This is a genomic window from Alcaligenes endophyticus (assembly GCF_026344035.1).
GTDB classification, from domain to species: domain Bacteria; phylum Pseudomonadota; class Gammaproteobacteria; order Burkholderiales; family Burkholderiaceae_B; genus Alcaligenes; species Alcaligenes endophyticus.
Window position 1 is genome coordinate 344,578 of sequence record NZ_JAPKND010000002.1, and the last position, 56,389, is coordinate 400,966.

Sequence of the window (56,389 nt, forward strand, 5' to 3'; positions counted from 1 at the left end):
GCGTGAAAGTTACGGCGTGTCCAGTCGGTAAGGGGTTGGATGCGATCGGCGCGTATGTCTTTATTGGTACCGTTATATTCGGCAGTACCGGCTACACGTAAACGCTCTTTGCCAAACCGGCTAGTAACGATTTTTGCTTCTTCGTCGAGCAAGCTCACTTTGGGGGCGGCTTCTTGGCTTTCTTCGCTGTCTAGGTAGACAGAGATGGAGTAGCCTTTAACAGGATAAATATTGATACGGTCGCCCAGCATATGAGCGAGATGACGGCTGCCTACGCCTGCGCACACTACTACTGCATCGACATCTAACTGATGTGACACCACATTACCGTTGTCGGCGGTTTGCAGTTGTATAGAGTGTCCGTTTTGACGGGTAATAATATTTTCGACCGTACTGTCTTGAAGAAATTTGACGCCACGACGCTCGCAGGCTTTCGCTAAGCCACGGGTATATTTATGTATATCACCGGTAGCATCTGAGGGGGTGTAAAAGCCACCGTAGTAGGTGCCTTGCAGCGCGGGTTCGATTCTGTGGATTTCAGCGTTATCCACCGTTTCTCTGTCTAGCCCACCCTTTTTAAGCAACTGACTGACTTTTTTGCCGGACTCAAACCCACCAGAGGTGTGATAAATGTGCAATATTCCGCGCCGTTCCAAGTCAAAGTCTATGTGCTCGTCTTCGGCCCACTGAAACAGATGCTCGCGCGCTGCAATGGCCAGTTTTACGGTGTTGACGGTGTTGGTTTCATAGCCGGCAATCGCTTTGACAAACTCAGCAATCCACGAATATTTGTGCCAGCTAGGTTTAGGGTTAAATAATAACGGTGCATCTTTGCGCAGCATCCATTTGAAACCTTTGAGAATGGTGCCGCGGTTGTTCCAAACTTCAGCGTTGCAAGCGGATAATTGACCACCGTTAGCAAACGAAGTTTCCATAGCGGGATAACGCAGTTTGTCAATTACGGTGACGTCGTACCCTTGTAAGCTCAGGGCGTAGGCGGTGGTAACGCCGGTAATACCGGCGCCAATGACAGCAATATGGGTCATAGAGATCCTAAGTGTGAGTGATCACCGCCGGTTAGCGGTAATACCCCATCTGTCCTTGGACCTGAGAGTTTATCCACACTGCGCCTAGGCAGGGGGCCCCTTCGGTGGGTGCTTTTATTAGCACCTCTCTCCAGATTGTCTGGGTCTAGATGATCCTTTTGCCTGAGAGTTTCCGGGGTGGTTGCTCCGTCGGCGTTCGACTGATGCGAATCTCTTTCGTCTAGCCATATTGATGACGGCCTCTACCTTAACCAAGTAAGGCAGAAACCGCAATGCAGATTTACCCTTGTCAGATTTACACCGCATAAATCCACGTGTTTTCGGGAGGTAAATGCAAATGATAATTGCCGTGCTGTAAAGGGGTTTGTCCGAAAGCGCGCAAGCTATTGCTTAGTTCGTCATTCGTGCGGAAAACATGCTCCCATTTATCGCCCAAGTACATACTGGTGAGCAAAGGCAGGGTAATGCTGTCACCCATATGCTCTGTTTGTAGGCGCACTTGCTCTACACGCACGATGGCGGTGGCGGCCTGGCCCACTTGTAGCGCCTGCTCACTCTGTCCCCAAATGGTCCAGCCTTCACCTTGAAGCTGAACTGCGGAGCCATTGACCTGCATTACTTTGCCATTTAGCCGGTTATTGCTGCCCATAAACTCGGCTGCATATAAAGAGCGCGGATGACTGTATATTTCTTGAGGCGTTCCTTGCTGCTCGATGCTGCCGCCGTTGAGCAACAAAATTCTATCCGAAATTGCCATCGCCTCACTTTGGTCGTGCGTGACCATTAGCGCCGACAACCCTAGGCTTACGATGAGTTCACGCAGAAAGACGCGTGCCTCTTCGCGCAATTTGGCGTCTAGGTTAGACAGTGGCTCATCCAGCAATATGACGGGGGGGTTATATACTAGGGCGCGAGCAATGGCCACTCGCTGTTGCTGGCCACCGGATAGCTGGCTGGGATAGCGATCTCCTAATCCTTTTAGACCTAGTTGATCCAAAATGGCGTGTACTTTTTCCTGTATCACCGCTTTAGACTCTTTGCGTAGAGTCAGTGGATAGGCTACGTTTTCGGCCACGCGCATATGCGGCCACAGCGCGTAGGACTGAAACACTAAGCCCAGGTTACGTTGTTCGGCGGGGAGCTCTAGGTTTTTATCTGAGTCATATAGTACTTGATCACCGATAAAGATACGCCCTTTGCTCGGTTGCTCTAAGCCGGCTACTGCGCGTAGCAGCGTGGTTTTTCCGCTGCCCGAGGCGCCTAGAAGAGAGACCACTTCGCCTTTTTCCAGAGACATCGACACCCCTTTCAGTACTGGGTTTTTGTCGTAGGCCAGATGTATGTTTTCTACAGTTAGTTCTCTCATCGCAATTTCACTCCGAAGCGTAACGCTATACCCAGCCCGATGACGACTAGGACAATATTGATAAAGGATAGGGCGGCGACAGTATCGATGGCACCCGTGGCCCATAATGAGACCAACATAGAGCCGATCGTTTCAGTACCAGGGGAGAGCAGGTACACACCTGTTGAATATTCGCGCTCAAAAATCAGGAACATCAACAACCAAGAACCAATTAGGCCGTATTTGGCCAAAGGCACGGTGATGTGGCGGGTCACTTGTGACTGTTTAGCGCCTGTGCTGCGTGCTGCCTCTTCTAATTCGGGTCCCACTTGCAGTAAGGTGGAAGATATCAGTCGTAAACCGTAGGCCAACCAGACTACGCTATAGGCAAGCCAGACACTGAAAATAGTGCTGCGTAGATTGCGTAAGGGTTCGATAATCAGGCCACGTAAGCCTTCTGAGAAAGGCAACACGGAAAGCCAGCCATTTTCTAATGATTGGTCCAACCACATGGGCGTAAATAAAAAGACCCATAGGAAGGCCAAACCTGCTAATAGGCCTGGTACTGCACGCGGCACTAATACGCTGTAGTCTAAAAAGCGCGTAATTGCATCGGGCTTACGGTGCATGGCTAAGCCAATCGCGGTATAGCAGGCCACAGCTAGGGCGCCACCAAATACGCCGATCGCGACCGAGTTAACAATGGCGCGTAGTAGGTTTGGACGAGCCCAAATCTGCGTAAAGGCATCCACCGTCAGCACTTCCATCAGGCGTACTCCTACGCCCCAATTGGAGACAAAGGCGCGTAATACGATGCCGACTATAGGTAGCACAATCGTGAACACGAGCCAAATCGCCACAATAATGGCGGCTAACGTACGCCAGCGCCCTAAGGGTAGGCTGCGAGCCTGACTAGCTTTACCTTTGACGGTCACAAAGCGGTTGGCTGAGCGCATCAGTCTGCGTTGTAGCATGACTAATGGAATCGTCATCGCGATCAGCACGACCGCTACAGCAGCCATTAAGTGATAAGACGGGATGCCTAGTATATTGGTGAGCTTGTAGAGGTACGTGGCCAACACCAAGTGGCCTTCAGGATCTCCCAATACCAGCACGAGCCCAAACACTTCCAGACCCAAGAAAAACAACAGCACAGCGGCGTACAAAATGGCGGGGCGAACCATAGGCAAGCTGACTGAGCGCATGACTTGCCACGGGCTAGCACCTGCGGTGCGGGCGGCTTCTTCTACGTCTGAACCCATGCTGCGCAAGGCGGCGGAAATATACAGGTAGGCGTGGGGAACGTGGGTTAAGCCAGCAATGATGACAATGCTGCTAAAGGAATAAATGTTCCAAGGCACAAAGCCGAAGATCTCTGTCATCCACACGGACACAAACCCAACGGGGCCTACTGAAACAATGTAGCCAAAACCCAATACCATGGGGGATACAAAAATAGGAACCAATATAAGCGGTTCTATCCAAGTGCGCCCTGGTAAGTCGGTGCGTACCATTAAGAAAGCTAAGACACCTCCGAGTGGGATGGCAATGCCGGCGAGGCCAAAGGCCATGATAAAGCCGTTGCGTAAGGCTTGATAGAAGTCAGGATCATCAAAAATGAATTCAAAGGCTTCTAAACTGAAATACTTAGCGGGATCAAAAAACGGGGCGGATAAAAAAGCCTGGATCAGTATCAGGCTCAGCGGTATGTAAATTGCTAGGGCGGTCAGGGTGACCACCACATAGCGCGGCAGGGCGTGCCACCTTGCTCGTAATGCTTGCATGGTTTGGGGTCCTGAGGAGTGAAGATGGGTAAGGCGGGCTACAGTGCCGCCTTACTGGTGTCAGTGGTAACGACGGAGTTACTTACCAGCTGCTTTGCGCCATTCACGAATGAACTTCAGGCGCTCTTTTTGTTCCAGAAAAGCCAGCAAGGACTCATTGACAGGAATGGGGGTGAGTTTGACGCCGGCTAAACGCTCCGTGATGCCTTTGATGTCGTTGTTGCCTTCGACGTCATTACGGATAGAGCCCAATTGTGACTGATTAGCCAGTACGTTTTGACCTTCTTCAGACAGCATGAAGTCTAAGAAAATACGTGCAGCGTTGGGGTTTTGGGCACGCTTACTGACAAAGGCGATGCGGGATAACACTAAAGCGTAGTCTTCGGGGTAGGCGACGCCAATAGATTTATCGTTGGCGGCGCGAGTTTCCGCATAGGAGCCCAATATGTTGTAGCCAATGAGGTTTTCGCCCGAAGATACACGCTCCATCATGGTACCTGTCGAGGACTGCAGCACTAAGTTAGCTGAACCCACACCCCTGATAAAATCCCAATATGCATCGCCTGCCACTTTACTATCTTCGGCGGCCAGCATGTAACCCACTGCCGACTTCTCGATATCATAGGTGGTGACTTTATTGCGAAAGCGGTCTTTGTGCTCATCGACGAGTTTGGCTAAGGCGGCGTGTGTCTTGGGAACCTCGTCCTCTTTAATCAGACGCGTGTTGTAAATAAAGACGGTAGGCTCGTAAGTCGTGCCATAGGCGGAGTCTTTCCATACCGCCCATTCAGGTAGATTAGGAATCTCGGGCGACGCGTATTCCGCCGCATAGCTGGTGGCCAGTTTCATGGCCGAGTCCATTGAGGAGCTCCACACCAAGTCGGCGCTATTGCTGCCCGAGGCCTGTTCGCTGATATAGCGATTGTAGATCTCGGTGCTATTCATGTCATGGAACTCAACCTTGAGTCCTGGGTACTTAGTCTCAAAGGCAGCAATTAACGGATCGGCAGCTTTGCTGTCTGTGGTGGAGTACAAAATGACTTTAGCTTCTTTCTTGGCAGCATCCAGCAACTCGTGGGCGTGTGCTGAAAAGGCCAGTGCAGAGCCCACAATGAGTGTGCTGGTACTCAGCGCAAACTTGGATATGCGTGCAAGAGGGAACATAAGAAAGTCTCCAAAATTAAAATAATTAAGTCCGCACTGGGCAACAGTGCTGACGTTTTACCTAGAGACTATTGTGTGGAAGGAAGCTGTCATGAACCTGTCATGGGGAGGCGTTCTCGAGAGGATGTAAAGCGGGGGTGTCGGTGACCAGACGCAGCCAGTTCTGAGTGAAACGAGTGCGACGGGTAGGGTCTAAGCCAACTAGCAGTGTGGGTTTCAGAGTCGCCGGTTGGGTTATTGCAAGCTCTTGATTTTTAATGTGTTTTCCGAACCAATTGCCATCTGTTTCGCTGCTCAGTGCGCCTAGGCTAGCTTGTTTTGCAGCAACTAATTGGCCCTGATCAGACAATAAATAATCAATAAATAGGCCAGCTAAATGTCGGTTTTTAGTTTTGCTGTAGATGAGTGCGGTACGGGAAAACACTGATACGTAATCATCCGGAATAACGATTTCTATCTCTGCTCCAGCTTGTTTAGCAGCCATGGCGTAAGAGCCCAAAACATTATAGGCAAGATCTAAAGTGCCGTTTTCTAAGTCTTTTAAAATAGCGCTAGAGTTACCGTATAGCCGTACACCTGCTTGTCCCAGCTCGTTGGCGAGCCCCCAAAAGTTACTGGAAACCCGCTCGTCGTACTGAGCAAACAAGTAGCCTACGCCACTCACGCTAATGTCGTAAGTCCCTATACGTTGAAAAAAGTCGTGCCGTCGCTGTTCCAGCAGTGTTAACAGCGCGCTGTGGGTGCGGGGGCGTTGGTCTTTAGGTAAGCGTGCATGAGCATAAACAAATACTGCGGGCTCAAGCGTGAAACCGAAAACCTCTTGCCGCCAGCGTGCCCATTCGGGGCTTTTGCGAGTTTGCTCTGAGTCATAGCTTAGGGCGTAGCCATCGTTGGCTAAACGCATCTGTAGGTCTGCAGCCGAACTGACTAAGACGTCAGTTTCTGGCAAGGTATCCGCCAGCACATGTTTATACAGTGCTTGGCTATCGAGTTCGTGATAGGTGACTTGCACCATAGGATAGTGGCGTTGAAAATCGAGGATAAGCTTTTCAAAGGGTTCAATATCAGTAGGGCCGCTAATGCTTAGCGTAGAAGGCGTAACGCTTGGGTTTAATGCCTTATACGTGTACGTGTTGGGGGCCATGTTGAGATCAGCTTCTACGGCTTGAGCCTGTGCGCAAGGGCTACCCATTACAGGGGCGATGAGCAACACTGCTAGTGCCATAATAGGAGTAACAGTTGTGCTGAGCTTCAGTTTACGAGGCTGTAGCTGGGCCGGCAGTTCAACCCGCACGGTGAGGCCGCCGCCTTGACGGTCGCGTAGTTGTAATGTGCCGCCATGGTTATTTACCACTGCCTGTACGATGGCAAGCCCTAGCCCTGATCCGACTTTGTCTTGAGCTGCCGCTCCCCGCACAAAACGTTCCAAGACCTTGGGTTTTTCAGCCTCACTAATACCAGGGCCACGATCCAATACATCAAATACAATCAAGCCGCTTTCCCGGCTATATACATGAATTTCTACAGTGTCTTGCTGGCCATACAAAGCCGCATTTTCAATTAGGTTACGCAGCATTTCACGTAAGGCGATATGGTCGCCCATGATGTGCGCGCGTTGCGCTAAAGGAGTAATGTTCAGTTGTACTAGGTCCGCCACTTGCGGGTCCAGACGGCTCAATACTTGCCGAAGCAAGTCGGGCACAGCCAGTTTGCGTGTGGTGGAGGCATCGCGTCGATGGGAAATGGTGGCATCCATGAGCAATTGATTTAATAGCTGCGTCATGTGAGCCGCATTGGCATGGATACGTCGCACGCGTTGTTTAACTTGGTCGCTATTGCTTTCCTCGAGAGCGAGTTCGGACTGCATTTGTAACGCGGCCAGCGGGGTACGTATCTGGTGAGCCGCGTCGGCAAGCAAATGGTTAAGGGTGTAGAGCGAGGTTTTTAAGCGCAGCATAAATTCGTTCAGTACCTTAACCAAACTTGTGATTTCTGTTGGTACGGCATGCTCAATGGGTTTAAGGTTATCGTGTGAGCGTTGCTGCAGCTCGGATGCAATGGCGGCGAGGGGAGCGAACGCGCGCCGCACCCCAAAGGCGGTCACTAGCAAGGCAACGAAAATAATGCCTGTTAAGGGCAGGGTGCTATGGTTAAAGAGTTCTTGAGTCAGCGCCTGGCGAGTCCCCAAGGTTTCCGCTACACGTATTGTGACCCAACGCGGCGTACTTTGTTGCGCGCTACTGAGTAAGCGACCTACTGTGGCAATACGCACCGCCACGTTTTTGTAGTCTTGGGTCACAAATTCCGCTTGTGTACTCGTGGCAGGCGCCAGTTTTGCGCCTAAGTCAGCATAACCGGCAATGTGTTCTTGGCCGTCTTGCACCGAGTAAAAAATACGCTCTTGATCAGACAGCATGGCCATCGCTGAATAGGGCAGCTCGACCGTGAGTTGACCGTCACTGATCTGCACTGCATTAGCGATAGTGAGAGCTGAGGCTTTGAGTAAACGATCATAAGCCGCATCGGCAGCCCGTTTGGCATAAGAGTGAGAAATTAAGGCTAAGCCCAGCAAAGCGAAGGCCAGCAGGCAGGTCGCGAGTGTCATGACTCGTTGTTGAATTGAAAAAGCCTGTGTTGGCATTATTCTTCTTCTATCAGTTGGGCGCAGTAGCCGCTGCCTCGTACGGTCTCAATACGGACGTGGGCGGCTCCAAGCTTGCGTCGAATACGGGAAATATGTAGCTCAATTGCATTGGGGCTGCACTCTTCGTCGAAGTTGAAAAGCTGTGTCATGAGCCTTTCCTTGGACACTACTTGCCCTACACGGTTGAGTAAAATTTCTAATAAACAAAACTCGCGTCGTCCGAACTCTACGTGTTCATCATTGATGGTTATGCGGCGGCTCGCACTGTCTATGCTCAGGTTTCCTAACACACTGACGCTACTGGTTTGGCCGCTTGGTCTGCGCATTAGGACGCGTAAGCGGGCCTCGAGTTCGCGAAAATCGAAGGGTTTGACTAAGTAGTCGTCGGCGCCCAAATCCAGCATGCTGACTTTGTCTTCAATTTCAGCTCTGGCGGTCATCACGAGAACGGGCGTAGCGACTTTATGCTGGCGGACGTGGCGCAGCACGCTAAAGCCGTCCTCGTCAGGTAACATGATGTCCAACAACACAGCATCCCAGTTTTCTAGCTCGCAGTATCGCTTGGCATCAGTGCCATTTTTTACCCACTCTACACTATGGCCTGCCGAACGCAGTCGGCTGCTAATGGCTTCGCCTAAGTCCTCGTTGTCCTCAACCACTAGAATGCGCATTTTATTTCCTGTGCCGTGCTGTGTGCTTGTTTTAAGGGCGGATGGGGTACGTCCCTTAAATTATTCTAGCGTAAAGGAAAAAACGGGTGTTGTACCCGTTTAGGTTTGCCTATACAGGATGCGAGAGGTGGGACTAGCTTGACGCGCCAAGCTTAGGGAGCAGGGTTAGGCCAGCGCTGATGGATGGCGTCGATCGCTTCCAGTAGGTCACTGCTTAGTTGTACCTGTACGCTTTCTATGTTTTCTTTAAGTTGGGCAATAGTCGTGGCACCAATAATATTGCTGCTGACGTAGCGTTGGTGGTTGACCCAGGCCAGTGCCAACTGAGTAGGGCTTAACTGATGTTGGCGGGCTAATTCATTGTAGGCTTGGGCGGCTGCTCGTGCGTGAGGAGAGTCATACCGAGTAAAACGGTCGTAGCGTGTTAAACGTCCGTCAGCAGGCTGGGCGCCGTGGTCGTATTTCCCTGTGAGTACACCCATTGCTAAGGGAGAGTAGGCCAGCAAACTTAGCCCGTCATGGTGGCTAAATTCTGACAAGCTTTCTTCGTATTGACGATTCAGTAAATTGAACGGGTTTTGAATACTGGCAATGAGAGGTTTATCTTCGTAGCGGGCTAGGCGCAAGTATTGAGACACTCCCCAGGCGGTTTCATTAGATACGCCAATATGTCGGACTTTGCCTTGACGGATAAAGTCTTGCAATACATCCAGAGTTTCGGCAATCGCCACACTTTGCTCTTGTTGTGGCCACGGGTAGGCGCGCCGTCCAAACGTAATCGTAGTGCGGTCCGGCCAATGCAACTGGTACAAGTCAAGATAGTCGGTTTGTAGGCGTTTTAGGCTATCGTGCAGGGCCTGTTCTAAGTTGCTGCGGTTCAGGTGAGTGTTGCCATTACGAATGTGGCTAGGACGTTTGGGGTCGCGTACTGGGCCTGCTACCTTGCTGGCCAAAACAATATCCTGACGGCGGCCACTTTTTTGTAGCCAAGTGCCTATATAGGTTTCGGTTAAGCCTTGGGTTTTTGCTTGCGGGGGAACGGGATACATTTCTGCGGTATCCACGAAATTAACGCCCGCATCAAGGGCGTAATCCAGTTGTTCGTGTGCTTGTTGTTCGGTGTTTTGCTCACCCCATGTCATGGTGCCTAAACCGATTAAGCTGATGTCTAGGTCAGTATGACCGAGTTTGCGATAGAGCATAGTATTCCTTTGAAGCAGCAATGTTACGAAGTAGAAGAAGATAGAGCACTAAAAGCATAACCATAGTCTACATTTTTCTTTGGATCCATACGCGTGGGCGCTATCCGTTTATAGGCTCTATCTTTATAGTCACTAGGATTGTGTTTACAGTATGTCTGAGTCGTTTCTGAACCAACCAGCCAGTGACCAGCGCACGGCATGGCAAGGTAACACAGCATGAGGAACACTGTCGCTGCGAAACAGTACTAAGCGGCCCATTTCGGGTATCACGTTAGCAATGATTTCGTCGCTTGACTCTGGATCGTAAATGACCAGCTCTCCTCCGAGGTCAGCCTGCCAAGCAGGGTTTAAATACAAAACCATAGAGATTTTACGAAAGCCGGTATGCTGATGCTGATCAATATGTTTGGCGTACCCAGCCCCCGGGGCATAGCGGGCGAAGTGACATTCAAAGCGTCGCAAGCCTAGAAAAAAAGCTTGATTTAATGCTTCTTGAATATCTTGGGCCCAAGCAAGAAATTGCTGGCTGGTAGGATCGCAGTCGTTAGGCTGGAGCCAGCAGATTGAGTCTCCGCGTATTTTTTTATTTAGATGCTGTTTTTTTTCGCGCCCTATTGCTGCCGCGTGAAAACATTGATTTTGCCAACGTTGTTGTGCTTGTTGCAGTAGAGCTAAAGATAGCGAAGACGGAAGTAAATTGTCCGCAATACTCCAGCCTTGTTGGGCGAGCTCATCTAAGGATTTATCGAGGAAATTCATGATAAATCAAATAGCAAAAAACGAGTGAAGTGTTCAGGTACGTCATCATGGTGGGTTAAAGCCAATAAAGGATGAGCAGGCAGCGTTAGCGTCCTAGTCAGTTGAGAAATAAGCATGTAGAGGCGGCTTATGCCGCGCGATCGCAGTCCGGAAGCTGGGGGATGGGGCGTACCTGACGATGCTCTAATACTGCCAAACCGTGAGCATGGCGTAGACGTTGGCAGTCAGGGTTAGGGCTGCCGTCGGGATACCACACCGGAAAATCGCGACAAGGGCTAGGCCGTTGTGAGTAAATAGAGCACTGTATGCCGTCTTGACCCACGTTTCCGCGTAGGGCAATGCAACGGCCTCCTTGCTCGGTGCCTTGCATACAAGCACGCAAAGGGGCTACTTGAGTAACCAGTTCTGCAGGCACGGTGCCGCCTGTGGGGCCTGCTATTTCCCCGCTGTAAAACGATACGCGAAAGTGGGCACAGCATGCGCCACATGATAAGCAAGGGTTGTCATCAAAAACTTCGTCATTAGGGGGGGCGTTTAATAAGGTCGGCGCCTCCGTTACCTGCAGGGCCTCAAGGGAGACCGCATTCTGAAGCTCAGAATAGGACATAAATGCACTCAGAGAGAGAGAAAGGCATATGGGTAGCGCAAGCGCGTGTACCATATGCCTAAAGTTGATATTTTATTTTTTTGCTAGGTCGTCGCGCTAGGTAAATATGCGCCTCACGCAAAAAAACCACGAACTCTGTCTAGGCAGAAACATCTGTCTACTATCTTAAGCGATTAGTGCTAGCTATCAAAATAAAGAACATCATGTATAAAAACAATGCTTACGTGTCAATGAGCGTAATAATGAAAATACGGGGTACTTAGCAAAAGATGCTTGACGACTATTTGGTTTTTCAGCTATAGTTTCACTTCTTTACTAGGCGGTTAGCTCAGTTGGTTAGAGCGCTACGTTGACATCGTAGAGGTCGCTGGTTCGAATCCAGTACTGCCTACCAGAATACTTCCACATGGCATCAAGCCGTGCCAAGATAAGCCGCATACCGCAAAAGTTTGCGGCTTTTTTGTTGCTCATTGTGCCAAGCCAGCCAAATTTTCTGCAATTGTTGCATTGCTAACCCCATCCTGGCACGCCTTACCTGGCATGAATAAAATTAACTTCTCAAAGAAGAAAAGGGAACTAAGATAGGGGACGACCATAAAAAGGATTTTGCAATGAAAACTAACTTTTCGATCGCAGCAGCAAGTTTAGTGGCTGTTTTTGCTTTGGGCTCAGTTGCTCATGCACAGTACTCAGGTCCTTCTCATACCACAGCAGCAAGCGTAGAAGAAATACTGAAAAATCCCGTTGATGACCAAGAGGTACAGTTGAAAGGGCACCTGCTTCGTAAGCTAAGTGCTAAAACCTATGTTTTTTCGGATGGTACGGCTGAAATTGTGGCGGAAATAAAACCCAAGCGCTTTGAGGGTGTGGGCGAAATCAACGATAAAACTAAGGTTGAAATCATCGGTGAGGTAGACACGAGTCTTTACCGTGCTCCCGAGATTGAAGTGGATTCTATACGGATTATTCAATAAATTGTGTCGCTCGAGGTAGGCGCGTATCCCCCTTCGTTCGAAGGGGGGTGTGATATTTACACGACAACACCTGGCAGAATAACAAAAATATTGATGGTTTTGATGTGATAAAGCTTCCTAAATTTCCAAATAGCAGCCTATAGTTCTTGTAGGGAGATTTTTCCCTTGAACAATTAGGACTTTTATTTTGAAAACAGAAAACGGTATTGTTAAGTGGTTTAACAATGAAAAAGGCTTCGGTTTTATTTCTCCGGAGAATGGCGGCAAAGATCTCTTTGCTCATCACAGTGAAATTCAAGGAACAGGCTTTAAATCCCTTGAAGAAAATCAACGCGTATCCTTTGTCGTAGCAGAAGGTCAAAAAGGCCCCGCAGCGACTCAAATCCAAAAGATTTCTTGATCCTACTGTTCACCTTCATGGGTGAGCATTAAGTTGATCTCTTAAAGCCGGGCCCTTCGAAGTAAAGGCTCGGCTTTTTTGTTTTTTGATACCTCGCCCGTGCGTTCAGGCTGCTTGGAACGTATGAATCCCTAGCTTCTTTCGTGTGTGGACTATCATTGATACTGATAGGCAAGAGTAGGGGAGTTAGTGAGATAGACTTGTTGTGTGTTTGGCTTCTGAATGACTATGTGGTCTTGGAGGCTTTAAAAGTCCCCATCTAAAAAAAAGCGATTCATGCAAACGGGTGAGGCAATGTTTGGGCAGTGCACCATCGTGCGTGATGAGCTTAGCGCTAAATTGCCCGCCGGCGAATGAGCAAGAAAAACAAAAAGCAAGCCAGCGCGAGTAACGCGAAGAAGGCAAAGCCAATGCCGAAATTCTCTGTCCCAGCGTCGCTAAGCATTGTTATTGCATCTAGCATAACGTAGAGGCTGAATGCGAGGGTGGGAATAAAAAGCAGGGTAGCAAGGTTCCTAACCGTCTTACGCGATTTGATGGATAGCAGGATACCCAGAATAATAGTTGCTACAATCAGAACGGGAATTCCTACAACAAGCGTGAGTAGCCCATCGGCGGCTAAGGCGGGAAGAGGTGCGAGCAAAGCTAGTGCGAGTGCTGCCTGCTTGAGTAAGTTCATAATTCCTACCGTCTTTTGGTCGACAGACTCAGACTAGCTGTCATTCGAATAAAAAGAATAGTAGCCGTGCTGATGAGAGTGAGCAAGCGCCATAAAGCGCTGATACGAGCCCTTGCAGGCAGAGGCGCCACGGTTTATTTTCGCCACTTTCGCCATTGTGTGAGTGTTTATCTTATATCGCTGATAAATCTAATCTATCTCTTGTGATGACGAACGCTTCGGCCACCAGTAATCATATGGATGAGATCGCTACAGATGATAAAGCCAAGGAATTGCTCTGGTTGTCAATCAATGGTGCTTTGAACATATGGGGCCAAGAGGAAGGGAAGAGCTTAGAAAAAGCGATAGTTATGCTTGATCACTTGCGGTAGGGTGCCTTAGCGGCCTTGTAGCTCCTCTAAAAAATGATGGCTACGTTTTGGCAACTGGTCAGATAGCGAGGTGTGGCTATTTGGCATTAGCTGGTAAGCGCGTTCACTTAATATTTGACGGCAGGTCAGGCCATCTGCTCGGCAAAGATGAGTTATTGTGTAACAACGCTATCCCTACGCGTCGATAAGGAGCATAGTGTGAGTAAGGAAATTTTTCTTTTGAACAATTAGGACTTATTTTGAAAACAGAAATCGGTATTGTGAAGTGGTTTAATAACGAAAAAGGCTTCGGTTTTATTGCACCGGAGAACGGCGGCAAAGACCTCTTCGCTCACCACAGTGAAATCCAAGGGACAGGCTTCAAGTCTCTTGATGAAAATCAACGTGTATCTTATGTTGCCGTAGAGGGTCAAAAAGGCCCGTCAGCTACACAGATTCAGGTGATCTAATTCTCCTGCTTACCCACGTAGGTAAGCGTTGATTATGATCCCTTAAAGCCGAATCCTTTGAGACATTGGGTTCGGCTTTTTGCTTTTTAAGCAAGCACGCTAAGGTCAGTTGTTAGCGAGTTCGGCAGGTAAGAATATTCAAGAGATAATTATAATTAGAGTATTGACTTGACAGTTCATATTCTTTTGTTTATAGTTCTGTATATACAAACAGCAAGCAAGCTGTTTCGAAAAGTTTTTAAGATTTTGCCTACCATTAGCAAAGTCTATAGCAGATCAGTCGCGGGATGGAGCAGCATGGTAGCTCGTCGGGCTCATAACCCGAAGGTCGTAGGTTCAAATCCTGCTCCCGCAACCAAACAAATAAACCCCCCAATCAATGTACGTTGATTGGGGGTTTTTGTTTATAACTTACTCGCTAAGATGTTCAATCGTGATGCTTATTCAACTTTGATGCCTTCTTCACGTATTAGCTTAGCCCAGCGAGAGGCCTCCGTCTGAACTCGTTGTTTAAAATCTGGGCCGCTGCTATTGACCAGGTTAAAGCCATCTGCTTGCATTTTGGCTTTCAAATCGGGGTCTGCTAGCGTTTTTTCTAAGGCAACAGATATGTGCTCCATAATGGGTTCCGGTAACCCTGCTGGTGCCACCATTCCTACCCAGGACTCTGCTGTGTAACCAGGAACCGTGGCAGAAATAGTTGGTACGCCTGGCAGTTGCGCGATTTCTGTATTGGTTCCAATGGCAACGATATTTGCCATACCCGATTCCTCATAAGATATAACGGTAGGCAAACTTCCAATGACCATATCTACCTCGCCTCCAAGTAGGGCTGTAAGCATAGGGCCGCCACCCCGATAGGGTACATGCATCATATTGATGCCAGCCTGCTTAGTGAAAGCAACTGGGTTTAAGTGGTTGGAGCCCCCCACACCTGATGAGCCATAGGTTAACCCGTCAGGTTTGTTTTTGGCTGCCTCAAGCAAGGCGGCTGTGGAGGTTAAGCCGGATTGCTTAGAGGTAACCAGTGCTTGGGGCATGGTGCCGATGAGACTAATGTAGTCAAAGGAATCGAAGGTGTCGTACTTCAAATCATACAAACTACTGTTAACGGCATGAGAATCGAATACTAGCAATAGGGTGTAGCCGTCTGGTGCTGACCTGGCCACCATTTGTGTACCAATGGTACCCGACGCACCACCACGATTTTCGACTATAACGGTTTGTCCGATGTTCTCAGCTAGTTTTTGGGAAATAACGCGGGCGACATAGTCTACTGAGCCCCCTGGGGGGAAGGGCACAATTAAGCGGATACTGCGATCGGGATATGAGTCTGCTACGGCATTGAATGAGATAGCTGCGAATAAACAAGCCAATCCACCTTTAATGATGTTTTTATATGGCATAGTTGTGTCTCCTGTGACGAAAAAAGTTCTTATTAGACGTGCCTTCTACTAGCTGCTAGGTAAAGGTGGGCAGGGGGGAGGCCTTAAGCGTGCACGTCCACCATCAGCCGCCCGCGTATTTTTCCTGCTAGTAATTGTTCAGCCAACGGTATGACTTGTGTTAAGCCTATAGTTCTAACTGTGCTGATTCGGTGCCTTTCGGGAAACTCATGAGATAGACGCTCCCAGGCTTGTTTTCTTATGGCTAAGGGTGCATAGACGCTGTCTATGCCAGCTAAGGTAACGCCGCGCAAAATAAAAGGGGCAACGGTAGATGGCAAGTCCATGCCTTGGGCTAAGCCGCATGCAGCTACAATCCCACCGTAACGTGTGCTGGCGAGCACATTGGCAAGTGTGTGGCTGCCCACACAGTCAATCGCTGCAGCCCAGTTTTCTTTTTGCAGAGGCTTGTTGGGAGAGCTTAATGCGGACCTGTCCATGACTGCTTGGGCACCTAAAGAAAGTAAATGTTCAGTCTCGTGTACTCGGCCCGTTGAAGCAGTGACTAAATATCCAAGTTGCGAAAGCAGGGCAATAGCGATGCTACCCACTCCTCCGTTGGCACCCGTAACGAGGATAGGTCCTGACTCTGGCTTGATACCGTGTCTTTCGAGTGCTATGACGCATAGCATGGCGGTGTATCCGGCCGTACCTATGGACATGGCTTGTTCAGTCGTCATTTTTTTTGGAAGGGGGATAAGCCAATCTGCTTTTGTGCTGGCGTACTGAGCTAGCCCCCCCCACCGCAGTTCGCCCGTGCCCCAACCGTTAAGAATGACTTGATCACCAGGTTGAAAGCGGTCGTCGGCGCTTTGTTCTACAGTACCGGCAAAATCAATGCCTGGAATCATAGGAAACTGGCGTACAACAGGTGATTTTCCAGTAATGGCCAAGGCATCTTTATAGTTAAGGGTTGAATGCTGCACTCTTACCAAAACCTCACCAGGAGGAAGCTCTGACAAGGGGACGTGTATGATTTCAGCCATTGTCTCGCCTGACTCTAGACGGCTTAGATGAACTGCTTTAAAACTAGCTGCTGTTAGTGATGTGTTCTGAGGGGCATCATTATGTTGTTGGGCTATCTTAATAGGAGGGTATTGACTTTGGTATCGTTGTGCCAGCGTTGCGCCTAAACGTTCTAACATCATTTCATTAGTGCCGTCGGCTAAGCAGAGAGCTTTGGCAGCGAGTAGCTTATTGCTCAGCCCTTGGCTTTCTTGTAATCCCGCCGCTCCCATGGCTTGGATGCATTGGGCAATGGCGTTAAGAGTTTCCTGGCCTGCATACAGTTTTGCTGCAGCAGCGGAGTCCATGGCCAGTGGCGACTCCTCCTCAATGAGGGCAGTCGCCCGATCAGTCAGTAACTGCAGTACGTCATGCTTCAGACCGGCATCTACTAAACTCCAACGCAAGCCCTGAAAATTGATAATCGGCTGACCGAACGCCAGCCGTGTTGAGCAATAGGTATTAGCTTGCTCAAGCGCGCTGCGTAATAAGCCCGAGGCCATGGCTGCAATATGAACACGAGCCTTGTTGACACTTGCTAAAGCCATGCGAAATCCTTCGCCGGGTGGATATAAAACAGCTGCTTCGTGCACAAAGTGTTCATCCAAGCTAAAGCCCCCTATGCCGGCTAGGGTCAGACCATTTAAAGGCCCACAGGGCAGCCGTCTGCAAGTGGCATGCTGGAGTTCAACAATAAACCCTGCAATTCCAGCACTACCTGATCCCTCATCGGTTTGCGCAAATACAATCGCTAGGTCTGCTCCTACCGCATTACATATCCATTGTTTACTGCCATTCAGTAGCCAACCGCCCTTAGTTTTTCGCGCTTTGAGCGTAATCGCGGAAAAATCACTACCGGCGTTAGGCTCAGACATCGCGGTGCAAGCAATCAAATCACCGTTAAGTAAAGCAGGTATGTAGTGTTCTTTTGCCCATGCAGAGCCGTCTTGGGCAATCCTTAAAATGGCGTTATGGTGGTTGATGAACGCAAATGAGAAAGCGAAGTCTGTGTGAGCGAGGTACTCCGCCACTTTGACACGTGCGTGAAATGTTAAGCCGAGTCCGCCTAGCTCTTTGGGTACTTCAATGCCTGCCAAGCCCTGTTTGCAAGCCAGTCGAATACTTTCACCAGCCCAGCGTTGCGCCTCAAGGGGGGCGCCGGCAATCTTTTTGACTTCAGTTTGAGTAAAGTTATGTAGTGTATCTAGCAATGTTTCGAGGTTGTTTGGTGTTTCGTTCGTGCTGATAGTAGTCTGACTCATTTTTCTGCTCTCTTTAAGATGCCTATTGCTTTTTCTTGTGCCAATGCATTTATTCGTTCCACCGAGTATCCCGCTAGCTGCTGGAGCACGGCTTCTGTGTCTGCGGCGATTTTGGGTGGGTATTCCAAATTGGGTTGTCCGTCAAACTTAAAAGGATTGCCCAACATCGACACTTTTTCTTGGCTGTCTGGATGAGTTACGAATTCGAGCATTTTTCGCTCTTTGATGAGCGGATGTACCAATGTCTGATTGACATGCAGTACCGGAGCAGCCGGCACTCGTGCCAGTTTGAATAAAGCCAGCCATTCGTGCGAGGTTTTTTGCTCAATACATTCGGTTAGAATGGTGCTGAGCTGTTTGACATTCTCTATACGTACGGAAGGTGTATTAAAGCGGGGGTCGTGTGCTAGCTCAGGCTTTCCTAGCTGTTGACACAGTGCTTGCCAGAAAGCCTCCCCTGTGGGGGATAATGCAATCCATACGCCATCGGCGGCTCGATAAATATCACTTGGTGCAATCATGGCATGGCGTGATCCCTTCGCTTCAGGTATAGGGCCACCGCATAACCATCCTTGAGCCTGCCAAGTCAGCATGGCAACTTGAGTGTCAAATAAAGAAACTTGTACATATTGTCCAGTATGGTTGCTTTCTGCCTTACATAGTGCTCCTACCGTTGCCAAAGCAAGATACAAACCACCTACTAGGTCAGCTGCTTGATAGCCGACTCGCACGGGGCGCCCATTTTCTTCTCCAGTAATACTCATTACGCCACTGAGAGCTTGAATCATTAGATCAAAGGCTGGGGCATCTGCGTATTCGCCTTTATCGTGCAAACCTACTAACTGGGCTACCACAATGCTCGGTTTGATCGTTTTAAGTGTCTCAAAGTCAACTCCTAAACGCACGGGCACGGAGGGCGCAAAACCATAAATAACGGCATCAGCTTGTTTGACTAAATCGTAGAAGGTCTTTTTCCCTGCCTCCGTTTTTAGGTCAATAGCAATGCTACGTTTGCCCCGGTTGACGGATAAAAAGAAGGGCGATTCGTGCTCATTAAGTATGGGCGGAATGCGGCGCGAAAGATCGCCTTCCAAAGTTTCTACTTTGATGACGTCAGCCCCTAATTGGGCCAGTAACTGCCCAGCGAAAGGACCGCCTAATACCCAGCTAAGATCCAAGATGGTTTTACCTGAAAGCATAAAAATCATTTCCTTAATATAGCCAGCCCAGTTGTTAGAAAATATTTTTAGGGGCTCGCTTGTTATGATATTTATTAAATCACTTGTGTAATACGTGCTCAAACGATATAAATTGGCATTCAACATGAAAAAAACTAACATTCTATGCATAAGCTACCACCTTTGAATTCCATCCGCGCGTTTGAGGCTGCTGGACGATTACGTAGTTTTTCCAAAGCGGCCGACGAACTGTTTGTGACGCATAGCGCGGTCAGTCATCAAATAAAAGCCCTAGAGAGCTGGCTCGGTATCATCTTGTTTCATCGACGGGGGAAAACGATAGAGTTAACAGATCAGGGGCGTTTATATTTGGATACCGTCAGTCCTGCTCTAGCGGCCATTGCCATGGCATCACGCACAGTAAGTACACACGAGGTCATTAAGGTCAATGCACTTCCCACCTTTACCATGCGTTGGCTATTCCCTCGTCTGGCTAGGTTTCGTGAACTGTTTCCTAATATCGATGTGCAGATATCGACAGGTTTAGAGCCGGTGAGTCGTTTGCCAGCTAATATTGATGTGGTGATTCGTAGGGAACCCCAAGAAACGGTGGGTTTTCACAAGGTTAGAGTGCTTTCGGAAATTGCGTTTCCGGTTTGTGCCCCAAGTTTGCTGGAACGTTATCCGCTGAATGACATCGCGGATTTGTCTCAGCACACATTTTTGCACTGTCCTGCGCGCCCCAGTGCATGGGCGGACTGGTTGGCTATCGCCCATCACAGCCGGGTGGTACCAGCGCAATCGATCGAACTTGAGCACTTATACTTTTGTTTACAGGCGGCCGTGGACGGTCTTGGATGCACTGTCGGTTATTCTCCATTGGTGTGGCCAGACCTGAAATCGGGACGCTTAATTGCTCCGTTTCCTGAGATAGGGATGCACACGCCAGGGTATTTTTTGATCACTCGTAATGAACGCCAGCATGATCCGGTGGTGAAGGCTTTTTGTGATTGGTTAATCGACGAGGGAAATTCGTTTGATCAAAAGATCATCAAAAAACTAAGTGCATAGGTGTGATAAGGCTCATGCTTTGAGCGCCGTCTGGTAGTACCTTAGAGTCTCAGCTTGGCTGTGTGAGAAGCCGGTTAGGTGAGGTAGATAATCCAGCCAACGGCTAAAATAAGGCAAAGCAGTGCTACTGGTAGGCCGGCACGCGTGAATTCCATGAAGCTAATCGCAACGCCATGGACTCGACCTTGTTCGGCCACGATAATGCCGGCGAGACTGCCAAAAATGACCATGTTTGAGGAAAAGCCGGTGCCCAGTGCAATGGCAGCGCCTAGCGCTTCTGGATTAACACTGCCGTCTAAAAATGGTGCTACGAGCATGACAGCTGGGTTATTACCCACCACATTGCTTAATATCGACATTACGGCAAGCATGGATAGTGGTTCATTGAGATGCAGGCCAAAACCGCTCAGGGCGGTTAAGAGGTGCTGTGGAAGGTGTGTTGCCGCAACAGCCTGATTAACGATGAACAGCCCAATCAGCAGTAAAAGCAGGTTGCCATCAACGCGGCTAAGCATGTCTTTAGATGAAATACTACGATTGATGAGCAGCACTGCTGCACCGGCTAGGGCAATTAGCATGTGGGGCCATTGGCTAAATACAAAAGCGCCCACCATAATGAGTGTCACCACCGTTGCCTTGATGGTTTCTGTACGGTCAAAGGGGATGATTTCTGTGCTGGGCGCCGCTGTGTTGCTAGGGGACTGAGTATGCTCCCATTTACCTCGGTAGAGTAGGGCAATGGTCAACCAAATTAGGGGTAGGCCAAGTAAGGCTGGCAGGGCCGATACTTTCATGAAACCCGTAAAGGAGATGTTGAGCGCTTGGGCGGCAATCATGTTTTGTGGACTGCCGATAATGGTTGCCGCTGAACCCACGTTAGCCGCAAAGCAAAAGCCTAGTAGAAAGGGAATGGGGTTCAGGCCGCGTTTGAGCGTAATGGAAACCAGAACAGGCGTCATCGCTACGACAACGACGTCGTTAGTCAAGACTGCTGACAGGCCACCGGCCACCCCAATCAGAATGGCTAATAGCCGTGGCGGGGAGACCTGTAGTCCTCCTACCCACTCAGCGGCCCGATCGTAGAATCCAGACACGACAAAAGCCGACGATACGACCATCAGTCCAAATAGCAGCCCTATGGTGTTGTAGTCAATGGCATTCCAAGCGGCTTGCGGTGACAGGTAGCCCAGAGCGAGCAGAACCATTGCGCCTACTACAGCGGCGCCCGTGCGGTCTAGTTTGAAGCCAGGTAGATGGCCAACCCCCATGGCGAGGTAGACCAGTAGAAAAATCACAAGCGTGAAATTCATCAAAACTCCTTTAGTGTGTTTCCTTGCTTTGGGACTAGCGCTGAGCGCAGCCTTTATATCGGCTCTTGATAGGGAGCTCACCGGATCAGTTGAGTGATAAAGTATGCCAAGGTTATTTAATACTTTTGCTTGGCCATTTTAGCGTTATTGCTTATAAAACGTTGACACTGTGAGTGACGTGAAAAAATCAACACATCAAGGAGAAGGTCATGATCAAACGAGTGGGTATAGTTATCGCTACGTTAGTGCTATCCGCTTGCGCTACCGGTGGCGACGGCGTGAATAAAACTCAAGTATGTGCGCCGATCGACGAGCATCAGGTGGCGGCATTATTTGAGCGTTGGAATCAGGCCTTACAAACCGGAAATCCACAAACGGTAGCCGATAATTATGCTGAGCATTCTATTTTATTGCCTACCTTATCGGACGTAAATCGTGTGAGCAAAGCGGACAAGGAAGATTACTTTGTCCATTTTTTAGCGTCTCAGCCAGTAGGGCGAGTCACGAGTCGTTTAATTGATATAGGCTGTAATACCGCTACCGACTCAGGTATGTATGTGTTTACGATGGGTGCAACGGGTCAAGAGGTTCAGGCCCGTTATACATTTGCGTATAAGTGGATAGATGGCCAGTGGTTAATAACGAATCATCATTCGTCGTTGTTACCAGTCGTGCAGTGAACGGAACTTTAGAGCCGCAACAGGTGCGACTCTAAAGACATGACGGTTGTATTAACGAAACTCGAAGAGTTCGTAGTGTATATGCGAGGTGGGTATGCCCAGTTCTTGCATCAACTCTTTGACGTGAGCCAACAGGCCTTTAGGGCCACAAAAGTAAATATGAATGTCTTGGGGAGGAACTTGCTGCGCTGCTTTGGCTAAGGTGTCTTTCAGAGCTTGGCTTCCGCTGGGGTTAGCAATCAGTGGTATGTTCGCCTGATCAGCGAATTCTTGAATTTTATCTAGCGTAGGAAACGCTCGCTGGGGGTCGAAGCAATAGATCAGTTGTACGCGCTCGAAGTGAGCCTTTTGCTGATCTTTTAACCAGGATATAAAGGGGGTGATACCTACTCCTGCTCCTATCCATATTTCACGCTGAGCAGTCAGGTGGCGCTTAAATCGCCCATGAGGCGCGCGCACGTCGACCAGCATACCTACCTTAACTTGTTTATGGAGTCTTTTTGTATAGTCCCCCAACGCGCGTATGACAAAGTGTAGATGGCCATTAGCGGTGGGGGCATTGGCGATAGAAAAAGGGTGCGGCTCACGTAAGCCTTTTTCCTTAAAAGAAAGAAAGGCAAATTGTCCGACGTCAAATGGGAAAGCGCGCTTAATGGGCTCAAGCTCTAGGTGGACAGTACCTTTACTGTGTTCGACCGCAGCCACACGGTAGCTACCTCCGGGAGCAATAAAGGGGTAAAGTAAGAGTTGATACGCTGCGGCCAATACCCCCAGGCTGCAAATAACCGCCAGCCAAAGTCCCGCTGGGCTAAGCAAGGTAATAGGGGATGCAAAACTGAGCCAATGTAAAATAACAATAACAAAAAGAGGGCCTGATAACTTATGCCACCAACGCCACACGCTGTAGCGTATGTTCCTATTAAGTGAAAGTATAATTATTAGCACTAAGGCGACGATGCTTAATTGGCGCATCATGCGAGTCCAGTACTTGCTCAGCTCAATAATAGGTAGCACATCCCATGTATTGAGTTTCGCCTTAAAAATAAAATGATACACAGCAAATACTAATGCCCATATCCCTAGCCATTTATGCGTCTCATAGACTCGATCTAAACCACCTAGACACGCTTCAACTACTGACCAGCGGCTTGCCAAAATACAGGCGAACGCCATGCAAGCAAGGGAAGCCGCTCCGGCTATTAAGCTTAGTGCCGCAGAGCTTGCCCACGTATCAATAGGAATTTGCAGCAGGACGGTAACGGCACTGATGAGGGTGATACTGCTTACTGTATGCCAGGATTTCAAGATCATGGTATTTAAGGGGGGCATGAGTTGAGGAATGTCTTCCATATCATTTAATCATAAATAATATACAGTGGATTTTTTTGTTTTGTTAAAACTATTCATTTTGATTAGTATCAACTCTGCTTTTTTATATTGTTGAAAATATTATGTGGGATGCTAGTAAAAAAAACGCGATGCCAACAAACATTATGCTGAGCATCGCGTATAAAAAAGTGTGGTGCGCTAGCTGATTTAACCTGCCGGGGGGAGATTAAGGCGTTTCGGTTGGGTGAACGTACAGGGTTATAAAATGTTGAGCACTTCGTCCTCTAGCCAACGGCTAACAGAGAGTAAGCGCAAGTCTTGTGCAAATCGTCCTATTAATTGTGCTCCTAAGGGCAGCCCCTTGTTGCCTAGTTCAACGGGGAAGGAGACGCTGGGCACGTGTAGCATGGACCACAGTGCTCCGAAACGAGGGTCTCCGGCTTCCTGTAGCCCTTCGGGGGCTTCGTCAGCGGCAGCTGGATAGAGTATGGCGTCAGTATGGGCCAGTAGCTCAGCTAAGACCGCTTTACCTTGCTCTACTCGCTGGCGGATGTCTAGGTATTCGTTCAAACTGATCGTAGTGGCTTGTTGCAGGCGAGCTTGTAAGCGGGGGCTCAGTTGTTCGCGGTGATGGTGCCACTCTGGTGCTAGGTTTTGTAAGGCTTCAAACATAAACAAACGCGGTTGTAGTAAAACGAGTTCGTCCAGCAGAGCAGGCAAATGTATATGGCTGACCTTACCGCCACACCGTTCTATTTTCTGCGCCAGGCGTTCTATGGCCGCTTGCCCTTGCTCAGAGACGTAATCCCATTGGTGTGAGTAGCACACGGCAATATGGGGGGCGTCTGTCGCTTGCTCCACCATCTTCGCCCCGAGCAAACCGGTTGAAAAAAAGGCGGCGTCGCGTACATCTCGGGTGATGAGTCCGAGAGTGTCTTGCGAATGGCTAAGTGTTTTCATGCCCGCGCTACCCAGCATCCCAAAGCTAGGTTTGTAGCCCACCACGCCGCAGTAGACAGCTGGACGTACAATGGAGCCGGTTGTTTGAGTACCAAACGCGACAGGTACCATTCCCGCCGAGACTGCGGCGGCCGAACCGCTGGAAGAGCCGCCAGGTGTATGATTTAAGCGTAAAGGGTTACGAGCTTGGCTGGGGGTTTGAGTGGCAAACTCGCCAGTAGCCAATTTACCCATCAGTACTGCGCCGCTATCTAACGCGCGCTGCACGCAGGCTGCGTTAACGCTTGGACGATGGCCGGCATAGATGGGTGAGCCATAGGTAGTGTCATAAGCGGCCGTTTCAATCACGTCTTTTACTGCGAAGGGTATGCCTCGTAAGGCTTGTCCTGCATAGGCCCCAGCATCGATTTTTGCTGCGTAGTCCAAAGCGTGTTGCGCATCGTAAGCAACAAAAGCATGCACATCTGGGTTTAGGCGAGCAATGGTTTCCAAGCACTGCTCAACTAGCCCCTTAGCGGTGCGGCGGCCAGCGGCGATGTCTTTGGCCGCTGTCCAGGCTCCCAGATGGGTGTCAAGTCCAAACCTATTCATTCCACTACAATCCCTGCTTCTTCAATTACTTGTGCCCATTTGTCGTGTTCGTGCTGAACGAATTCGGCATAAGCTTCTGGCGTTGAAGGATCGGGCTCGGCGCCTTGTTGTAGCAATAAGACTTTGATGTCAGCATCACCTAGAATGGCCTGCATTTCTGTATTTAATTTTTCGATGATAGCCGCGTCAGTGCCCGTTGGGGCAAAAAGGCCAAACCAGCCATAGACATCATATTCAGGCAGCCCTGATTCGGCCATTGTTGGTACGGCAGGCAGCAAGGCAGAGCGCTCCTTGGTGGTAACCGCTAGGGCGCGCAGTTTACCTGCTTCGATATGAGGCAAGCATAGTGGGATATTGCAAAACATGGCTTGAACGCGCCCGGGCAGTAAATCGGATAGCGCCTCGGAACCCCCTTTATAAGGAATATGCAGCATTTGGCCTTGCACCATGGTTTTAAACAGCTCGCCCGACAGGTGCATGCTGCCGCCATTGCCGGTGGACCCATAAGTAATTTCCTGCTTGCGTACTAAGTCAATGAACTCAGGCAGGTCTTGGGCTTCTACGTCAGGAGCCACTACCAAGACGTTAGCCGTTTTGGCCAGATTTGAAATGGGTATAAAGTCTTTGATGGGGTCGAAACGTAGGTTTTTAAATAAACTAGGGTTGATGGCGTTAGTGCTGGCTGCGCCGACTAACAAGGTATAACCGTCAGGTTTGGACATGGCCACCTCAGCCGCACCAATATTGCCGCCAGCCCCCGGTTTATTCACTACGACAAAATTTCCTCCAGTACGATCGCCTAGACCTTTAGCCGCTAATCTAGCGAGCACATCGGTAATACTGCCCGGACTAAAGGGCACCACCATGGTGACGGGTCGGTTCGGGTAATCGCTTGCTTGGGCTGCGGCTATAGTGCTTAGCCCCAGTAAACCTGCTAGCACCACATGCTTGGCTACTCGCATTGTCTTGTCTTTCATCATTTTCTCCTGTCTCGCCTACCTACCCTTTCTGGTGTCGGGCTGCTACGTTGTTATTAAGGAAGAATAAGCAAGACAGATAATGTCGTCCAATACTATTATTTGGCATTATTAATATTTATAAAGATATTTAATGCGTATGGACAACCCTTCTATTTTTCAAGCTAAGTCTTTACACACTTTCTTAGTGCTCGCTGAAGAGCTACATTTTGGTAGAGCGGCTAAACGTCTGCATATTAGTCAGCCCCCTTTAAGTCAACAGATACAACGTTTAGAGGCGGCCGTGGGTACGGCCTTATTCGTACGCGACACACGTAATGTGCAGCTTAGTCCTGCGGGTAGAGTGTTGCAAAATTGGTTACTACAGCAACAATTGGAAGAAGAGAATTTGTTGCGTCGCCTGCGACAAGCTGATGGCTTAGCGCATGTGCGATTGGGGTTTAGTAGTTCAGTAGCGTATAAACTTTTGCCACGCTTGATTGGCCAGTTGCCTTCTGCGCTGCGGCTCAGTCTGGAAGAAAGCCATTCGCGCTTGTTAATTGAGCATGTGAGGCAGGAGAAAGTGGATGTTGCTTTACTGCGTAAACCCGCCGAAGCCATCGGCAAGGATCTTCGTTTTACTTTAATCGAGCGGGAGGCCCTTTGTGTGGCGTTGCATCCTAGTCATGCACTCGTTTCTTGCGCTCAGATATCGGTAGAACAATTAAACGGGGAGGACTTTATTGATTATCAGCCCGATCAAGCCACGTATTTTCGTGAACGGGTGCATGGTTTATTTACCCATTTCCATGTTTATCCTAATATGATTGATCATAGCACCTTGCCCACGATACTATCTTTGGTGATGGCAAATCGGGGCATAGCGCTAGTGCCCGAGTGTGCGAGAGCCTTATTTTCCGAGCAAGTTATTTTTCGCCCCTTACTACAGCAGCACGAAAAAACCATGGTGGAACTCTACTGTGTGCGCCGACAAAGCAACGCGCAGTTGGCAGTGTTACAGGTAGAACAAATGGCATTAGACGTATGCCAGCGTTAGCAGCATAAGCAATGGTTGAGCAAATAATGAGCATACCGAAAACCCTAAGGCTGTTTCTTTTTTTCTTATTGCTAGGCATGGTGTCAGCCTGCGCATTGCCTACTCTGGAGGGTAGGGTGGCCTCGCAGGCGATTAATAAACAAGAGGCAGCGGACACTAAACTAGGTCGTGTGTTGATACCAGCCTTGGAGGGGCAGCCAGAGTTGTCGGGTGTGTTAGCGCTGGACAATCCGATGGACGCATTTGCCGCACGTATGTTGCTCATTAGTGCAGCAGAGCGCAGTATAGATATTCAATATTACATATGGCGTGATGATATTACCGGCAAGTTGCTATTGCATGCCTTGCATAAGGCGGCCCAACGGGGCGTGCGAGTGCGGCTATTGCTAGACGATAACGGCATTTCTGGTCTCGACCAGAAGTTAGCTGCACTTAATGAGCAGCCGGGGGTGGAGGTGCGCTTATTCAACCCTTTCCCTTTCCGGACATGGAAGCAGTTGGGTTTTATTACCGACTTTAGTCGCTTAAATAAGCGTATGCACAATAAATCTTTGACGGTAGATCGGCTGTTAACCATCGTGGGTGGGCGTAACATCGGGGACGAGTATTTTGGTGCGACGCAGGGTGTTGCTTTTGCTGACTTGGATGTACTGGCAACGGGGCCTATTGTTGATGATATGTCGCATGATTTTGATCGCTACTGGAACAGCGAGTCGGCGTATCCGGTCAGTTTGCTCATTGATAGGCCCACACAAAAGCGCGTGCAAGCCATTGTTGAGGAACAGGCTACTACCGCCACCATAGCTCAAGCCCAAGCCTATGTTCAGGCCGTTGCACAATCTACCTTTATTGAACGGTTGTTTGCAGGGCAACTCAATTTTTTATGGGTGCCTGTGCATATTGTGAGTGACGATCCGGCTAAAGTGCTAGATAAAGCCCATCAAGCTGGCTTATTAACCAGTCGTCTGCAGGCGGTGTTAAATCAACCCGAATTGTCGGTGGATATCGTCTCGCCATATTTTGTCCCCACTGAGCAAGGGGTGGAGATCTTGGCAGCTTTAGTGCGTCAGGGCGTACAAGTACGGGTGTTGACGAACTCTTTACTGGCCACGGACGTGCTGCCGGTCCATGCTGGGTATGCAAAGTATCGGGTGCCGATGTTGAAAAGTGGCGTGTCTTTATACGAATTGCGCTCAGAGCAAAATCGTACTCGGCCTAAGGAAAAAGCAGGGCTTTTCGGTAGCTCAGGAACTAGCTTACATGCCAAAACCTTTGCTATTGATGGCAAACGTGTTTTCGTTGGTTCATTTAACTTTGACCCGCGTTCAGCTCGGTTGAATACAGAGCTAGGTTTTGTGATAGAAAGCCCTGAAATGGCCAGAGCCGTGGCGGAAGCTTTTGATCATGGTTTGCGTGAATACGCCTATCAATTAGGGCTGAATCGTGAACAACAGCTTATTTGGCTTGAGCAGACCCCAGAAGGCATGAACATCTTAAGCAATGAGCCTGGGGCTGGTCTGTGGACACGCTTGTATGTAGGCTTTTTATCTCTGTTACCTATTGAGCCATTGCTATAACGGGGCTGGTAAGGTCGGGTGTAAGCAAAATGGGGTAAGGGGCTTAATCTTCTGTGCGGGGTTTGCTAGAATCTAGCCACAATGAAATTAAACGAAAATATCGATAGTCAGGGGATGTGGTTCGACCTGCCGGACCAGATGCAAGAATTAGCAGATACCTATAATGCTTACCCTTATTACTCAGGGGCCTTCAAGTGGAGTGCGCCGGGCTATATGCGTGCAGCGGCTTACCTTTATGGCTGGCAGGCGCCGGCGGTCAAACGTGCGCGCATCTTAGAGTTAGGTTGTGCCTCGGGGGGAAATAGTATTCCTACGGCCTATTTATATCCGGAGGCCGAAATTATTGGCGTGGATATTTCTGCTCAACAGATTAAGGCTGGGCAAGCGTTAATCGACCGTGCCGGGTTACACAATATTGAGCTGCGATTAGCGTGTATCAGCGAAATCAATGAGCAATGGGGCAAGTTTGATTACATTATTGCGCATGGCCTTTGGAGCTGGATCCCGCAAGCAATGCAAACTCATGTTATGCGGGTGGTTGCTGAGAATTTAAAAGAGGATGGACTCGCTTACGTAAGCTTTAATACTTACCCAGGCTGGAAAGGGGCTGAAGTGTTGCGAGATGCGATGAGATGGCACAGCCGACATCTTAGTGATCCGGTTGACAGAGTATCGCGAGCTCGAGAAATGCTGCCTTTCTTCGCTCGTCATCTATGCCGACGCAATCCCCAACGTCAATTGCTTCAAAGCTTAGTACATCGGGTGCCTAGCGGTGACGATCAGGCCTATTACCTCGCTCATGAGTATTTGGAGCTTTACAATAAGCCCACTTACGTGGCTGATTTTGCGACGCAAGCGCAAAGGCATGGTTTATTGCATTTGGGCGACGTGAATCCTGCCACCGACCATGTAGGTACGTATGACTTAGACATAGGCTTGTTATCAATGTTGGCGGCCAGCTCAGATCGTAATGAGCAATTACAGTATTTAGATTTTGCCGTAGGCCGCAGTTTCCGGCAAAGCTTATTGATTCCTCAAGGTACTCACTCACGCCGCTTTTTGCCTGACTGGCAGCGTCTTGCTGAGTTGCAGTTTGCAGGTTGGTTCGAATTCAATACGCAAGCGGATGAGGGTCAACAATGCTATAACACGCTGCATGGCGAGTCCTTGATTTGCCAGCAAGCAGGCATGGCGCTGTTACTAGACTGTTTGCATCAAGCATGGCCCAAGACGGTGTCTGGGACGGACTTAAAACGTTTGGCACAGCGCCATGGTTATGATGGCCAGTCGTTGTTAGAGTCTTTATACATGGACTGGCCAGTCGAGTTGGCACGTAGTTACGACGATTTACCAGCGTGCCTGCAAGACACTTACTCAGGTTTAGTGCCCGGAGTGGTAGATGTCATTGTAGACCGCTGGCATCACGAGACGCCGATTGGTGATTTTAATGCCTGGCATCAAAGTACAGCGGGTGAGTTCAATGCCCAACAATTGCGTTTGTTACAAGACATGGATGAGCGCGCTTCAACTCATTTGATGGCAGGGGGTGAGCGCTGTGGTCAAGAGGAAAAAGCGCTGCAGCAGTTACGTGCTCAATTACGCAAGTACGCGATGTATATCTAAAGGACTTAGGCGGGCAGTTTGATATTTCTGCCTGCCAAGTACCCCATATAGGCTGCTAATACGGCCAAGCCAGCGCAAATCCACAAAGGCCAGTACCAGCTTTGGAGCCTGTCGTGTAGTTGAGCGATAGCGATGGGGCCAGCAGCCGCTAGTAGGTAACCTATGCATTGCGACATACCTGACAAGCTTGCCGCTTGTTCAGGGCGATGCGTGCGCATGCCGATAAAGCTTAAGCCCAGAATAATGCCTGCTCCGGTGCCGATGCCGAATAATACCGACCATAGTGCGGCTAAGTGAGGCAGATAGAGCCAACCTAAAAGTGATAGGGCCGACAATAGTGCCACACTCATGGCAGGCACCCGTTGATCGGGTAAGCGACGTAGTAAAGGACTAAGGGCTACACCTGGGAGGGCGGTCGCCAACTGCATTACGCCGTGCAAAGAACCTGCTTGGCTCGCGCTTAAGCCCTGAGCGCTGAAAATAGCGGGTAGCCACGTGATAGCAATGTAAAAAATGGTCGAGTTCAGGCCTAAAAACAGGGTGATATGCCAAGCGAGGGGATTGCGCCAGGGAAGCGGGCTACTGGTTGCGGAGTGAGACGCCGCACGAGTTACTGGTCGTTGGCAGGCGGGCCACCATAACACGATTGTGCTCAATGGCAGCAATAAGAAAATGAGTAGTGCGGTTTGCCAGCCCCAGTAGGTGGCTAAGGGGACTACCAGTGTAGAGCCTAATGCTGCGGTCAAGCCCATGGTCAACGCATAGGCTCCCGTGATGGTTGTGATGTGCCGCGGGAAATCACGTTTTATGAGGCTAGGGAGCAGTACGTTGCCTGCCGCTATCCCCATACCGATGAGGCTGGTGCCTAAAAAAAGGAATGACGAACCCGGTAGTGAGCGTAACAGTATCCCGCCGGCAATTCCTAGCAGAGCGAGCAGCAGGGTGCGCTCCAAGCCTACCTGTTGGCTTGCCTTAGCACTGATGGGTGAGAGCAAGGCAAAGGCTAACAGCGGTAAAGCGGTTAGGGCGCCGGCAGCACTATTGCTTAAATCATAATCTTGCTGAATGAGGCTGATTAAGGGGGGCAAAGCAGTAATAGGTGCCCGTAGATTCGCCGCGATAAGCAAAATGGCAACGAGCATCAGCAAGCCGCTATTGCAGCGGCTGAGCTGGGGAAGTTTGAACACCGAACGTCTCCTTAGATACGTAGGAAAGTAGAAATAATTATTCTACGTGGCTAGGGTTGTGGTGTAATTAAGCAATAATGACTATTTATCGCTAAATCATGCCAAGTATCGACCTTATCAATACCTTATTGCGTTTTGACCCTGATCAGCATGCACAGCCGGCTATCGCTTTGCATGTTGACGTACAGGCAGGGGCCCAAGAACAAGAGTTGCACACGCACAGAAAAGGCCAGTTAGTACTTGCTTTGCAAGGGGCGGTAATGTGCGAGGTTGAACAGGCTATTTGGTTGGTTCCCACAGGGCACGCTGTGTGGATACCAGGGGGAGTAGTACATCGTAATCGGATTACGGACAATGCACGTTTGTGCTTTCTTTTTATTGAACCTGGTGCCGTGCCGATGCCTGATCAGTGTTGCACCTTGCTGGTTAGTGCTTTAGTGCAGGAGTTGATTTTGCACTTGGCGCAGCAAGCACCTGATTATCTTGAGCACAGTTTAAGTGCGCGCTTAGTTGCTCTACTGTTTGAGCTGCTGGATAAAAACCCCGTAGAGCGGCTGTATCTTCCTATGTCGCAAGAGCCCCGTTTACAAAAAATTACTCGGGCATGGTCTACGCAATTAAGTGAACGGCGTACGTTAGAGCAATGGGCTGATTACTTGGGCATGAGTTCGCGCAGCTTAGCTCGCTTAGTGCGTCAAGAGACGGGATTGAGTTTTGGACGTTGGCAACAGCAATGGCAGTTGATGGTGGCAATGCGTTTGTTGGGTGGTGGCATGGCGGTGCAACTAGTGGCCGCAGAGCTAGGTTATAACTCTGTGACGGCCTTCATTACCATGTTTAAGAAAATTATGGGGCAAGCACCTGCGCGTTACTTTGCCAGCCTAAATACAAAACACCCCCAGTAGCGATGGGGCTACCGGGGAAGGGTTCACTTCACGATTTCGCTCTGCACAACCATGTCTAGCTCGTCCACATAAGCAGCGCTTCCTGCGGGTGCGTTGGCTAAAGGATAACGATTTAAACGAATGATTTGGCGTAAGCCTGGGGTGTGTTCGTACCCTTCAATCTGACCGTAGTAATCTAGCCATGGGCCAGTAGAAGTCTGTAAACCTTGCTCGCTATACACAATCTCCCGGACCCGTAAACATTGCTGCATTGTGCCGCTAGAGGTGGTGCAGTCTACTGTTGCAGGCTCAATCTCTAAAAATACGCGTACAGGCTCCACACCATATTTGGCGGCTAGTGTTTGCTCACCTTGTAAGCGCCATTGCGTGCCGTCCGTAAAGTGTAGTGTTAACACAGGAATCGCATCGGTGGTGTCGCTTTTCAGTAAGCTCCAGCGCTCAATACTGGGTAGCGCTTGGCCCACTTGTTGCTCATAGCGCATGAGTTCAGCATCACCACAGGCTTTCATAGTGCTAATGGGCGAACTAATAGTGATGCGGTCACCGTTAACTTGATAAGCGGCGATTAAATTATTGCACAGGCCTCCGAGCATCATTTGGTCGTCGCTAAAGTTAAGCGTCACCGGACCGCCTTGTGCCGAATGGAAAGCTGATTGGCTTTGACCGTTAGACTGAATGATATTCACTTGGGTCCACTGATAGTTTTCTAGCTCTTGTGCTGGGGACGTAGCATGGCGTGAGTTCGCGCCTGAGGTGCAGGCACTGAGCACACTAATGCTGACGGCACAAAGGGTAAAACTAAGAGCGTGTTTCTTAATCATAGAGCTCTCCTAACGTGAAATGTACTGTACAAGCCACAAAATATACCTGACTAGGTAGGGTGGCGATGTCTTAAATTGTGTCTTGCATAATGACGAAGTACAAGCATTTTGAGTTTATCTTTGCAAAATTTATACTCTGTGCTTTTGATGTGCTTGAGACTTCGCATGTCGCTTTTGGCCTATCAGCCAGGCTAGGCATATACTTATTGCTATCTTGTTGCTGACAGGGCAAGATAATGACTAGTTGTGTCTGTAATGGGTTTGTGTTGGCTTGCAGGCATTAGGTAATTTACATTTAACTACAAAAAGGACTGGCTATCGGCGTTGTTTTACCGTGGCCGCATCTAAGCATGTTTCGACTCTCTACTGTATCTGCTGCGTTTTTGTTGGCATCGATGTGTTCCGTTAGTTGGGCTCAAGTAAAAATAGGGGTGATTACTTCAGCGACAGGTCCTACAGCTGTAGTGGGTGTCCCGCAACGTAATACGGTGCCCCTATTGCCTACTAAAATGGGCGACTTCACGGTTGAATATGTGTCTTTGGATGACGCCAGTGATACCAATCAAACGGTCACGGGTATTAAAAAGCTGATCAGCACTGATAAGGTTGATGCGATTATTGGGCCCACCGGTTCGCCCAACACCATGAGCGTCATCCCCTTTGTGGCTGAGTCAGGGACACCCATGCTAGCGCCAGTCGGTACCGCTTCAGCCGTGTTGCCCATGACGGACGAAAAGAAATGGGTGTTTAAAACGACTCAGAATGACGACATTATTGCTGCAGCGTTGTTTGAGCATATGGCCGCAAATGGCGTTAAAACTTTAGGTTTTTTTGGTTTTAATGATGCCTATGGTGAAAACTGGTTAAGTGTGGCCAAAGAGCAAGCCAAGAAACATAATATCGATATTATTGCCACCGAGCGTTATGTTCGTTCTGACACCTCAGTCACTGGTCAATCCTTGAAGCTTTATGCCGCTAAGCCAGATGCAGTGCTGGTGGCCGGTACCGGTGCGGCGGCCGTGCTGCCACAAGTGACCTTAGTTAAGCAAGGCTATAAGGGGCAAATATATCAAACACATGGTGCGGCATTACCTGCGTTTCTTTCCCTAGGAGGCAAGGACGTCGAAGGGACAATACTAGCTGCTGGAATGATGTTGGTACTGCCTGAGATCGATGATAGCAATCCTTCGAAAGCAATCGCACAAACTTATATTGATCGCTATACAGAAATGTACAATACCGCACCAGCCACTTTTGGGGCTAACGTCTATGATGCGGGCATGCTCTTAGAGCAAGCTATTCCTGTGGCTGCCAAACAGGCCCAGCCAGGTACGCCCGAGTTTCGCTCTGCCTTGCGCGACGCTTTAGAGCAGACCCAGGAGTTGGTGGCAACCCAAGGTGTCTACAATATGAGCCCGGAAGATCATAGCGGTTTTGATGAGCGTGGCCGAGTCATGATAGTGGTGCAAGATGGGCAGTGGCGGCTGTTGAAGTAAAGCAGCACATCTAAAAAAAGGCCTCTTGTGTTGGAACAAGAGGCCTTTTTTATTGGAGTGACCCGTCCTGAATTACGCTTGTAGCGCTTTGATCAGGTAGGGGTCAAGATCTGGCTGGCGTAACAGCCAGTTTTTGTAGTCTTGGGGTACATCCGCGATAGGCATTCCTTTATGCTTGCCAAACCCCATAACGGTGGGGATGCGGGCCAGCTCAGAAAACTGCCATAACTGCTCCCAGGTATGTATATTGCCTAGCTGCGCTAACAGATACTTTAGCAAGCTAAAGCAGTTTTTTACATCGGCCAAGGCCGAGTGAGCTTGTTTAAGTAACTCGCGCGCATGGGCTCGATCGATATGATAGATCAGGGCGGATTGGCTGTAACTGTCTAAGCCGGGCAATAGGCGTCTGGCCATCGCCAGTGTGCAAATACGTTTAATGTCGGGACAGCCTGCGCGGGCCCAATCGTAGTCGATGTTGTGGCCGATTAAGTATTCTGTATCGGCGGGTAGCCTAAACTCTGTGTGGGGTGGGCAATCAATCAGTTCTTCATCGTAAATATGATGGGTCGCCAAAGCGCCTAGGGTAATGGTTTCGTCGGGGCGGTAGCGTTGTTCAAACTCTTGGTCGATAAGCAAAAATACAGGGTCACTCAGTTGTAACCAAGCGGCCTCAATGATTTGCGCATCGGCGGTGCCAGTAGTTTCGGTATCAAAGAGTAAGGCAGGCATAAGATAATAATCAGTAAGACAAAGTAAGGATGGTAGAGCATCCTGGGAAGATTGCCTAATAGTAAACCGCCGTGAGCAATTTTTTTTCTAGCGACAGCCTTGTCCTTGAAGGCCCGTGTATACGTGCTTTACTCAGAAAAGGGGAGTTTTTTCCCCATGCTTACCCACATATTTTGTGGATAAGTTTTGATAGGGGGGCTAGTTAAGTATGGTCTTATCTTGACTGGCGTTATAAATATGACAACAGTTGCGGCCGTTCGCCTTGGCTCTGTATAACGCTTTATCCGCTTTGTGTAAAAGCTTATTGAGTTCACATGTTTTTTGAGCGTGAGCAATTCCAATGCTGGTGGTCAGTTGCAAAACATGGCCGTTCTTTAGCGTAATGGGAGTCTTGGCAATGTGTAAGCGTATGCGCTCAGCGATATTGTTGGCTTGTGTGGGATCACAATCGCTCAAGAGCACGCTGAACTCTTCACCACCCACTCGACCAGCGATGTCTCCATCACGCAGTTCGGCCCGTAATACTTTTGCCACCGTTTGAATAACTAAGTCGCCAGCTGTATGCCCATAGTTATCGTTTACTTGTTTAAAATGGTCGAGGTCCAAAATAAGCATGCAATGAGGGGTGTGAGTCTGGGTATACCAGTCTAGTTGTGTTTGCGCTTGTTGATAGAAGGTTTGCTGGTTCAATAGCCCGGTTAGGCTATCGTGCTCGGCAAGATAGCGTAGTTTGCGCACGGCGTCGTTACGCGACGCGGTGATGCTGGCGGTGACCATAGGGGCTAAGGCAATCGAGAGAATACCAAGATGCAAAGAAATAGACTCATCTTGTGCAAGTAATGAAAGCTCCGAGGGGATGATACCTATTGCTGATAAGCATAAGGTCCATCCTACAAATAATAAGCTAAGCAGACTGGTGCAAAAAAGAGAATAGCTCAGTGCGCACCATAACAAAGGGAGAACAGGAAAGGCGACAGCGCCTGTTCCTCCTAGTGTTAACCCCAGCATCGCGCTACAACATAAGGCCAGAAATGGGGCCCATTGGTAACGATTTAAGCTTTTAAGTTTAAAAAACAGATGTCGGGTGACGTAAGGCGTGAATCGTGGCGCACATAACATGGCGGGTAAAAGGGTAGAGTAAGCCAGTTGCTCAGCGACAAACCAAAGTGAGGCATTATACAAATAACTGTTCCCAAAAATTTGTTGGCTCACTAGGCCGCCAGGAATGGCACTTACTAGCGATGCAAAGGCGGCTATGAGAAATAACTGCAATAGGGAATGAGGCCGGCGTAGGTGTAGATCCAGTTGGATAGTGTTGTGGAGTAGGTAATAGGCTACCGAGATACTTATTACTTGAATACTACTCAAGATCAGAGCAAGTCCGAGTGAGTGCCCGGTTAGTAGTTCAGCGCAAATATGTGCGCTGCAGGCTGTAAGCCACAGAGGCCATAGTCGTGTGTGTTTAGCATGTTTAAGCAGCAAGCCCAAAAGCACGGCATTCGTAGGCCAAAAAATAGCGAGTAAGCCATGATGACGCGAGCTTATCCCCGCCAAACTGAGGCTGAAGATAAGCAAGAATACGAAGCTTAGAAAACGTAGACTGAGTTTTCTTGCGGGAGCATTGCTCTTGCTAGAAGCGGGGGCGTTAACAGAGCGCATAATAGTGTTGCTAAGTAACATATTTCAAAAAATGCCACGACAGTTAAAAGTTGTAATAATTATTGTAAAGGTTGGGGCATCGCTTTTGAGGGCGCTTAGGTCAAGAACAGTGAAGGGCTAATGGCGGCACTTAGTTGTTGCAATGTTGAGCCTTAACGTTGAGAGAAAGAGGGCTTTTCTGTGCAGCATGATAAAAAAAGCCCCAAACACTGGAGTGGTCTCCAATTTCTGGGGCAATTTTTACTAACAGCGCTTTTTACACGCCATTAAGACGGCAGGTATTAGTTAACGCAGGCTGGGCGACGAACATCGACATGATGAATGTCTTGCTCACGAAAGCGTAGACGTAAGTGGGTTGAACCCTGCTTGTTATCGAGCACAGCGTCAGCTGTATAGGTGTTGCAACCATATAAGCCGGAGCTGAAAATAATGGTTCCTGCAATTTTCGGGCCTTCTTTAGGCTGTAAATAGACGGTGTCACCAATTCTAATGTCGGTGCGATTCAGCGGTGCGTGCTCAGGACGCGCAATTAGGTTGGTTGGATAAATGTTTATCATGTTTTTTCCTTTTTTTAATCAGGCCTGCCTATTACACCGTTTTCTTGTTGAAATATGATGACAAGCATGTGCTATGTTGTAGCAGCACATAATGGCAGACCGTAATTCTTATAATAATAAAGGTAGTGTAGGTGCTACCTGAATAGTCTTTTTTATATACTTAGGTGCTAGCCGAGTAACTTTATTTATTATCGTTAGGGCTAGCCAAGTAATCGATTTATAGTAATGTTTTATGTACAAGTACTAATTATGCTTATTTTTTAGCACATTATTATAGTAAATAGCTACTGTCAAAACTACTATGCAATTGGCGTGTGGGTTATTGCCAACCTTCCAATTATCTACATAATTACATGCTCTGTCAAGTGGAAATTTTTGTGGTGTGTTATGAATACTGTTATTGCAGGTTTGCACAGTTACCCCATCAAGTCTTGCGGTGCCTTTGATTACAGCGACAGTTGTGAGCTGAGCTCTGCGGGCTTGCCGTTTGATCGCGAGTGGGTGCTCGTGGATGATCGGGGTACCTTTATGACTCAACGCAAGTGGCCGCGGATGGCGCTGATTTCTCCTCAGCCTACACTGTCTGGTTTATGGTTAAGGGCCCCCGATCAAGAGGACTTATTTCTGAGTACTCAGACCTCCACCGCACAAGATATCCAAGTGTCCGTGAATATATGGTCCAGTGCTTGCTTGGGGCGCGACGAGGGCGAGGTGGCGGCGAGGTGGCTGAGCACTTTTTTAGGAGTGTCATGCCGCTTACTTAGGCGACACACCTATGGGGTGCGCCACCCTGATCCAGATTTGTTACATCGTTGGCAGAGCCGTCATCGTCGAATAGATGCTGAGCATAATTTTGGCTTTGCGGATTCTTTGCCATTTTTATTCACCAACGAAGCTTCCCTGACGCAATTAAACCAACATGTTTTGGCAGAGGGCGACGCTGCGGTTGAGATGGCCCGCTTTAGACCTAATATTGTGCTTTCGGGCCTGCCAGCGTATGCAGAAGACCAGTTGCGTGGCCTATATGTGGGGGAGCAGTACTTCGCAGTACTTAAGCCGTGCACACGATGTCCCTTGCCAAATGTGAATCAGGCGACGGCGCAGGTGGGGAGGCAACCCTTACGCGCGCTAATGACCACGCGAGGTTTTGGGAGCCAGATGCATTTTGGCGTGCAGGCGGTATTGGCCAGTCCGGCGCGGGCACGATTAACGCTAGGCGATTCTGTACGTCCCGACTTTGCTTAGGCGAAAAGGGCTAATGAGGGCGTTGTTTGTCTTGACGGGCGAGTAAGCGGCGCGCTTGTTCTTCATCAATATTCAAACTAGGGTCGTCCAGCGAAGGCTGTACTGGATTGCTGATGTGTTCGGTTAGCCTTGCCCAGCGTAAGCCCAATTTGCTGGGTGGCGTGCTGGCACGCTTGCGACTGCGCTGGGGTGTTTCGCGCTGCTTTGCATCGTAGTGGGTGGAGTCAAAGCTACCCTGAACAATACCAATTTGCCTCAGTAGCATAATGGCTTGCAAGGGGCTTTTGAAGCTTCTTGGGTCTTTGTTACGTGCCGTGACCAAAACAGCCTGGCCGCTACGGGTTGCTATCTGTACAAAGAATCCATTGCCTTGCGCTTTAATGGTTACGCTCAGTATGCCCCCAGCCTGAGTGGCAGCGCGCAGTTGCTGCAGAGTAAATGTTAGCAGTGCGTTAGAACAGGATTGGGCGTGCATAAGTAAAGGTGATTAAAGCAGAATACGTCAGGATAATACCACTAACTGTGGACGTGGCCGGTGCAGGCACATGGGCAGCCAGTAGGGCAGCCATTATGCCAAATTTACGCCCTTTAGGGGAGCTTTATGCTTGGGATTGAGCCTGCCATAGGCGGTAGGCGGGCAATATGTGCTGTTTTAGTAGCGGTGCCAGCTGTAATGACTCGATCTCGTCTAGAGTAACCCATATGGCCTCTGCGAGCTCAGCTTGTGCTTGCGGATGCAGGTCAAGCGTTAATACGAATACATGAGCATGGACTTGGTGGCCAGGTTCATTCGCCGCTTCGCATTCAAAGTACCCTAAGGGCAGGGCGCGTACCGATTCTGCAGCTGAAATGCTGAGCTCTTCTTGCAGCTCCCGCTGGAGTGCTTGTAAGGGGGATTCGTTTGCTTCGAGTTTTCCGCCAGCTTGCATATAAAACCGACTTGCTTGTTTGCGCACCAACAATAGTTGGCCTTGGGAATTAACGATAACGGCAGCAGCAATGATAATGGGTTCTGGCATGGTGGTAGAGCAGGAACTAGTAAGGGCGGCGTGTAAGGTGGGCCTGTTGGCTTGTTTTAAAAGGTAAATGCTAGTGGCAATGCCGGGGATGAGCAGTAGCCACCGATAGACAAGTGGTGGCAAAAGATACCACGATACGGCTAATGAGAGCCAGAGCACCACTAAGGCTCGGCATTTTGCCGCGCGCGGGATGCCTAATCCGTCTTGCCAGTTTTGTAAATAGGGGCCGAGTAACTTGCTGTGGAGTAAGCGTTGGTGTCGCTTCGGAGAACTGCGGGCAAAGCACCATAAGGCAACCAGAGCAAAAGGGGTGGCAGGCAGCAAAGGTAGGAATACACCGGCGATCGCGCATGCCATCGCTAAAGAGCCTAGAACGATATAAAACCTTTGCTTAATTGCCATGGTGTTAGGAGTTATCCTTGGGCAGGCGTCCTAATAGGTAAAATTCGTCGTTGCAACGCATAGACATAAAGTTGGCCATGCGATTGCTTAAGCCAAAAAACGCGCTGATGGCGGCGATGTCCCAGATATCTTCGTCGTTAAAATCATGCTGATACAGTTTAGTAAAATCTTTTTCATTAATTTTGTGCGCTTTGCGTGAGACTTTAAGCGCGAATTTCAGCATGGCTTTCTGACGTTTGGGAATATCGGCTTTGCGATAATTGATAGCCACTTGGTCAGCCACGCGCGCGTCCTTGGCGCGTATACGTAAAATTGCTCCATGGGCAATCACACAATAGTGGCAGCTATTAGCATTGGACGTGGTGACTACGATCATTTCGCGCTCGGCTTTACTCAAGCCACTGGATTTCTCCATTAAGGCGTCGTGGTAAGCAAAAAACGCGCGAAACTCATCGGGTCGGTGGGCGAGGCTGAGAAATACGTTGGGGATAAACCCCGACTTTTCTTGTACGCTCTCGATGCGTTGGCGTAGATCTTCGGGCAAGCTACTTAAGGCTGGAATAGGGTAGCGGCTAATGGCGGGCGCGTGGCGCTGGGGCTCTTTAGACATGTTCAGGTCTCCTTTATTTAATTGTGGTCTACGCAGCATAAACCAGTGTGGGGAATCTGACTATCTGGCTTGGAATGCAGTTAGAGGGTGTATTGCTTGCGGTGCGGCTATATAATGGTCTATTGATATTTTTGCACACCCATTTACAGACTCCATAATGACAAGCATTCTTGAATCCATTCCGGTCGATAAAAAAGTCGGTATTGCCTTCTCCGGTGGGCTAGATACTAGCGCAGCCATATTGTGGATGCGTAACAAGGGCTCTATTCCTTATGCCTATACGGCAAACTTAGGCCAGCCTGATGAGCCTGATTACGATGCCATTCCACGTAAAGCTTTAGAATACGGAGCCGAAAAAGCGCGTCTTATCGATTGCCGTCAGCAACTTGTGGCAGAAGGTATTGCTGCCTTACAGTGCAGTGCGTTCCATATTTCTACCGCGGGTATCACGTATTTCAATACAACGCCTATTGGTCGTGCCGTAACAGGCACGATGCTGGTAGCCGCCATGAAAGAAGATGAGGTTCATATCTGGGGTGATGGCAGCACTTATAAGGGCAATGATATTGAGCGTTTTTATCGATACGGCCTGCTGACTAACCCCGCCCTGCAAATTTATAAGCCTTGGCTGGATCAAACCTTTATTGATGAGTTGGGTGGGCGTTCTGAAATGTCCGAGTACATGCAAGAGCATGGCTTTGACTATAAAATGTCAGCTGAAAAGGCGTATTCCACCGACTCGAACATGCTCGGTGCAACGCACGAAGCTAAAGACCTTGAATACTTGAACGCAGGTTTACGGATTGTGCAGCCTATTATGGGTGTCGCTTTCTGGCGTGATGATGTACAGGTTCAGGCAGAAGAGGTACGGGTACGTTTTGAGGAAGGTCAGCCCGTTGCTTTAAACGGCGTTGAATACAGTGATTCTGTCGAACTGATGCTGGAGGCCAACCGTATCGGTGGCCGTCATGGTCTAGGCATGAGCGACCAGATTGAAAACCGTATTATTGAAGCAAAAAGCCGTGGTATTTACGAAGCCCCCGGAATGGCGTTGTTGCACATCGCTTACGAACGCCTGGTAACTGGCATTCATAACGAAGATACGATTGAGCAGTATCGTATTAATGGCCTGCGTTTGGGGCGCTTGTTGTACCAAGGCCGCTGGTTCGACCCACAATCGATTATGCTGCGTGAAACAGCACAGCGTTGGGTCGCCCGCGCGATTACCGGTGAAGTGACGCTAGAGCTGCGCCGTGGTAATGACTACACTGTTTTGGATACCACTTCGCCTAATTTGACTTACCAACCAGAGCGCTTGAGCATGGAGAAAGTCGAAAGTAGTTTCTCGCCGCGTGACCGTATTGGGCAGCTCACTATGCGTAACCTCGATATCGTTGATACGCGTGAAAAGCTGTTTACCTATACCAAAGCAGGTTTGCTTTCAGCAGCGGGTGGCGCAGCAGTGCCCCAATTGAGCTCCGAGAAAAAAGCAAAGTAAGTTATTGCTAGTAGCCCATAAAAAAGCCAGTTCAAATGAACTGGCTTTTTTGCTGTGTCGTCGATGCTTAGTTGATTTCGTCGTCTAAGCGGCCTAGTAGCAGGAACTCCATTAATGCTTTTTGCAAGTGTAGGCGGTTCTCCGCTTCGTCCCACACTACGCTTTGTGGCCCGTCGATGACAGCACCACTGACTTCTTCGCCGCGGTGCGCGGGTAGGCAGTGCATGAAAATAGCATCGGGCTGCGCCATCTGCATCATTTCTTCGTCAACGCACCAGTCGGCAAAAGCCTTACGACGTTCTTCATTTTCGTCTTCGTAGCCCATGCTTGTCCATACGTCGGTCGTGACTAAGTGCGCACCTTTACAAGCTTGTAGGGGGTCGTCGAATTCGCGTAAAACAGACGCTGGCGGCTGACCCGTGCGCGCAGGGTCTAGCTTATATCCTGTGGGGGCAGATACATGCAGCGTAAAGCCCATGATTTCAGCAGCCTGCAACCATGTGTAAGCCATGTTGTTGGCGTCGCCGATCCAAGCGATTGTTTTACCTTGGATGTCCCCACGGTGTTCAATAAAGGTGAGAATATCAGCCAAAATTTGGCAGGGATGGAACTCGTTAGTAAGGCCGTTGATAACAGGCACCCGCGAGTGAGAGGCAAAGCGCTCAATTCGAGTTTGCTCGAAGGTGCGAATCATGACGAGGTCTACCATGCGGGAAATTACCCGTGCGGTATCTTCAATGGGTTCTGAGCGACCCAGTTGCGAGTCGTTGGTGGTTAAGTGTATGACTGAGCCACCTAACTGATACATGCCCGCTTCAAAGGATACGCGTGTGCGGGTGCTGGCTTTTTCAAAGACCATCGCGAGGGTGCGATCATGTAAGGTATGGTGCGCTTGATAGCGTTTGAACTTGTCCTTGATGAGTAGAGCACGTTTGAGCACGTACTTGATCTCGTCATGTGATAAGTCACGAAATTGCAGAAAATGCCGTAGTGGCCCTGCTTGCACCGTAGCGTCCATACAAAATCCAAGCGAATAAAAGAAACAATAGTACCTTGTCTAATGGAGAAGAGCAAAAAAATACGTGTTTGATCCGTCGTCAAGAGTTTTAATTTGGACCCATTCTGGCATATTAAGCCTCACGATCGGATACAATGCGCCACAGGGGAAATAATGGTGCATCAAGCACTCGATTCGTCCTTGGATATTTATGACAGAGTCTGTAAAGCAATTAGTAATACACGGCACTACCGTACAAGGTCAACGTTTTCGGCCTAGTGATTGGGCAGAAAGGTTGGCTGGCGTTATGTCGCAGTTCCGGCCAGCGGGATCCCTAGGGGGGCCTTTGACGTACTCGCCTTATGTAGTGCCACGCCTGATTGATGGTGTGCGTTGCGTAGTGGTGGATGCCCGGTTACGCGACTTAGAACCTTTGGCTTGGAAGTTTGTGTGCGGCTTTGCCCGCGACAATAACCTGGTCATGAGTGGAATGGATCCGGATAGCTCTACCGGACCGTAGTTTACAAGCCTTTAGCGGCTTTATATTGTAGGGATAGGGGTGAGGCAGCGCCCCGAGCTATGAACGCTAAGCAGGTTGCTCAGAGCTAGCTCTAACATCGTTGTTCGAGTCTCTTGGGTGGCGCTGGCAATATGCGGTGTTAGCACTACTTGGTCTAGCTCGCGCAATGCGGCGGGCACTCCCGGTTCATCTGCATACACGTCCAGACCAGCAGCTCCTAGGCTACCATTTTGTAGCGCGGAGATTAATGCATCTTGATCAACTACGCTCCCCCTGGCGATATTAATCAACACCCCTTGTGGTCCCAGCGCTTTGAGTATGGAGTGGTCGATTAAGTGGCGCGTTGACTCCCCGCCTACCGTAGCGATCAATAAAATATCCGCCCACTGTGCTAGCTCAAGCAAGGTCTCAGCGTAAGTCCACGCGACATCAGGGCGTTGGTGACGATTATGGTAGCGAATTTGCATGGAAAAGCCTTGACCGCGTTGCGCGATAGCATCCCCAATTCTGCCTAGACCAACGATGCCTAGTTTTTTACCGCTGACTCGATTACTTAAGGGAAAGGTATGATGAGCCGTCCACGCATTCTGACGCACAAAACGATCTGCTTGTGGAATTTTGCGTATGGTGCTGATAAGTAGGCCCCATGCTAAATCTGCTACGCAGTCGTTGAGCACGTCGGGCGTATTGCTGACTAGTATGTTTTTTTGTTGTGCGTAGCTAACGTCTATGGCATCGTACCCTACACCTGCGCTGCAAATGGCTTTAAGGGCCGGCAAGCGATCAATGAGAGCAGCAGGGGTGGGTGTGGTAGCCGAGGTGAGTATGAGCTCGACCCGAGGGGCTAGAGCGCTTAGTTCTGCACTGCTAAGAGCATTGGGAAGTAATATGCGCTCGTAAGACTGATCTAAGGTCTCGAGCAAAGGGTGTTCAGCCACGGGGATGAGCTGTAAAAGTATAGCTTTAGACATAGTGCTTAAAATAAAAGCGGTAAAGCTATAAACATACCATGCTTCAACTGGTACGCGGCTGTTGTGCTTAACAGGCATAAAAAAAGGGTGCTCAGCACCCTTTTTTGTCACTGGTTTTTTAGGCCAGGGCCGATTAAACCATTAAAGCCTGCTTGCTATTAGGCAATAGCCTGAATGGCAGCAGAGAGGCGGCTTTTGTGACGAGCGGCCTTGTTTTTGTGGATAATGTTTTTATCGGCAACGCGATCGATAATGCTGGTCGTTTTACGGAATACTTCGTTTGCAGCAGCTTTATCGCCGGCTTCAATGGCTTGGCGTACGCGCTTGATGGAAGTACGCAGCATGGAACGAATGCTAGCGTTGTGTTGATTGCGTGCTACGGCTTGGCGTGCGCGCTTACGAGCTTGTGGAGAATTAGCCATATTGTTTCGATTCGGTTTAAGGTTTATTCGGCAAAGACAATGATATTAGACTACTTGGCTGCTCTTGTAAAGTATGAAGGCCTAAAGCCTAGTGCAAATAGCACACCAAAATAGCTAATGCCACATATTACCAATACTGCAACGAGGTAGGCTATGCGCAACATGGGCTGTGTTCCCAGCCCAGTCCAGTCTATATAGCGCTGTGCGCACAGCAATATGGTCGCTAAGGCAGTCAGCGCAGGTATGAGTTTGAGCATGAACATCCCCCAACCCGTACTGCTTTGATAGATGCCACGCTTAATAAGCAAATATAACAGGCTAAGCGCATTCAGGCTGGCGCCCAAACCTATTGAGAGGGCAAGACCGGCGTGTGCTAGCCACGGTACTAAAATAAGGTTCATCAGTTGCGTAAATAGCAGCACCACTATAGCTATTTTGACGGGGGTGCGTATATCTTGGCGTGCATAAAAACCTGGTGCCAAAATTTTTACGGCTAATAGGCCCAATAAGCCGGCTGAGTAGGCGCAGACTGCAAGTTGCGTTTGGTAGACATCTTGCGCATTAAAAGCACCGTAATGAAATAAAGAGGCTACTAAACCATCCGAAAGGAGTGCTAGGCCTAAGGCCGCGGGCAGACCAAGGAGTAGAACTAGTCGTAAGCCCCAATCAATGAGTGCGCTGTAATGGTGCTGTTCTTGTTGTGCGTGGGCGGCAGATAGCTTGGGTAGTAGTACCGTGCCAATGGCCACGCCAAGCAAGGCGGTGGGGAATTCCATGAGCCGATCAGCAAACGATAGCCAGGTAACGCTACCGGCCTGTAACCAGGTAGCAATATTGGTGTTAATAAGCAAAGAAATTTGCGCTACCGAGACCCCTAATATGGCCGGTAGCATTTGTCGCATTACACGTCTAACTGTCGCATCTTGCCAAGCGGCACGTAGTTGAAAGGAATACCTAGGCAGTAGGCCTAGTCGTGCCAAGGAGAACCATTGTACGGCCAGTTGTGCAACGCCGCCTATCATGACTCCCACTGCGAGGGCGTAGATAGGTGTACTAGTCCAAGAGACTAAAAACAAGCTGGCGCCTATCATGGATAGGTTGAGCAAGATGGGGGTAAAGGCTGGGACCGCGAAGCGACTCCAGGTATTGAGTACGCCGGAAGCAAAGGCCACCAACGACATGCACAGAATGTAAGGAAACATCGTGCGTGTCATCCAGACAGCGGCTTCAAATTCGGACTGGCGTTCGGCGCTACGTAAACCACTCGCCATCATACTAACGACAAAAGGCGCACCCACTATGCCAATGAGGGTGACCAGCATTAATACGGCGGTCAAAAGCAGGGCGACTCGATCAAGTAGCCGCTGTACCTCTTGGTCAGTGCCTTGGCGCCTTACTTGGCCTAGTATCGGGACAAAGGCCTGTGAAAAAGCCCCTTCAGCAAATAAGCGACGGAGCAAGTTAGGGATGCGAAACGCGACCCAAAAAGCATCGGTAAGAGGCCCCGCGCCAAAAGCGCGGGCAATCAATATATCGCGGGCCAGGCCTGTAATGCGAGAGAGCAGCGTAAAGCTGCTGACCGTGGCCGCTGAGCGGAATAAACCCATGTAAATAAAACTATTATTTTGGTGCCATGCGTATCGCGCCGTCTAGACGTATGGTTTCACCATTCAGCATATCGTTGGTGATAATGCTGTGTACGAGTTTGGCGAAGTCTTCGGGACGGCCCAAGCGAGAGGGGAAAGGTACGCTTGCTGCTAGTGAATCCTGCACTTCTTGGGGCATGCCAAACAGCATGGGAGTACCAAAAATACCGGGTGCGATGGTGAGGCAGCGTATGCCTGTACGGGATAAGTCTCGGGCCATAGGTAGGGTTAAGCCTGCAACGCCTGCTTTGGAGGCTCCGTAGGCAGCTTGTCCGATTTGACCATCAAAGGCGGCAACCGAGGCGGTGTTAATGAGAACGCCGCGCTCCCCTGTGCTTTCAGGGGTGTTGTCTGACATAGCAGCTGCTGCTAAACGACACATGTTAAATGTGCCAATAAGATTGATTTTAACGACTTTCTCAAAGAGGGCTAAGTCGTGGGGGCCATCGCGACCGACCGTGCGAGCTGCGGGAGCGACTCCAGCACAGTTAATAAGCCCAAATAAAGGTGTACTGCTTTTAAGGGCGGCGGCAATGACGGCCTGACCATCTTGCTCGGAGGTTACATCACAATGCACGTAGGTTTGGCCGAGCTCTTGAGCAAGAGCATTGCCCGCATCATCTTGTAAGTCAGCAATAATGACTTGTGCGCCGTGCTCGGTAAGCATGCGTGCAGTGCCGGCGCCTAAACCAGAAGCGCCACCTGTAACGATAAACGTTTTATTTGCGATATCCATATTACTTGTCTCCTAAAGTGCTCCCCAGCCTTGCATTAGGGCCAGGGAGTATGGTTTATTTTTGCAGCGCAGCAAAAATCTGCTGAGTGATAGCTTCCACCGAACCTACGCCAGAAATTTTCCGGTAGGCAGGCGCTGCGGGATCGCCTGTGGCTGCCCACTGTGAGTAGTAGTCAACCAAAGGACGGGTTTGATCGCGATAAACCGCCAAGCGGTTGCGCACGGTTTCTTCTTTGTCATCGTCGCGCTGTACTAAGGGCTCACCCGTGACATCATCAAGCCCGGCAACTTTGGGTGGGTTAAATGTGATGTGATAAGTGCGACCACTAGCTGGGTGTACGCGACGTCCACTGGCACGTTCAATAATGTCTTCTTCGGGGACAACGAGCTCAACCACGTAGTCCAGTTTGACCTGAGCGTTTTTAAGCGCCTCGGCTTGCGGAATAGTGCGCGGAAAGCCATCGAATAAATAGCCATGCTCACAGTCGTCAGCTTTTAACCTGTCCTCGACTAAGCCTATGATCAAGTCGTCGGAGACTAGACCGCCTGCATCCATGGTTTGTTTGGCTTGAATGCCAAGTGGTGTTTGGGCTTTCACGGCAGCACGCAGCATATCACCAGTAGAAATTTGCGGAATCGCAAATTTTTCGATGATGTGCGCAGCTTGGGTGCCTTTGCCCGCACCGGGGGGGCCTAGCAGTATCAGTCGCATGAGTTCCTCCAGGGAGTGCTTACTCTGTATCCAGGTTACAGCGTTATGGCGCTGCAGCATTTTTATACACGCCAGCATACAGAGTATTCAAACAAAAGGTCTTTTATAACCGATTTGTGTAGGCAGCGCGTACCCTTTTTAAGTCTTCTTCGGTGTCGACACCCGCAGCAGGAGCGTGCGAAATCACGTGAACCATAATTCTGGCGCCATTTTCTAAGGCGCGCAGTTGTTCGAGGGCTTCAAATTTTTCCAGTGGGCCTTGGGCTAAAGTGGTAAAGCGCTGCAAGAACCTGTGACGATAGGCGTACAAACCAATATGGTGCAATGCGGGAAGTCCGGGGGCTAAAACGGGCTCGCCCGAGGCCAAGGCATCCCGCGCCCAAGGCATGGGGGAGCGTGAAAAATACAGGGCTTGCCCATTCAGTGCGCATACGACCTTGACGACATTAGGATTAAAGAGCGCCTCGCTGTTGGCGATGGGGTAAGCCAGTGTCGCGATGTCTGCCTCGGGATGTTGGGCCAGAAGCTGAGCCGCAGCATTGATAAGCTCGGGATCGATCAGAGGTTCGTCGCCTTGGACATTGACAATGATTTCGTCGTCCGCTAAACCTAGCTGTTGGGCAGCTTCGGCGAGTCTATCTGTGCCTGTGGGGTGGGCGCTATCAGTCAGTAAGGCAGAGATCTGATGTGTCGCTGCCGCCGCTAATACGGCCCGGGAATCGGTGGCGATATATACATTGCGCGCCTGAGACTGTAGGGCTTGTAAGGCGCAGCGTATTACCATCGGTTTGCCCGCGATGTCGGCCAAGGGTTTATTGGGCAGGCGTGTGGAGGCCATGCGCGCCGGAATAATGACGGTGAAACTCATGCAGCTTAGAGGTCGTCGTTCAATTTACGGGCATCGTCCACAAGCATAGTAGGAATGCCGTCAACGATAGGAAAGGCGAGTTGGTCATGCTTGCAGAGTAGTTCCTGCTTGTCTTTATCGTGGCGTAAGGGGCCCTTGCACAAAGGGCACACAAGTACTTCAAGTAAACGGTTTTCCATAAGAGCTCCAAGGTGAAATTAAGGCGCACGCTGCGTGAGAGCGTTGTGGTGCTGTTGTGTTGAGTGGGCTAGGTCATCCAGCCAATTAGGGTGAGAAAACATAGCCTGAGCTTCCACCACATAGATTCGAGGATCGCGCCCCGCTTTGTATTTTACGGCGTCTTTGCGTGTAATGAGGATGTAGTCGCTGTGTAAACCGACGAAACTGCTGTGATCGATGGCCGCGTGGTCGGCCAAGGCGCGAGTTTGAGTCAGGGTTAAGCCTGCTTGACGCAACATAGTAAAAAAACGTTGCGGCTGGCCAATCGCCGCGACTGCTGAGATCGACTTTCCTTGGCAAAAAGTCTGCCATTGCCCCCAATCGAACTGCTGCTCCCCGTGTAGAGAATGAACTTGGTAAGGCCTTAAGTACATGCGCAGATTGCGATCAGCTTGCTGGGGGTGCGGAGTATCAGGTTGTTGATCGTTGGGGTTAATGTGGGTAATTAACCAGTCTACCTTGCTCAGCGCGCTTGCCTGATCACGTAGGGGGCCTGCGGGCAATAGCCAGCCATTGCCCACTCCACGATGATCTTGAACCGCTATTTCTATATCACGTGCCAGGGCCAGATGTTGCATGCCGTCGTCGGCAATAATGACGTTAACGTCTGGGTACTGTTCGAGCAGGGCTTGGGCGGCTAGCGCGCGTTGCGGGTGGACGCAGATGGGTGCCCCCGTTGCTTGTGTCAGTAAAGCGGGCTCGTCGCCGATTTGTTGCGCATCAGCGTGGCCGCGAGCTAGTCTGGGGACGTGGTCGGAAATGTGTACGCCATACCCACGGCTAATCAGGCCTGGTGTCCAGCCTTTGCTTTGTAAGTGACGGGTGACGGCCACAACTACCGGTGTTTTTCCGGTTCCGCCCACCACAATATTCCCCACGACAATGACCGGGCATGGACTGCGGTAGACGAGGTTTGAGGAAGTGGTAAAACGGGCGCGCTTACGTTGCACTATATAACGTGTAACAAGGCTGAGCGGATAGAGGAATACGCTAAGCGGATTGCGGGTTTGCCAGACTTGGTGCGCCCAGCGTGACAGGGTAGCAGCGAGGCTCATGGTTGCGAGCGAGTGGCAAAACTGATGTCGGCCACCCCCGCTTGGCGGGCAGCATCCATAAGACGGATAACCGCACCATGTGGTGCATAGTCATCTGCTAGCAGTAACATAGCTGCCGCCTCTTGCTGAGCGAGCTGTGCAGTGAGGATCTGTTTTAGTTGCTGGTATTCGGTATGGGGTAACCATGTTTCTCCAATGGCATAGTTGCCTTGTTGATCAATGGCGATGAGGAGTTCGTGCTTGGTAGCCATACCGCTTTGCGCCTGAGGAAGCTGTACGTTAATGTGCGTGGTTTGTACAAAGCTGCTAGAGGCTGCTAAAAAAATGAGCACCACCAGTAACACGTCAATCAGAGGAATAAGATTGAGTTCAAGCTGATCGGGGTCAGAGCGACGACGAAAACGCATGCTTATCGTTCCTGCTCAAGTAGCCTATGTAAGGCACCGGCTTCGGTTTCTAAGCGGTGTAAAAGCCAGTCAGCCTTGTTACGAAAATAACGATGGCAAATAAGTGCTGGAATGGCAATTAAAATGCCTAAGGCCGTATTGTAGAGCGCAATCGAAATGCCGTGAGCGATTAAACTGGGGTCGCTGCTGCCCGGCTCATACGCAGCAAAAATTTCAATCATGCCAATGACGGTGCCAAATAAGCCCATTAATGGTGCGATGAGGGCAATCGTGCCTAAGGCAGAAATGTATTTGCGTAGCTGATAATCGATTTCGCGTCCCTCTGCTTCGACGGCCTCTTGGCGTAGCGGGGCAGGGCTATGGCGGTATTCCAGTACCGTGCATAAAATTTGTCCGAGGAAAGAATTGCGCCTTAATTTGTCTAATGATTCATCTTGCACACGGTTTTGGAGCACCAGCCCACCCACCTGCCGGGCCAAACCAAGTGGTAGTATGCGGCGAGTGCGTAGCGAAAAGGTACGCTCAATAATCAGTGCTAAGGCTAAAATAGAGCAGGCCAAAAGCATCCAGATGGGCCAGCCTGCGGCATCAATAAGGGCAAGCAAGTTTAACTCTCGTACGTGGGGTGGCAGTCAGCGTCTATTTTAGGCTTAACTTTAGCAAAATGGCGGCTTTGTCTGAATATCGCTGTTGGGGGAGACTTTTGGGTCGAATGATACACCTGCATCAGGGTGAATATCGAGCTAAAAAAGATCGGATTTTCGCGTAAACCGCTTGGGTCGTGAGTTTGCGGCTTCTATCCACAAAATCTGTGGATAATTCTGTGCATAAGATTGTTCTTAATGGCGTGGTGTCTGCTTTAGGGGTTCCTTGGGTAATTATTGCTCGTTTTGTGTGAATATTAAAATCTATTTTTTATCAATGAGTTAGAGTTCTTGCTTGAGGTTTTGCATGAGTTTTTGATAAAAGCTTATTGAGCTAAAAAGGATTTGACAAAATGATGACGTTTGTGGATACACAGCGCAAAACAGATTGTTTTTATGTGAGTAGAGTAACTAAATGGTGACTTATCAACGCACTACGGAGCCTGTGTGGTCAGTGGCACAGTTGAATCGGCAGGTGGCGCAAATTCTGGATCAGTCCTTACCATCTGTATGGGTAAAAGGAGAAGTATCCAATTTCACCCAGGCTGCATCGGGGCATTGGTATTTTTCCATTAAAGATGAGCGCGCGTCGGTACGTGCAGTCATGTTTAGGGGGCGCGCCCAGGCAGTTGGTTTTGTGCCTAAGGCAGGCGAACAATTTGAGTTTCGCTGCACAGTTACCTTGTATGAGCCGCGTGGTGATTATCAAGTTCAGGTCGAGAGCCTGCGGCGTACCGGTCAAGGTGATTTGCATGAGGCTTTTTTACGTTTAAAGGATAAGCTTGAACGGCAAGGCTTATTTGACCCTGAGCGTAAGCGGCCTATGCCCGTCTTGCCCCGAGCAGTGGGGGTAATCACTTCTTTGTCCGCTGCCGCATTGCGCGATGTGTTAAGCGCCTTGGCACGACGCGCGCCCCATGTGCCGGTCATCATTTATCCTGCTCCCGTGCAAGGTTCAGAGGCGGCGGGAAAACTTGTTCAAGCCTTGCAGTTGGCCTATGCGCGCCAAGAAGTTGATGCGATTTTGCTGGTGCGCGGCGGTGGCAGCATGGAAGACCTGTGGAGCTTCAACGATGAGCACTTGGCATTGTGTATCGCGTCCAGCCCAGTCCCTATTATTTCCGGGGTAGGGCATGAGACCGACTTTACGATTGCTGATTTTGTTGCCGACTTACGTGCGCCCACTCCTACCGCAGCGGCAGAGCTGGTTTGTCGTAGTCAACAAGAATGGTTGGATATTTTGCAAGGGTTGCAGGGGCATTTGCAGCAACGTATGCAACGCATTCTAGAGCGCGCGAGTCTGCGCTTGGACCGAGCTGCTGGCATGCTGGTGTCACCGGGTCAACGGATTGCGCAGCAGCAGCAACGTTTGCAACATGTGCAGTATCGCTTGCAGAGTGTGATGCGTTGGCGGATAGAGCGTGAACGTGCGCGACAACTGCAGATCAGTCGTGCCTTAGCAAGGCAGCAGCCTGATGTGCGGGAGGCTAGTGAGCGCTTGCAGCAGTGTGTGCAGCGCTTACAACGGGCTTGGTCGCAGCGCGTGCAACAAAAGCAACATAGCTTGGGCTTATTAAGTCATACCTTACAAGCTTTGTCCCCTCTGCTTATATTGAATCGAGGATATGCTATTGTCAGAGATGCGAGAGGGAATGTGGTACAAAATGCGTTAGACTTAAACGTTGGTGAGCGACTCGATGTCGAGTTAAGTCGCGGCCAAGTTTCGGTCACCGTGCAAGATAAGCATGGGCTACTTTAGCTGCGTTCGTCTCGAATACCAAACATGGTTTTTTTTGAAGGAATTTGAATATGGCTTTTACTCTACCTGCTCTACCTTACGATATCAGTGCTTTAGAGCCTCATATCTCTAAAGAAACGCTTGAGTATCACTACGGTAAACACCACCAAGCGTATGTGACCAACCTGAATAACTTGGTGGCAGGCACTGAGCTTGAACATGCTAGCCTAGAAGAAGTCGTTAAGAAATCCACAGGCGGTGTATTTAACAACGCTGCTCAGGTTTGGAACCACACTTTCTACTGGAATAGCTTGTCACCCAATGGTGGTGGTCAGCCTAGCGGCAAACTGGCTGAGGCCATCAATGCTAAATGGGGCAGCTTTGATGCTTTCAAAGAAGCGTTTACTAAATCCGCTATCGGTAACTTCGGTTCCGGTTGGACTTGGTTGGTGAAGAAAGAAGACGGTAGCTTGGATATCGTTAACACCAGCAACGCAGGCACAACACTCACCACCACAGATGTAGCTTTGCTGACCTGTGACGTATGGGAGCACGCCTACTACATCGACTACCGCAATGCTCGTCCTAAGTACCTAGAGCACTTTTGGAATTTGGCGAACTGGGATTTTGCTACCCAAAATTTGGGCTAAGTAAGACCGTAGTAGCTGGCTAAAGCCAGGCCCCTGCTCTTTGGAGCAGAGAGCGACACCCCAAAGGTTAGACATTGTTCGAGCCTTTGGGGTTTTTTTGTTTCTGAAATAAAGCGTTGTTTTTTTCGTGTGTACGCCAGTCGGACATTTCATGGTTTTGACGTAGTCTTGTACCGTTCAATGCTTATGATGAGGCCTTCAGTAATAAACATGATGTGGGTTAAGCCTGCACGATTAGGAGACAATATGATTCAGGAGGCATTTGTTTGTGACGGGATACGTACACCTTTTGGCCGCTATGCGGGCGCTTTAGCCACTGTGCGAGCCGATGATTTAGGGGCGGTGCCTATTAAGGCTTTAATTCAGCGTCATCCACAAGTGGATTGGTCTTTATTAGATGACGTGCTGTATGGCTGTGCGAACCAGGCTGGAGAAGATAATCGTAATGTGGCGCGCATGGCAGCGCTGTTAGCGGGCTTGCCTACTGTCGTGCCAGGAGCGACTATTAACCGTTTATGCGGCTCAGGTTTAGATGCAGTAGGGGCAGCGGCGCGAGCTATTCGTAGTGGGGATGCGAGCTTTATGCTGGCCGGCGGAGTGGAAAGCATGAGTCGTGCTCCCTTTGTCATGGCCAAGGCAGAGTCAGCATTTTCCCGTCAAGCTGCTGTGTATGACACCACCATAGGATGGCGTTTTGTCAATAAGATGATGAAAGCACAATGGGGGGTGGACTCCATGCCTGAAACGGCGGAAAACGTGGCCGAGCAATTTAATATTTCACGTGCCGACCAAGATATGTTCGCCTTAGCCAGCCAAAGCAAAGCGGCGTTGGCTCAAAAAAATGGCGTGTTTTCCCAAGAGATTTGTTCCGTTTCTATCCCTCAACGTAATGGTAGTGAAGTGTGTGTTGATGCCGACGAGCATCTGCGCGCCACCACTTTTGAGGCGTTGTCAGCACTACGGCCCATTGTTAAGCCTGAGGGGACGGTGACGGCGGGAAACGCCTCGGGTGTGAATGATGGCGCGTGTGCCTTGGTACTCGCCAGTGAGCAAATGGCTAGGCAGCAGGGCTTGACACCACGTGCCCGGGTTGTGGCCATGGCATTTGCGGGGGTAGAGCCGCGTATCATGGGGATAGGGCCAGCTCCGGCGAGCGAAAAAGTGTTGCGTTTGGCCGGTCTGCGTTTAGAGCAAATGGACGTGATTGAGCTCAACGAAGCATTTGCTGCCCAAGGTTTAGCCGTATTGCGCTGGTGGGGGCTCGCTGATGATGATCCGCGTGTCAATCCTAACGGTGGAGCGATTGCCTTGGGCCACCCTTTGGGTGCGTCTGGCGCGCGTTTAGTAATCAGTGCAGTGAATGAATTGCACCGTCGTGGTGGGCGCTACGCGTTGTGCACCATGTGTATTGGTGTAGGCCAGGGCGTAGCGCTGGTTTTGGAGCGGGTTTAGTGTTTGGCTGAAGGCAAGCCAGTGACAAGGTCACCGGCTTGCTGCTGATGGCGAGCAAACCAACCTTGCTCCATCTCCAGAGCGTATAGCGCTGGCCCCTTGGAGCAATGGGACTCCAGCGCTAAAGGTTCCATTGCTTCTATATTGCTGATAATGCCTTGTTCATCGATGAATGCTACATCTAAGGGGATGAGCGTATTTTTCATCCAGAAGCACAGTTGTTCGCTTTGCTCAAAAACGAACAACATGCCGTGATCGGTAGGCAGTGAGCGGCGGTACATGAGACCTAAAGCTCGGCTTTGTGGAGTGTCGACCACTTCGGCTTGGAGAGTCGTGGTGCCCACTTTCAAGGCCACGTGACGCGTGGCTTTGGGTGGGGTGGCGTATGCTATGCTACTTGTGTAAATAGCCAGTAGGACAGAACCGCAAAAACTAATCAGTTTAGGTGTGTGCAACATGCTGCTCAATCGGGACAATATCAATGATTCTGAGTAAGGAATCAGGAAGAGGTGATATTTAAAGCCTGCTTTCCTTTGGGTCCCTGGGCGACCTCGTAAAACACTTTTTGTCCCTCCTTTAAAGTTTTAAAACCATTCATTTGAATGGAAGAAAAGTGGGCAAATAGGTCTTCGCCGCCGTTATCTGGAGTGATGAAGCCAAAACCTTTGGCGTCGTTAAACCATTTTACGGTACCTGACAGCTTTTGATTTTCACCTGTTGTCGCTGTGGTGCTTGTATCAGACATACTTCCTGCCTCTCAACTATAATATAAGGTTGATACTGCGCCCCCTCCCTGGGGCTGTTTTAAACGCAGTAGATAGGTTTTTTGCCTATTTACTTGCATTCACGTTGATAATGCTGAATTAAGCGTATTTCAGTCAACCTATGGAAAGCACCTAGTTTGTAATATGTCAGTCCAGATTGAGAGTCAGCGCGACACTATTCTTGAGCGCGAAACAAGCAAAGTAGCACCGCCGCCCATGTATATGGTCATTTTGCTTAACGACGACTATACACCGATGGAATTTGTCGTTAATGTTTTACAAAGAGTGTTTGCGAAAACGGGCGATGAGGCCGAACACCTG

At 49.6% G+C, this 56,389-nt stretch carries 55 protein-coding genes, 2 tRNA genes, 1 pseudogene and 1 riboswitch (2 of these 59 running past the window's edge); of the genes and pseudogenes, 19 read left to right on the forward strand and 39 right to left on the reverse strand.

The features are described from left to right. The 9 genes from OSH01_RS05895 to OSH01_RS05935 all read right to left on the reverse strand — a co-directional run. Positions 1 to 1,046 carry the 5' portion of a D-amino acid dehydrogenase gene (locus OSH01_RS05895; RefSeq protein ID WP_266123148.1) on the reverse strand. 190 nt of this gene lie to the left of the window's left edge, so the window shows 1,046 of its 1,236 coding nt (coding positions 1-1,046); the start codon lies at positions 1,044 to 1,046; the stop codon falls past the left edge of the window. A 140-nt stretch (positions 1,047 to 1,186) separates the two neighbouring features. Then, positions 1,187 to 1,275, reverse strand: a riboswitch (glycine riboswitch). A 66-nt stretch (positions 1,276 to 1,341) separates the two neighbouring features. Continuing rightward, positions 1,342 to 2,412 carry an ABC transporter ATP-binding protein gene (locus tag OSH01_RS05900; protein WP_266123149.1) on the reverse strand — a complete coding sequence of 357 codons (1,071 nt, stop codon included), beginning with the start codon at positions 2,410 to 2,412 and terminating at the stop codon, positions 1,342 to 1,344. Continuing rightward, a complete protein-coding gene (locus OSH01_RS05905; RefSeq protein WP_266123150.1) occupies positions 2,409 to 4,175 on the reverse strand; it encodes an ABC transporter permease in 1,767 nt (588 codons plus the stop codon). The genes OSH01_RS05900 and OSH01_RS05905 overlap by 4 nt, the downstream gene beginning before the upstream one ends. 78 nt (positions 4,176 to 4,253) lie before the next feature. Beyond that, positions 4,254 to 5,339 carry an ABC transporter substrate-binding protein gene (locus tag OSH01_RS05910; protein ID WP_266123151.1) on the reverse strand — a complete coding sequence of 362 codons (1,086 nt, stop codon included), beginning with the start codon at positions 5,337 to 5,339 and terminating at the stop codon, positions 4,254 to 4,256. Positions 5,340 to 5,439: 100 nt separating this feature from the next. Then, the gene (locus OSH01_RS05915; RefSeq protein ID WP_266123152.1) at positions 5,440 to 7,944 is read right to left on the reverse strand and encodes a sensor histidine kinase; all 2,505 of its coding nucleotides are present in this window, start codon (positions 7,942 to 7,944) and stop codon (positions 5,440 to 5,442) included. A 35-nt stretch (positions 7,945 to 7,979) separates the two neighbouring features. Next, complete coding sequence (locus OSH01_RS05920) at positions 7,980 to 8,654, reverse strand: response regulator transcription factor (RefSeq protein WP_266123153.1); 675 nt, start codon at positions 8,652 to 8,654, stop codon at positions 7,980 to 7,982. Positions 8,655 to 8,806: 152 nt separating this feature from the next. Beyond that, entirely contained in the window at positions 8,807 to 9,856 is a 1,050-nt protein-coding gene (locus OSH01_RS05925) for an NADP(H)-dependent aldo-keto reductase (RefSeq protein WP_266123154.1), read from the reverse strand. A 144-nt stretch (positions 9,857 to 10,000) separates the two neighbouring features. After that, on the reverse strand, positions 10,001 to 10,615 hold the full coding sequence (locus OSH01_RS05930) for a 2OG-Fe(II) oxygenase (protein ID WP_266123155.1): 615 nt from the start codon (positions 10,613 to 10,615) through the stop codon (positions 10,001 to 10,003). Positions 10,616 to 10,742: 127 nt separating this feature from the next. Then, positions 10,743 to 11,222: a YkgJ family cysteine cluster protein gene (locus OSH01_RS05935; RefSeq protein WP_266123156.1), complete on the reverse strand. Its 480-nt coding sequence runs from the start codon at positions 11,220 to 11,222 to the stop codon at positions 10,743 to 10,745. Between the two features lie 317 nt (positions 11,223 to 11,539). On the opposite strand from OSH01_RS05935, the gene OSH01_RS05940 reads away from it, so the two are divergent. From OSH01_RS05940 to OSH01_RS05950, 3 genes are all read left to right on the forward strand, one after another. Beyond that, a tRNA-Val gene (locus tag OSH01_RS05940) sits at positions 11,540 to 11,616 on the forward strand. 217 nt (positions 11,617 to 11,833) lie between these two features. Then, positions 11,834 to 12,196, forward strand: coding sequence for a YgiW/YdeI family stress tolerance OB fold protein (locus OSH01_RS05945; protein WP_266123157.1), 363 nt, complete (start codon positions 11,834 to 11,836; stop codon positions 12,194 to 12,196). Positions 12,197 to 12,383: 187 nt separating this feature from the next. Beyond that, positions 12,384 to 12,596, forward strand: coding sequence for a cold-shock protein (locus OSH01_RS05950; protein WP_266123158.1), 213 nt, complete (start codon positions 12,384 to 12,386; stop codon positions 12,594 to 12,596). A gap of 334 nt (positions 12,597 to 12,930) precedes the next feature. Here the strand turns inward: OSH01_RS05950 and OSH01_RS05955 are convergent, their stop codons facing one another. Next, positions 12,931 to 13,275: a hypothetical protein gene (locus tag OSH01_RS05955; protein WP_266123159.1), complete on the reverse strand. Its 345-nt coding sequence runs from the start codon at positions 13,273 to 13,275 to the stop codon at positions 12,931 to 12,933. Positions 13,276 to 13,885: 610 nt separating this feature from the next. On the opposite strand from OSH01_RS05955, the gene OSH01_RS05960 reads away from it, so the two are divergent. Together OSH01_RS05960 and OSH01_RS05965 are read left to right on the forward strand one after the other, a co-directional pair. Beyond that, positions 13,886 to 14,095 (forward strand): cold-shock protein, encoded by a 210-nt coding sequence (locus tag OSH01_RS05960; protein WP_266123160.1) that lies wholly within the window; start codon positions 13,886 to 13,888, stop codon positions 14,093 to 14,095. A 281-nt stretch (positions 14,096 to 14,376) separates the two neighbouring features. Continuing rightward, positions 14,377 to 14,453, forward strand: a tRNA-Met gene (locus OSH01_RS05965). An 82-nt stretch (positions 14,454 to 14,535) separates the two neighbouring features. Here OSH01_RS05965 and OSH01_RS05970 read toward each other — a convergent pair. The 4 genes and pseudogenes from OSH01_RS05970 to OSH01_RS05985 all read right to left on the reverse strand — a co-directional run bounded on the left by OSH01_RS05970 (position 14,536) and on the right by OSH01_RS05985 (position 19,006). After that, positions 14,536 to 15,501 carry a tripartite tricarboxylate transporter substrate binding protein gene (locus OSH01_RS05970; RefSeq protein ID WP_266123161.1) on the reverse strand — a complete coding sequence of 322 codons (966 nt, stop codon included), beginning with the start codon at positions 15,499 to 15,501 and terminating at the stop codon, positions 14,536 to 14,538. An 83-nt stretch (positions 15,502 to 15,584) separates the two neighbouring features. Then, positions 15,585 to 16,622, reverse strand: coding sequence for an acrylyl-CoA reductase (NADPH) (gene acuI / locus OSH01_RS05975; protein WP_266123265.1), 1,038 nt, complete (start codon positions 16,620 to 16,622; stop codon positions 15,585 to 15,587). Between the two features lie 51 nt (positions 16,623 to 16,673). Then, positions 16,674 to 17,807 (reverse strand): annotated as a pseudogene (locus OSH01_RS05980) (acyl-CoA dehydrogenase family protein); the annotation flags it as partial. Further along, entirely contained in the window at positions 17,804 to 19,006 is a 1,203-nt protein-coding gene (locus tag OSH01_RS05985) for a CaiB/BaiF CoA transferase family protein (RefSeq protein WP_266123162.1), read from the reverse strand. The gene OSH01_RS05985 and the pseudogene OSH01_RS05980, both read right to left, overlap by 4 nt. Before the next feature lie 144 nt (positions 19,007 to 19,150). On the opposite strand from OSH01_RS05985, the gene gcvA reads away from it, so the two are divergent. Continuing rightward, a complete protein-coding gene (gcvA, locus tag OSH01_RS05990; RefSeq protein ID WP_266123163.1) occupies positions 19,151 to 20,056 on the forward strand; it encodes a transcriptional regulator GcvA in 906 nt (301 codons plus the stop codon). Positions 20,057 to 20,130: 74 nt separating this feature from the next. Here the strand turns inward: gcvA and OSH01_RS05995 are convergent, their stop codons facing one another. Continuing rightward, on the reverse strand, positions 20,131 to 21,366 hold the full coding sequence (locus OSH01_RS05995; RefSeq protein WP_266123164.1) for an ArsB/NhaD family transporter: 1,236 nt from the start codon (positions 21,364 to 21,366) through the stop codon (positions 20,131 to 20,133). A gap of 209 nt (positions 21,367 to 21,575) precedes the next feature. Between OSH01_RS05995 and OSH01_RS06000 the strand changes: the two genes are divergently transcribed. Beyond that, complete coding sequence (locus tag OSH01_RS06000) at positions 21,576 to 22,046, forward strand: SgcJ/EcaC family oxidoreductase (protein WP_266123165.1); 471 nt, start codon at positions 21,576 to 21,578, stop codon at positions 22,044 to 22,046. A gap of 51 nt (positions 22,047 to 22,097) precedes the next feature. Here the strand turns inward: OSH01_RS06000 and OSH01_RS06005 are convergent, their stop codons facing one another. From OSH01_RS06005 to OSH01_RS06015, 3 genes are all read right to left on the reverse strand, one after another. Then, complete coding sequence (locus tag OSH01_RS06005) at positions 22,098 to 23,396, reverse strand: ferredoxin reductase family protein (protein ID WP_266123166.1); 1,299 nt, start codon at positions 23,394 to 23,396, stop codon at positions 22,098 to 22,100. A gap of 237 nt (positions 23,397 to 23,633) precedes the next feature. After that, positions 23,634 to 24,926: an amidase gene (locus OSH01_RS06010; RefSeq protein WP_266123167.1), complete on the reverse strand. Its 1,293-nt coding sequence runs from the start codon at positions 24,924 to 24,926 to the stop codon at positions 23,634 to 23,636. Then, positions 24,923 to 25,903 (reverse strand): Bug family tripartite tricarboxylate transporter substrate binding protein, encoded by a 981-nt coding sequence (locus tag OSH01_RS06015; RefSeq protein ID WP_266123168.1) that lies wholly within the window; start codon positions 25,901 to 25,903, stop codon positions 24,923 to 24,925. Before OSH01_RS06015 ends, OSH01_RS06010 begins: the two co-directional genes overlap by 4 nt. A gap of 133 nt (positions 25,904 to 26,036) precedes the next feature. Between OSH01_RS06015 and OSH01_RS06020 the strand changes: the two genes are divergently transcribed. The 3 genes from OSH01_RS06020 to OSH01_RS06030 all read left to right on the forward strand — a co-directional run bounded on the left by OSH01_RS06020 (position 26,037) and on the right by OSH01_RS06030 (position 30,139). Continuing rightward, entirely contained in the window at positions 26,037 to 26,939 is a 903-nt protein-coding gene (locus OSH01_RS06020; protein ID WP_266123169.1) for a LysR substrate-binding domain-containing protein, read from the forward strand. Positions 26,940 to 26,965: 26 nt separating this feature from the next. Next, on the forward strand, positions 26,966 to 28,516 hold the full coding sequence (locus tag OSH01_RS06025) for a phospholipase D family protein (RefSeq protein ID WP_266123170.1): 1,551 nt from the start codon (positions 26,966 to 26,968) through the stop codon (positions 28,514 to 28,516). An 81-nt stretch (positions 28,517 to 28,597) separates the two neighbouring features. Continuing rightward, positions 28,598 to 30,139 carry a class I SAM-dependent methyltransferase gene (locus tag OSH01_RS06030; protein ID WP_266123171.1) on the forward strand — a complete coding sequence of 514 codons (1,542 nt, stop codon included), beginning with the start codon at positions 28,598 to 28,600 and terminating at the stop codon, positions 30,137 to 30,139. A gap of 5 nt (positions 30,140 to 30,144) precedes the next feature. Here OSH01_RS06030 and OSH01_RS06035 read toward each other — a convergent pair whose 3' ends face one another. Further along, positions 30,145 to 31,326: an MFS transporter gene (locus OSH01_RS06035; protein ID WP_266123172.1), complete on the reverse strand. Its 1,182-nt coding sequence runs from the start codon at positions 31,324 to 31,326 to the stop codon at positions 30,145 to 30,147. A 98-nt stretch (positions 31,327 to 31,424) separates the two neighbouring features. Between OSH01_RS06035 and OSH01_RS06040 the strand changes: the two genes are divergently transcribed. Then, on the forward strand, positions 31,425 to 32,231 hold the full coding sequence (locus tag OSH01_RS06040; protein WP_266123173.1) for an AraC family transcriptional regulator: 807 nt from the start codon (positions 31,425 to 31,427) through the stop codon (positions 32,229 to 32,231). A gap of 23 nt (positions 32,232 to 32,254) precedes the next feature. Here OSH01_RS06040 and OSH01_RS06045 read toward each other — a convergent pair whose 3' ends face one another. Next, complete coding sequence (locus OSH01_RS06045) at positions 32,255 to 33,052, reverse strand: META and DUF4377 domain-containing protein (protein WP_266123174.1); 798 nt, start codon at positions 33,050 to 33,052, stop codon at positions 32,255 to 32,257. Between the two features lie 350 nt (positions 33,053 to 33,402). Here OSH01_RS06045 and OSH01_RS06050 point away from each other — a divergent pair, with 350 nt between their 5' ends. Further along, on the forward strand, positions 33,403 to 34,548 hold the full coding sequence (locus OSH01_RS06050) for an ABC transporter substrate-binding protein (protein ID WP_266123175.1): 1,146 nt from the start codon (positions 33,403 to 33,405) through the stop codon (positions 34,546 to 34,548). A 72-nt stretch (positions 34,549 to 34,620) separates the two neighbouring features. On the opposite strand, the gene OSH01_RS06055 is transcribed toward OSH01_RS06050, so the two are convergent. The 3 genes from OSH01_RS06055 to OSH01_RS06065 form a co-directional block, all read right to left on the reverse strand. Next, on the reverse strand, positions 34,621 to 35,277 hold the full coding sequence (locus OSH01_RS06055; RefSeq protein ID WP_266123176.1) for a 3'-5' exonuclease: 657 nt from the start codon (positions 35,275 to 35,277) through the stop codon (positions 34,621 to 34,623). Between the two features lie 198 nt (positions 35,278 to 35,475). After that, positions 35,476 to 36,645 carry a GGDEF domain-containing protein gene (locus OSH01_RS06060; RefSeq protein WP_266123177.1) on the reverse strand — a complete coding sequence of 390 codons (1,170 nt, stop codon included), beginning with the start codon at positions 36,643 to 36,645 and terminating at the stop codon, positions 35,476 to 35,478. Positions 36,646 to 37,217: 572 nt separating this feature from the next. Next, on the reverse strand, positions 37,218 to 37,493 hold the full coding sequence (locus OSH01_RS06065) for a hypothetical protein (protein ID WP_266123178.1): 276 nt from the start codon (positions 37,491 to 37,493) through the stop codon (positions 37,218 to 37,220). Between the two features lie 387 nt (positions 37,494 to 37,880). On the opposite strand from OSH01_RS06065, the gene OSH01_RS06070 reads away from it, so the two are divergent. After that, a complete protein-coding gene (locus OSH01_RS06070; protein WP_266123179.1) occupies positions 37,881 to 38,738 on the forward strand; it encodes an MOSC domain-containing protein in 858 nt (285 codons plus the stop codon). Positions 38,739 to 38,748: 10 nt separating this feature from the next. On the opposite strand, the gene OSH01_RS06075 is transcribed toward OSH01_RS06070, so the two are convergent. The 3 genes from OSH01_RS06075 to OSH01_RS06085 form a co-directional block, all read right to left on the reverse strand. Beyond that, a complete protein-coding gene (locus tag OSH01_RS06075; protein WP_266123180.1) occupies positions 38,749 to 39,213 on the reverse strand; it encodes a hypothetical protein in 465 nt (154 codons plus the stop codon). A gap of 124 nt (positions 39,214 to 39,337) precedes the next feature. Then, positions 39,338 to 40,159, reverse strand: coding sequence for a DUF454 family protein (locus tag OSH01_RS06080; RefSeq protein WP_266123181.1), 822 nt, complete (start codon positions 40,157 to 40,159; stop codon positions 39,338 to 39,340). 4 nt (positions 40,160 to 40,163) lie between these two features. After that, complete coding sequence (locus OSH01_RS06085; protein WP_266123182.1) at positions 40,164 to 40,769, reverse strand: peroxidase-related enzyme; 606 nt, start codon at positions 40,767 to 40,769, stop codon at positions 40,164 to 40,166. Positions 40,770 to 40,926: 157 nt separating this feature from the next. On the opposite strand from OSH01_RS06085, the gene argG reads away from it, so the two are divergent. Next, positions 40,927 to 42,267, forward strand: coding sequence for an argininosuccinate synthase (gene argG, locus OSH01_RS06090; protein ID WP_266123183.1), 1,341 nt, complete (start codon positions 40,927 to 40,929; stop codon positions 42,265 to 42,267). 67 nt (positions 42,268 to 42,334) lie between these two features. On the opposite strand, the gene argF is transcribed toward argG, so the two are convergent. After that, positions 42,335 to 43,285, reverse strand: coding sequence for an ornithine carbamoyltransferase (gene argF / locus OSH01_RS06095; RefSeq protein ID WP_266123184.1), 951 nt, complete (start codon positions 43,283 to 43,285; stop codon positions 42,335 to 42,337). Between the two features lie 190 nt (positions 43,286 to 43,475). Here argF and OSH01_RS06100 point away from each other — a divergent pair, with 190 nt between their 5' ends. Next, on the forward strand, positions 43,476 to 43,784 hold the full coding sequence (locus tag OSH01_RS06100; RefSeq protein ID WP_266123185.1) for a DUF3579 domain-containing protein: 309 nt from the start codon (positions 43,476 to 43,478) through the stop codon (positions 43,782 to 43,784). A gap of 20 nt (positions 43,785 to 43,804) precedes the next feature. On the opposite strand, the gene OSH01_RS06105 is transcribed toward OSH01_RS06100, so the two are convergent. The 10 genes from OSH01_RS06105 to OSH01_RS06150 form a co-directional block, all read right to left on the reverse strand. After that, positions 43,805 to 44,755: a 2-hydroxyacid dehydrogenase gene (locus OSH01_RS06105; RefSeq protein ID WP_266123186.1), complete on the reverse strand. Its 951-nt coding sequence runs from the start codon at positions 44,753 to 44,755 to the stop codon at positions 43,805 to 43,807. Positions 44,756 to 44,913: 158 nt separating this feature from the next. Continuing rightward, positions 44,914 to 45,177 (reverse strand): 30S ribosomal protein S20, encoded by a 264-nt coding sequence (rpsT, locus tag OSH01_RS06110; protein ID WP_266123187.1) that lies wholly within the window; start codon positions 45,175 to 45,177, stop codon positions 44,914 to 44,916. Positions 45,178 to 45,227: 50 nt separating this feature from the next. Then, positions 45,228 to 46,784 carry a murein biosynthesis integral membrane protein MurJ gene (murJ, locus tag OSH01_RS06115; protein WP_266123188.1) on the reverse strand — a complete coding sequence of 519 codons (1,557 nt, stop codon included), beginning with the start codon at positions 46,782 to 46,784 and terminating at the stop codon, positions 45,228 to 45,230. A gap of 13 nt (positions 46,785 to 46,797) precedes the next feature. Beyond that, the gene (locus OSH01_RS06120) at positions 46,798 to 47,559 is read right to left on the reverse strand and encodes a 3-hydroxyacyl-CoA dehydrogenase (RefSeq protein ID WP_266123189.1); all 762 of its coding nucleotides are present in this window, start codon (positions 47,557 to 47,559) and stop codon (positions 46,798 to 46,800) included. A gap of 55 nt (positions 47,560 to 47,614) precedes the next feature. Further along, complete coding sequence (gene adk, locus OSH01_RS06125; RefSeq protein WP_266123190.1) at positions 47,615 to 48,271, reverse strand: adenylate kinase; 657 nt, start codon at positions 48,269 to 48,271, stop codon at positions 47,615 to 47,617. Positions 48,272 to 48,374: 103 nt separating this feature from the next. Next, positions 48,375 to 49,139: a 3-deoxy-manno-octulosonate cytidylyltransferase gene (gene kdsB / locus OSH01_RS06130; RefSeq protein ID WP_266123191.1), complete on the reverse strand. Its 765-nt coding sequence runs from the start codon at positions 49,137 to 49,139 to the stop codon at positions 48,375 to 48,377. 5 nt (positions 49,140 to 49,144) lie between these two features. Then, positions 49,145 to 49,318: a Trm112 family protein gene (locus OSH01_RS06135; RefSeq protein ID WP_266123192.1), complete on the reverse strand. Its 174-nt coding sequence runs from the start codon at positions 49,316 to 49,318 to the stop codon at positions 49,145 to 49,147. Between the two features lie 18 nt (positions 49,319 to 49,336). Beyond that, on the reverse strand, positions 49,337 to 50,413 hold the full coding sequence (gene lpxK / locus OSH01_RS06140; protein WP_266123193.1) for a tetraacyldisaccharide 4'-kinase: 1,077 nt from the start codon (positions 50,411 to 50,413) through the stop codon (positions 49,337 to 49,339). Then, positions 50,410 to 50,820 carry an ExbD/TolR family protein gene (locus OSH01_RS06145; protein ID WP_266123194.1) on the reverse strand — a complete coding sequence of 137 codons (411 nt, stop codon included), beginning with the start codon at positions 50,818 to 50,820 and terminating at the stop codon, positions 50,410 to 50,412. Before OSH01_RS06145 ends, lpxK begins: the two co-directional genes overlap by 4 nt. A 2-nt stretch (positions 50,821 to 50,822) precedes the next feature. Then, entirely contained in the window at positions 50,823 to 51,425 is a 603-nt protein-coding gene (locus tag OSH01_RS06150) for a MotA/TolQ/ExbB proton channel family protein (RefSeq protein WP_266123195.1), read from the reverse strand. 454 nt (positions 51,426 to 51,879) lie between these two features. Between OSH01_RS06150 and xseA the strand changes: the two genes are divergently transcribed. The 3 genes from xseA (at position 51,880) to pcaF (ending at position 55,304) form a co-directional block, all read left to right on the forward strand. Next, positions 51,880 to 53,223, forward strand: a complete 1,344-nt coding sequence (gene xseA, locus OSH01_RS06155; RefSeq protein ID WP_266123196.1) for an exodeoxyribonuclease VII large subunit — start codon at positions 51,880 to 51,882, stop codon at positions 53,221 to 53,223. Positions 53,224 to 53,273: 50 nt separating this feature from the next. Beyond that, complete coding sequence (sodB, locus tag OSH01_RS06160; RefSeq protein WP_266123197.1) at positions 53,274 to 53,852, forward strand: superoxide dismutase [Fe]; 579 nt, start codon at positions 53,274 to 53,276, stop codon at positions 53,850 to 53,852. A 246-nt stretch (positions 53,853 to 54,098) separates the two neighbouring features. Further along, a complete protein-coding gene (gene pcaF / locus OSH01_RS06165) occupies positions 54,099 to 55,304 on the forward strand; it encodes a 3-oxoadipyl-CoA thiolase (protein ID WP_290459340.1) in 1,206 nt (401 codons plus the stop codon). Here the strand turns inward: pcaF and OSH01_RS06170 are convergent. Both OSH01_RS06170 and OSH01_RS06175 read right to left on the reverse strand, forming a co-directional pair. Further along, complete coding sequence (locus tag OSH01_RS06170; protein WP_266123198.1) at positions 55,301 to 55,762, reverse strand: DUF192 domain-containing protein; 462 nt, start codon at positions 55,760 to 55,762, stop codon at positions 55,301 to 55,303. The two genes, pcaF and OSH01_RS06170, sit on opposite strands and share 4 nt — an antisense overlap. A 41-nt stretch (positions 55,763 to 55,803) precedes the next feature. Beyond that, positions 55,804 to 56,049, reverse strand: coding sequence for a cold-shock protein (locus OSH01_RS06175; protein WP_266123199.1), 246 nt, complete (start codon positions 56,047 to 56,049; stop codon positions 55,804 to 55,806). A 163-nt stretch (positions 56,050 to 56,212) separates the two neighbouring features. Between OSH01_RS06175 and clpS the strand changes: the two genes are divergently transcribed. Beyond that, a protein-coding gene (gene clpS / locus OSH01_RS06180) for an ATP-dependent Clp protease adapter ClpS (RefSeq protein ID WP_266123200.1) crosses the window boundary here: on the forward strand, positions 56,213 to 56,389 show its 5' portion. It continues 147 nt past the right edge of the window; 177 of the gene's 324 nt are visible here — the first part of the coding sequence; the start codon lies at positions 56,213 to 56,215; the stop codon falls past the right edge of the window.

Coding starts and splice junctions, on each gene's coding strand:
- OSH01_RS05900 (WP_266123149.1), bottom strand. CDS start 2,412: ATGAGAGAACTAACTGTAGAAAACATACATCTGGCCTACGACAAAAAC.
- OSH01_RS05905 (WP_266123150.1), bottom strand. CDS start 4,175: ATGCAAGCATTACGAGCAAGGTGGCACGCCCTGCCGCGCTATGTGGTG.
- OSH01_RS05910 (WP_266123151.1), bottom strand. CDS start 5,339: ATGTTCCCTCTTGCACGCATATCCAAGTTTGCGCTGAGTACCAGCACA.
- OSH01_RS05915 (WP_266123152.1), bottom strand. CDS start 7,944: ATGACACTCGCGACCTGCCTGCTGGCCTTCGCTTTGCTGGGCTTAGCC.
- OSH01_RS05920 (WP_266123153.1), bottom strand. CDS start 8,654: ATGCGCATTCTAGTGGTTGAGGACAACGAGGACTTAGGCGAAGCCATT.
- OSH01_RS05925 (WP_266123154.1), bottom strand. CDS start 9,856: ATGCTCTATCGCAAACTCGGTCATACTGACCTAGACATCAGCTTAATC.
- OSH01_RS05930 (WP_266123155.1), bottom strand. CDS start 10,615: ATGAATTTCCTCGATAAATCCTTAGATGAGCTCGCCCAACAAGGCTGG.
- OSH01_RS05935 (WP_266123156.1), bottom strand. CDS start 11,222: ATGTCCTATTCTGAGCTTCAGAATGCGGTCTCCCTTGAGGCCCTGCAG.
- OSH01_RS05945 (WP_266123157.1), top strand. CDS start 11,834: ATGAAAACTAACTTTTCGATCGCAGCAGCAAGTTTAGTGGCTGTTTTT.
- OSH01_RS05955 (WP_266123159.1), bottom strand. CDS start 13,275: ATGAACTTACTCAAGCAGGCAGCACTCGCACTAGCTTTGCTCGCACCT.
- OSH01_RS05970 (WP_266123161.1), bottom strand. CDS start 15,501: ATGCCATATAAAAACATCATTAAAGGTGGATTGGCTTGTTTATTCGCA.
- OSH01_RS05985 (WP_266123162.1), bottom strand. CDS start 19,006: ATGCTTTCAGGTAAAACCATCTTGGATCTTAGCTGGGTATTAGGCGGT.
- gcvA (WP_266123163.1), top strand. CDS start 19,151: ATGCATAAGCTACCACCTTTGAATTCCATCCGCGCGTTTGAGGCTGCT.
- OSH01_RS05995 (WP_266123164.1), bottom strand. CDS start 21,366: ATGAATTTCACGCTTGTGATTTTTCTACTGGTCTACCTCGCCATGGGG.
- OSH01_RS06000 (WP_266123165.1), top strand. CDS start 21,576: ATGATCAAACGAGTGGGTATAGTTATCGCTACGTTAGTGCTATCCGCT.
- OSH01_RS06005 (WP_266123166.1), bottom strand. CDS start 23,396: ATGGAAGACATTCCTCAACTCATGCCCCCCTTAAATACCATGATCTTG.
- OSH01_RS06010 (WP_266123167.1), bottom strand. CDS start 24,926: ATGAATAGGTTTGGACTTGACACCCATCTGGGAGCCTGGACAGCGGCC.
- OSH01_RS06015 (WP_266123168.1), bottom strand. CDS start 25,903: ATGAAAGACAAGACAATGCGAGTAGCCAAGCATGTGGTGCTAGCAGGT.
- OSH01_RS06020 (WP_266123169.1), top strand. CDS start 26,037: ATGCGTATGGACAACCCTTCTATTTTTCAAGCTAAGTCTTTACACACT.
- OSH01_RS06025 (WP_266123170.1), top strand. CDS start 26,966: ATGAGCATACCGAAAACCCTAAGGCTGTTTCTTTTTTTCTTATTGCTA.
- OSH01_RS06030 (WP_266123171.1), top strand. CDS start 28,598: ATGAAATTAAACGAAAATATCGATAGTCAGGGGATGTGGTTCGACCTG.
- OSH01_RS06040 (WP_266123173.1), top strand. CDS start 31,425: ATGCCAAGTATCGACCTTATCAATACCTTATTGCGTTTTGACCCTGAT.
- OSH01_RS06045 (WP_266123174.1), bottom strand. CDS start 33,052: ATGATTAAGAAACACGCTCTTAGTTTTACCCTTTGTGCCGTCAGCATT.
- OSH01_RS06050 (WP_266123175.1), top strand. CDS start 33,403: ATGTTTCGACTCTCTACTGTATCTGCTGCGTTTTTGTTGGCATCGATG.
- OSH01_RS06055 (WP_266123176.1), bottom strand. CDS start 35,277: ATGCCTGCCTTACTCTTTGATACCGAAACTACTGGCACCGCCGATGCG.
- OSH01_RS06065 (WP_266123178.1), bottom strand. CDS start 37,493: ATGATAAACATTTATCCAACCAACCTAATTGCGCGTCCTGAGCACGCA.
- OSH01_RS06070 (WP_266123179.1), top strand. CDS start 37,881: ATGAATACTGTTATTGCAGGTTTGCACAGTTACCCCATCAAGTCTTGC.
- OSH01_RS06075 (WP_266123180.1), bottom strand. CDS start 39,213: ATGCACGCCCAATCCTGTTCTAACGCACTGCTAACATTTACTCTGCAG.
- OSH01_RS06080 (WP_266123181.1), bottom strand. CDS start 40,159: ATGGCAATTAAGCAAAGGTTTTATATCGTTCTAGGCTCTTTAGCGATG.
- OSH01_RS06085 (WP_266123182.1), bottom strand. CDS start 40,769: ATGTCTAAAGAGCCCCAGCGCCACGCGCCCGCCATTAGCCGCTACCCT.
- argG (WP_266123183.1), top strand. CDS start 40,927: ATGACAAGCATTCTTGAATCCATTCCGGTCGATAAAAAAGTCGGTATT.
- argF (WP_266123184.1), bottom strand. CDS start 43,285: ATGGACGCTACGGTGCAAGCAGGGCCACTACGGCATTTTCTGCAATTT.
- OSH01_RS06100 (WP_266123185.1), top strand. CDS start 43,476: ATGACAGAGTCTGTAAAGCAATTAGTAATACACGGCACTACCGTACAA.
- OSH01_RS06105 (WP_266123186.1), bottom strand. CDS start 44,755: ATGTCTAAAGCTATACTTTTACAGCTCATCCCCGTGGCTGAACACCCT.
- rpsT (WP_266123187.1), bottom strand. CDS start 45,177: ATGGCTAATTCTCCACAAGCTCGTAAGCGCGCACGCCAAGCCGTAGCA.
- murJ (WP_266123188.1), bottom strand. CDS start 46,784: ATGGGTTTATTCCGCTCAGCGGCCACGGTCAGCAGCTTTACGCTGCTC.
- OSH01_RS06120 (WP_266123189.1), bottom strand. CDS start 47,559: ATGGATATCGCAAATAAAACGTTTATCGTTACAGGTGGCGCTTCTGGT.
- adk (WP_266123190.1), bottom strand. CDS start 48,271: ATGCGACTGATACTGCTAGGCCCCCCCGGTGCGGGCAAAGGCACCCAA.
- kdsB (WP_266123191.1), bottom strand. CDS start 49,139: ATGAGTTTCACCGTCATTATTCCGGCGCGCATGGCCTCCACACGCCTG.
- OSH01_RS06135 (WP_266123192.1), bottom strand. CDS start 49,318: ATGGAAAACCGTTTACTTGAAGTACTTGTGTGCCCTTTGTGCAAGGGC.
- lpxK (WP_266123193.1), bottom strand. CDS start 50,413: ATGAGCCTCGCTGCTACCCTGTCACGCTGGGCGCACCAAGTCTGGCAA.
- OSH01_RS06145 (WP_266123194.1), bottom strand. CDS start 50,820: ATGCGTTTTCGTCGTCGCTCTGACCCCGATCAGCTTGAACTCAATCTT.
- xseA (WP_266123196.1), top strand. CDS start 51,880: ATGGTGACTTATCAACGCACTACGGAGCCTGTGTGGTCAGTGGCACAG.
- sodB (WP_266123197.1), top strand. CDS start 53,274: ATGGCTTTTACTCTACCTGCTCTACCTTACGATATCAGTGCTTTAGAG.
- pcaF (WP_290459340.1), top strand. CDS start 54,099: ATGATTCAGGAGGCATTTGTTTGTGACGGGATACGTACACCTTTTGGC.
- OSH01_RS06170 (WP_266123198.1), bottom strand. CDS start 55,762: ATGTTGCACACACCTAAACTGATTAGTTTTTGCGGTTCTGTCCTACTG.
- OSH01_RS06175 (WP_266123199.1), bottom strand. CDS start 56,049: ATGTCTGATACAAGCACCACAGCGACAACAGGTGAAAATCAAAAGCTG.